Raw genomic sequence first — 57671 nt, forward strand, 5'->3', positions numbered from 1 at the left:
CGGAAGTCGGGGCCGTACCGGTCGAGCACCCTCGCCGAGCGGCGCACGATCTGCGGGTCGACGGTCGGCAGCGGCAGAGCCCAGGCGCCGACCTCCTTGGCGAACCGGGGCGCGCCCGTCGGCGCCGCGACCCGGCGCCCCATCAGCCGCGGCTCGTGCCGACCCCGTTCGCGCGCCGCGGCCAGCAGCTGCCGGCCGCGGGCGAACTGGTTCAGCGCCGAGGCCAGCGTGCCGCCGGAGAAGGCCGCGTCGGCGGTCACGTATCCGTCCACGGTCAGCGGTACGCCCTCCGGCAGCTGCCGGACCGTGAAGTACACGCCCAGGTCATGGGGCACGGAGTCGAAGCCGCAGGCGTGTACCAGGCGTGCGCCCGTCTCCCGCGCGCGTGCGTCGTGACGGACGTACATCAGGTCCACGAACTCCGGCTCACCGGTCAGGTCCATGTAGTCGGTCCCGGCGTCCGCGCAGGCGGCGACCAGTTCCTCGCCGTACAGCACGTACGGCCCGACGGTCGTGGCGACCACGCGCGCGTGCTCGGCGAGGGCGCGCAGCGTCGCGGGTTCGGTCACATCGGCCCGCAGCACGCCGACCTCCGCCCCGCCGGGCAGGCGCTCGCGCAGCCCCTGCAGCTTGCGTTCGTCGCGGCCGGCCACGGCCCAGCGCAGGTCCTTCGGCGCGTGCGCGGCGAGATACTCCGCCGTGAGGGTGCCGACGAAACCGGTCGCTCCGAAAAGCACGAGGTCGTAGGGACGGTCCGTCCTGTTCAGCCTGCTCATGACACCCCTTGGTCCAGCAGCCCGCGCCGCTGTCGGTGGCCGAGGCTAGCGTGAGGGGAGCGAGCGTGGACGACCAGCCCGGAGGCAGTGGTGGCCACAGCCAGGAACGGCCCTGACGAATCGGGAGAAAGTGCGCGAGACCCTCGCGTGAACGACTGCGGTCACGCGCCGGGCCGCATCGTCGGGCTCCGCGACGAGGCCGTCGGCGCGGATCGCGGCGCAGCGGCCCCTCACCCTCCCGGGTGATCCGCGCCGAGCCGGGCACTTGGCTAAGCGCTTGCTCGTTGGGTCTTGTGTCCGGTGGAACACGTTCTTAGCATCACCGGTGTTACATCAGTTGTGTCACACACCCTTGGGGGCTGGACGCATGACGACGGCAGGGACGCCGGCGACGCCGGGCGGCGGGCCGCTCTCCGGCGTGCGCGTGCTCGAGCTGGCCGGTATCGGTCCGGGCCCGTTCGCCGCCATGCTCCTCGCGGACCTGGGCGCGGACGTGGTCCGGGTGGACCGGCCGGGCGGCCCCGGCCTCGGCATCGACCCCGCCCACGACGTGACCAACCGCAACAAACGCTCGATCGTGGTCGACCTGAAGACACCGGACGGCCCCGCGCGCGTGCTGGACCTCGCCGAACGGGTCGACATCCTCCTCGAGGGCTACCGCCCGGGCGTCGCCGAGCGCCTCGGCGTCGGCCCCCAGGAGTGCCACGCCCGCAACCCCCGCCTGGTCTACGGCCGCATGACCGGCTGGGGACAGGACGGCCCGCTCGCCGACCGCGCGGGCCACGACGTGGCCTACATCGCACTGACCGGCACCCTCGGCATGACCGGCCGCCCGGACGAGCCCCCGGTCTTCCCCGCCAACCTGCTCGGCGACTACGCGGGCGGCTCCCTCTACCTGGTCGTCGGCGTCCTCGCCGCCCTGCACCACGCTCGCGTGACGGGCACCGGACAGGTCGTCGACGCCGCCATCGTGGACGGCACGGCCCACCTCTCGACGATGATCCACGGCATGCTCGCCGCCGGCGGCTGGCAGGACCGGCGCGCCGCCAACCTCCTCGACGGCGGCTGCCCCTACTACGGCACCTACGAGACGGCCGACGGCAAGTACATGGCGGTCGGCGCCCTGGAGGGGCGGTTCTACGCGGAGTTCCTGCATCTGCTCGGCCTGGACGACCTGGCACCCGCCCACAGGGACGTCACCCGCTGGGGCGAGCTGCGCGAGCGCGTCGCCACCCGCTTCAAGTCCCGCACCCGGGACGAGTGGACGGCACTCTTCGAGGGAACCGACGCCTGTGTGGCCCCCGTGCTGTCCCTGCGCGAGGCCCCGCACCACCCGCACCTGGCCGCCCGCGGCACCTTCACCGACCACGCCGGCATCACCCAGCCGGCCCCCGCCCCCCGCTTCTCCGCCACCCCCACGAGCGTCCGTACCGGCCCCGCCCTGCCGGGCGCCGACACGGAGGCGGTGGCGCGGGACTGGGGGATACCCGCATCCGTGAACGACGACCCGGTCACCGACGCCGACTGACCCGGCCCACCCCGCTCGGCCCACCCTCCCGAAAGGCACACCAGTGAGCACCGAAGCGTACGTGTACGACGCGATCCGCACCCCGCGCGGCCGCGGCAAGGCGAACGGCGCCCTGCACGGCACGAAGCCCATCGACCTGGTCGTCGGCCTCATCCACGAGATCCGCGACCGCTTCCCCGGCCTGGACCCGGCCGCCGTGGACGACATCGTGCTCGGCGTCGTCGGGCCGGTCGGCGACCAGGGCTCCGACATCGCCCGGATCGCCGCGATCGCCGCCGGACTGCCCGACACGGTCGCCGGCGTGCAGGAGAACCGCTTCTGTGCCTCGGGCCTGGAGGCCGTCAACCTGGCCGCGGCCAAGGTCCGCTCCGGCTGGGAGGACCTGGTCCTCGCGGGTGGTGTGGAGTCCATGTCCCGGGTGCCGATGGCCTCCGACGGCGGCGCCTGGTTCAACGACCCGATGACCAACCTCACGGTCAACTTCGTCCCGCAGGGCATCGGCGCCGACCTGATCGCCACGATCGAGGGCTTCACCCGCCGGGACGTCGACGAGTACGCGGCCCTGTCCCAGGAGCGGGCCGCCACCGCCTGGAAGGAGGGCCGCTTCGACCGCTCGGTCGTCCCCGTGAAGGACCGCAGCGGCCTGGTCGTCCTCGACCACGACGAGCATCTGCGCCCCGGTACCACCGCCGACTCCCTCGCGAAGCTCAAGCCGTCGTTCGCGGACATCGGCGAACTCGGCGGCTTCGACGCCGTCGCGCTGCAGAAGTACCACTGGGTGGAGAAGATCGACCACGTCCACCACGCGGGCAACTCCTCCGGCATCGTGGACGGCGCCTCGCTCGTCGCGATCGGCTCCAGGGAGGTCGGCGAGCGCTACGGCCTCACCCCGCGCGCGCGGATCGTCTCCGCCGCCGTCTCCGGCTCCGAGCCGACCATCATGCTCACCGGCCCCGCCCCCGCCGCCCGCAAGGCGCTCGCCAAGGCCGGCCTCACCATCGACGACATCGACCTGGTCGAGATCAACGAGGCGTTCGCCGCGGTCGTGCTGCGCTTCGCCAAGGACTTGGGCCTCAGCCTGGACAAGGTCAACGTCAACGGCGGCGCCATCGCCCTCGGCCACCCCCTCGGCGCGACCGGCGCGATGATCCTCGGCACCCTCGTGGACGAACTGGAACGCCAGGACAAGCGCTACGGCCTGGCCACCCTGTGCGTCGGCGGCGGCATGGGTATCGCCACCATCGTCGAGCGCATCTGAACTCCCCGCGGAATCACCAGACTTCAACGGAGACGACTGTCATGACCGAGAGCACCACCATCCGCTGGGAGCAGGACGACACCGGTGTCGTCACCCTCGTCCTGGACGACCCCGACCAGTCCGCGAACACCATGAACCAGGCCTTCCGGGCCTCCATCACGGCGGTCGCCGCCCGCGCGGAGGCCGAGAAGGACTCCATCCGCGGCATCATCTACACCTCCGCCAAGAAGACCTTCTTCGCCGGCGGCGACCTCAAGGACATGATCAAGGCCGGTCCCGAGGACGCCCAGCAGGTCTTCGACACCGCGACCGAGATCAAGAACGCGCTGCGCCGCATCGAGACCCTCGGCAAGCCGGTCGTCGCCGCCGTCAACGGCGCGGCCCTCGGCGGCGGTTACGAGATCGCGCTCGCCTCCCACCACCGCATCGCCCTGGACGCCCCCGGCTCCAAGATCGGCCTGCCCGAGGTCACACTCGGCCTGCTGCCCGCGGGCGGCGGCGTCACCCGGACCGTACGCCTGATGGGTATCACCGACGCGCTGCTGAAGGTGCTGCTGCAGGGCACCCAGTACAACCCCCGCCGCGCCCTGGAGAACGGCCTGGTGCACGAGGTGGCCGCGACCGAGGAGGAGATGCTGGCCAAGGCCCGCGCCTTCATCGACGCCCACCCGGAGTCGCACCAGCCCTGGGACGTCCCCGGCTACAAGATCCCGGGCGGTACCCCCGCCAATCCGAAGTTCGCCGCGAACCTGCCCGCGTTCCCGGCCAGTCTGCGCAAGCAGACGAACGGCGCCCCCTACCCGGCCCCGCGCAACATCATGGCCGCTGCCGTCGAGGGCTCCCAGGTCGACTTCGAGACCGCGATCACCATCGAGACCCGCTACTTCACCGAGCTGGTCACCGGGCAGACCGCGAAGAACATGATCCAGGCGTTCTTCTTCGACCTCCAGGCCGTCAACTCCGGCGCCAACCGCCCGAAGGGCATCGAGCCCCGCCCGGTCCGCAAGGTCGCCGTCCTCGGTGCGGGCATGATGGGCGCGGGCATCGCCTACTCCTGCGCCCGCGCGGGCATCGACGTCGTCCTGAAGGACGTCTCCCTGGAGGCGGCGACCAAGGGCAAGGGCTACTCCGAGAAGCTGTGTGCCAAGGCCGTCGCCAAGGGCCGTACCAGCCGGGAGAAGGCGGACGCGCTGCTCGCCCGGATCACGCCCACCGCCGAGGCCGCCGATCTCGCGGGCTGCGACGCGGTGATCGAGGCCGTCTTCGAGGACACCACGCTCAAGCACAAGGTGTTCCAGGAGATCGAGTCCGTCGTCGCCCCGGACGCCCTGCTGTGCTCCAACACCTCCACCCTGCCGATCACCACGCTCGCCGAGGGCGTGGAGCGCCAGGCCGACTTCATCGGGCTGCACTTCTTCTCCCCGGTCGACAAGATGCCGCTGGTGGAGATCATCAAGGGCGAGCGCACCGGCGACGAGGCCCTGGCCCGCGCCTTCGACCTGGTCCGGCAGATCAACAAGACGCCGATCGTCGTCAACGACTCGCGCGGCTTCTTCACCTCCCGGGTGATCGGCCACTTCATCAACGAGGGCGTCGCGATGGTCGGCGAGGGCATCGAGCCCGCCTCCGTGGAGCAGGCCGCCGCCCAGGCCGGCTACCCGGCGAAGGTCCTGTCCCTGATGGACGAGCTGACCCTCACCCTGCCGCGCAAGATCCGCACCGAGACGAAGCGGGCCGTGGAGGAGGCGGGCGGCACCTGGACCGCACATCCGGCGGAGGCCGTCATCGACCGCATGGTCGACGAGTTCGGCCGCCCCGGCCGCAGCGGCGGCGCCGGCTTCTACGACTACACCGAGGACGGCAAGCGGGCCGGGCTCTGGCCGGGCCTGCGCGAGCACTTCACCGAGCCCGGGTACCGGATCCCCTTCCGGGACATGCAGGAGCGGATGCTCTTCTCCGAGGCGCTCGACACCGTACGCCTCCTGGAGGAGGGCGTCCTGACCTCGGTCGCCGACGCCAACATCGGCTCGATCCTCGGCATCGGATTCCCCGGCTGGACCGGCGGCGTCCTGCAGTACATCAACGGCTACGAAGGCGGTCTGCCCGGCTTCGTGGCCCGCGCGCGGGAACTCGCCGAGGCTTACGGCGAGCGCTTCAGCCCGCCCGCGCTGCTCGTGGAGAAGGCGGAGAAGGGGGAGCCGTTCAGCGACTCAGTGCGCTCGTGACCCGGGCTCGGTCCGTCCCGACCCGGTGACCCACTCGCTCAGCTCTTCCCGCAACGAGCGCTGGAACGTCGTCAGCAGCGCCTGCACCACCAGAGGGTGCATGTGCGCCGACAGGGACTTCACGTCCCGGGCGTCTCGCTCCGCCACCTCGCCGCGGAAGAGCTGGGAGAGTTCGTGGGCCGCGGCGCGCGAGTGCTCGACGAGCACCTTGCGCGCCGCGAGGATCGCCTCCTGCGACAGCGGTACGTCGAGCAGCTGCACGCCGAGCCGCAGCAGCCCGGAGTCGACCCGGAAGGTGTCACCCTCGGCGCCCTCCACCGCCATGACGACGTTCATCGCCGTCAGCCGCTCCACGTCCCCGGCGGCGAGAGGCCGTCCGGCGCGCCGCTCCAGTTCCTCCCGCGACACCGTGTCGACCGCGTCCGGCGCCCAGGACGCGACCACCGCACGGTGGATGGCCAGGTCGTGCGGGGAGAGGTCGGCAGGCAGCTGTCTGAAGTAGCGCTCGATCGCCGACAGGGTCATGCCCTGCTGCTGCAACTCCTCGATCAGGGCGAGCCGCGCCAGGTGGTCCGGCCCGTAGTGCCCCACCCGGCGCGGGCCGATCACCGGAGGCGGCAGCAGACCCCTGCTGCCGTAGAACCGCAGGGTGCGCACCGTGACGCCCGCCCGGGCGGCCAGCTCGTCGATGGTGAGGGGCGTGTCCCCGGCATCGGTCGTCATGTGCAGCAGTATCGCTGTCTCACCAAGAGTGTGAAACCTCGGGTGAACGTCGTGTGGACGCTGCGTTGATCATGTGAGAAGTAACGCTGTGTGACATGGGACACCGCGTAGGGATGATTCTTTCTGGGAAGCTGCTGGCTTGGTCTGTGCCGCGACTCAACAGGGTGGTGCGGACCGATCCCTGCACGACCCCCGGGCCCACGAGGCCCGGGCGCACCAGGAAGTGAACCACCCGTGAGCAAGGACGCCGTGGAATCGGCACAGGTCGCCGCCCGCACCCATGCGGCCCAGTCGGACCGGACGCCCGCGGACGCGGGCGACGCCGGTTACAGCAAGGACCTCAAGGCCCGCCACGTCAACATGATCGCCATCGGTGGCGCCATCGGCACCGGACTCCTCCTGGGCGCCGGCGGCCGCCTGCACAACGCGGGCCCGGCGCTCGCCCTGGCCTACCTGGTCTGCGGCGTCTTCGCGTTCTTCGTCGTCCGGGCCCTGGGCGAGCTGGTGCTGTACCGCCCCTCCTCCGGGTCCTTCGTGTCCTACGCCCGTGAGTTCCTCGGCGAGAAGGGCGCCTATGTCGCCGGCTGGATGTACTTCCTGAACTGGTCGACCACCGGCATCGCCGACATCACCGCGATCGCGCTCTACACGCACTACTGGTCCATGTTCACCAGCATTCCCCAGTGGGTGCTCGCCCTGATCGCCCTCGCGGTGGTCCTGGCCGTGAACCTGATCTCGGTGAAGATCTTCGGCGAGATGGAGTTCTGGTTCGCGATCATCAAGGTCGCCACCATCGTCGGCTTCATGCTGATCAGCATTTTCCTGCTCGCCACCCAGCACAAGGTCGGCGGCCACACCCCCGGTCTGAGCGTCATCAGCGGCCACGGCGGCTTCTTCCCGCACGGCGCGATGCCGGTCGTCCTGGTCATGCAGGGCGTGATCTTCGCCTACGCCGCCCTGGAGCTGGTCGGTGTCGCCGCCGGCGAGACCGCCGAGCCGGAGAAGGTCGTCCCCCGCGCGGTGAACTCGATCATGTGGCGTGTGGGCCTGTTCTACGTCGGCTCGGTCGTGCTGCTCGCCCTGCTGCTGCCCGGCTCGGTGTACTCCGCCGACGAGAGCCCCTTCGTCACGGTCCTGTCGAAGATCGGCGTCCCGGCGGCCGGCGACGTGATGAACCTGGTCGTGCTGACCGCCGCCATGTCCTCGCTGAACTCCGGCCTGTACTCCACCGGCCGCATCCTGCGCTCCATGGCCATGGCCGGCTCCGCCCCGAAGTTCACCGCCCGCATGAACCGCAACCAGGTGCCCTACGGCGGCATCCTGCTGACCTGCGCGGTCTGCGTGCTGGGCGTCGGCCTGAACTACCTCGTGCCCAGCCAGGCCTTCGAGATCGTGCTGAACGTCGCCTCCCTCGGCATCATCAGCACGTGGGTGATCATCATGCTCTGTCACATGATCTTCGTCCGCCGTGCCCGCGCGGGCCTGGCGACCCGGCCGCACTTCCAGCTGAAGTTCAGCCCGGTCACCGAGATCGCCACGATCGCGTTCCTGCTGGTCTGCCTCGGCATGATGTGGAACGACCCCGACGTGGGCCGCAAGACCATCCTGCTGATCCCGGTGATCGCCGTCATGCTGGTCGCCGGCTGGTTCGCCGTGCGGCGCCGGGTGTCGAAGAACACCGACCGCGAGCTGACGGAGCTGTCCAGCTCCACGAAGTAGCAGCTCAGCGCCACTGTCAGTGGCATCGCCTACGGTGGCGTCATGTCCGAGATCACATATCTCCGGGGTGACGCCACCGTGCCGTCGGTCAAGGGCGCCAAGGTGATCACCCATGTCTGCAACGACATCGGCGGCTGGGGGAAGGGCTTCGTGCTGGCGCTCTCCCGCCGCTGGCCGGAGCCGGAGGCGGCGTACCGAGCCTGGCACCGCGACCGCGCGAGGAACGACTTCGGGCTGGGCGCGGTCCAGCTGGTCCGGGTCGAGCCGTATGTGTGGGTGGCCAACATGATCGGCCAGCGCGGCATCCGCAGAGGCAGCAAGGGCGTCCCCGTCCGCTACGAGGCGATCGACACCGCCCTCGACCGGCTCGCCGGTGAAGCGATCCGACTCGGCGCGTCCGTGCACATGCCCCGCATAGGCTGCGGCCTGGCGGGCGGCACGTGGTCCCGCGTGGAGCCGCTCATCACCGAGCGGCTGGTGAAGCGAGGCGTGCAGGTGACGGTGTACGACCACGGAGAGGGCGGCGGATGAGCTCACACACCCCTGCGACGGACGTCCTCGTGCTGGGCGGAGCCGGCGTGGACACGATCATTCACGTCCCCGAGCTGCCGCTCCCGTACGCCGACAGCTACATGATCGACTCCGGAATCCGCACCCGGGCCGGCCAGACCGGCGACTTCGTCGCGCTGGGCCTCGCCGCACTCGGCCTGCGCACCCACCACCTCGACCTGCTCGGCGACGACCCCGAGGGCGACCTCGTGCGGGCCCTGCACCGCGAGCACGGCATCGCCCTGACCGCACTCCCGCAGCCCGCCGGCACCAAACGGGCGGTCAACCTCGTCGGCCCCGACGGCCGGCGCCTGTCCCTGTACGACACCAGCCGGTCCCGCCCCGGCGACCGCTTCCCGCCCGAGCTGCTGCGCACGCTGGCCGGGGCGAGCCGCCATGTGCACGTGACCATCACCCAGCCCGGCGCCGAAGCCTTGCCGGTGCTGACCGCGACGGGCGTCCCCCTGTCCACGGATCTGCACGACTGGGACGGGGCGAACCCGTACCACGAGCCGTTCGCATACGCGGCGGACGTGGTCTTCCTGTCGGCCGCGGCCCTGACCGACCCCGAGCGGACGATGCGGCGCATCACCGAGCGGGGCAGGGCCCAGGTGGTCGTCGCCACCGCCGGAGCCGAGGGCGCGTATCTGCTGGCCGACGGCGAGCTGACCCGAGTGCCCCCGGCGTTGCCGCCCGCGCCGGTCGTGGACTCCAACGGCGCGGGCGACGCCTTCGCCGCCGCGTTCCTCTACGGCCGCCTCGCCGGCGAGCCGCCCGGGACCTGCGCCCGCTACGGCGCGACAGCCGGCGCGTACGCCTGCACCGTCCCGGCCTCCCGAGCGGAGTCGATGGGCCGGGACGAACTGCTTGAACGGGCGACGGAACCGAGACCCTAGACCGGCCCGGGTCAGTGCGCGTGCGCGTCGTGGATGGCGTTCGCCGCCTCGATCTTCTTCCATGACTTCGGCTGGGTCACGACCCCGTCCGCCTTCGCCACGGACCCGGCGCGTGCCGCGGGCGCGGCCGGCTTGGACGGCTGGAACAGCCAGGTGTCGAACAGCGCCGCGAGAGGCTTGCCGGACACCTGCTCGGCGTACTTCTGGAAGTCGGCCACCGAGGCATTGCCGTACGCGTGCTCCTGCGGCCAGCCCTTCAGGATGCGGAAGAACGCGTCGTCACCGATCTCGTTGCGCAACGCCTGGATGGCGAGCGCCCCGCGGTCGTAGACGGCGGTGTCGAACTGGTCGTCCGGGCCCGGGTCGCCGGGCTTGACCGTCCAGAACGCGTCGTCGGCCGGATGGGAGGCGTACACGTAGTCGGCGAGTTCCTGCGTGGTGCCCTCGCCCTCGTGCTCGGACCACAGCCACTGCGCGTACGTCGCGAAGCCCTCGTTGATCCAGATGTCCTTCCAGCCCTTCAACGACACGTCGTCGCCGTACCACTGGTGGGCCAGTTCATGCACGACCACCGAGGTGTTGGAGCCCTTCGCGAACTGCTTCGGGCTGTAGTAGACACGGCTCTGCGTCTCCAGGGCGTACCCGGTGGTGGTGTTCGGGACGTACCCGCCGGCCGTGCTGAACGGATACGGCCCGAAGTAGCCGCTCAGCCAGTCGACGATCTCCCCGGTGCGCTCCACACTCGCCCGCGCGGCCCCGTCGTTGTCGCCGAGGTCCTTGCTGTAGGCGTTGATGACCGGAACACCGCCCTCGGAGGTGCTCGTCGTGATGTCGAACCTGCCGATGGCGAGCGTGGCCAGATAGGTCGCCTGCGGCCTGTTCTGCCGCCAGCTGTAGCGGGTCCAGCCCAGCTTCGAACTGGTCGACTGCAGCGTGCCGTTGGAGATCGCCTGGGTGCCGTCCGGCACCGCCACCGACACGTCGTAGGTCGCCTTGTCGCTCGGGTGGTCGTTGCTCGGGAACCACCACCAGGCGGCCTCGGGCTCGTCGGCCGCCACCGCGCCGTCGGGCGTGCGGTGCCAGGTGTTGAAGCCGTAGGCGCTCTTCGTCGACGGCACCCCGCTGTAGCGGACCACGACCGTGATCGGTGTCCCCTTGGCCAGCGGTGTCTTCGGCGTGATCACCAGCTCGTGCTGCTGGGCGTGCGCGAAGGCGGCCTTGGCGCCGTTGACCCGCACCTCGCTCACGTCCAGCAGGAAGTCGAGGTCGAAGCTGGACAGGTCCTGCGTGGTCCTCGCCAGGATCGTCGCCGTGCCCTGCAACTCGTCCGTCTTCGGCTGGTACTGCAGCCTCAGGTCGTAGTGCGAGACGTCGTAGCCGCCGTTGCCGTAGTACGGGTAGTAGGGGTCGCCGATGCCCGGCGCGCCGGGGGAGAAGCTCGCGGCCGATGCCGGGATCGCCAGCAGAAGGGAGGCCGCCGCGAGTGCGCCCGGCGCGATGATTCTGCGGTGCACGTCAGCTCCAAGTCGTCGGGAGTGCAGGTCCGTTCGGAAACTCCGTCGGTGAACGCTGTTCGGAGCCTATTCAGTCCCTGTGGCCCCCCACCTGTCCATGGCCCCCGCTGTCACACGATCGCCATTCAGCCGTCATGGGCCAGCGGAGTGCCGCAAAGCCGCCTTCTGCAGCAGGAGTTCACCGGAGTACCGTCCGCGCATGCCGATTCGCTCCCTCGTCCGCATGCGCTCCACGATCTGGAGAGCGCTCGCGACCGCGGTCGTCGCCATCCTGACGGCCGCCTTCCTCACCCCGTCCGCCGCACAGGCCGCCACCGGCTCGAGCCGATCACCGCGCGAGAGCCGGCCCGTCTACTCCTACGCCCACGCCGTCCGCGAGTCCGTCTGGGTGGACACCGGTCTCGACGAGGACGGTGACGGCAGGACCGACCGCGTCGTCGCCGACATCGTCCGGCCCGCCGAACCCGCCCGCCAGGGCCGCAAGGTGCCCGTCATCATGGACGCCAGCCCCTACTACTCCTGCTGCGGACGCGGCAACGAGAGCCAGGTCAAGACGTACGACGCACAAGGACACGTCGTGCAGATGCCGCTGTTCTACGACAACTACTTCGTGCCCCGCGGCTACGCGTTCGTCGGCGTCGACCTCGCCGGCACCAATCGCTCCGACGGCTGCGCCGACGTCGGCGGCCGCTCCGACGTCCACTCCGCGAAGGCCGTCATCGACTGGCTGAACGGCCGCGCCACGGCGTACACGAGCCGGACCGGGACGAAGACCGTCCGAGCCACCTGGACCGACGGCCGGACCGGAATGATCGGCAAGAGCTGGGACGGCACGATCGCCAACGGCGTAGCCGCCACCGGCGTCGAAGGCCTGAAGACCGTCGTCCCGATCAGCGCCATCTCCTCCTGGTACGACTACTACTTCGCCCAGGGCGCCCCGCTCTACGACGGCGGCCCCGACCAACTGGCCGGTTACGTGGCGAGCGACGCGGCGCACGCCCACTGCGCGGCCGTACAGAAGAAACTCGCCGACGGCAGCCCGCGCAGCGGCGACTGGACCCCGCTGTGGACCGAGCGGGACTACGTCAAGGACGCGGCCAAGGTGCGCGCCAGCGTGTTCCTGGTGCACGGCATGCAGGACCTCAACGTCCGCACCAAACACTTCGGCCAGTGGTGGAGCGCCCTCGCCCAGCACGGTGTGCAGCGCAAGATCTGGCTGTCCCAGACCGGGCACGTCGACCCCTTCGACTACCGGCGCGGCGCCTGGGTGGACACCCTGCACCGCTGGTTCGACCATGAACTCCTCGGCTATGACAACGGCATCGACCGCGAGCCCATGGCCGACATCGAACGCCATCCCGACCAGTGGGTGACCTCCCGCGTCTGGCCGCCGCAGACCACCCGTACCACCGTCCTCCACCCGTCTCCCGGCACCCGGGCGGGCGTCGGCACGCTCGGCCTGCGCGCCGCCACCGGCACCGAGGGCTTCACCGACGACCCGAAGCTGGGCGAGACCGACTGGGCGGCCCACCTCACCACGCCGACCCAGGAGAAGGCGGGCTTCCTCACCGCACCCCTCACCCGCGACCTGCGCCTGTCCGGCTCGTCCACGGTGACGGTGACCGCGGCCTCGACCACGACCTCGGCCCATCTGTCCGCCGTCCTGGTCGACCTCGGCCCGGACACCATCCGCGACTACGCCGACAGCCACGAGGGCATCACCACCCTCACCAACCGCACGTGCTGGGGCGAGAGCACGGCCGGGGACAGCGCCTGCTTCAAGGAGACCGCGGCCAAGACGGCCAAGGTCGACTACACCGTGTTCAGCCGCGGCTGGGCCGACCTCGGCCACTACGCCTCGTCCGGCAAGGGCGTCCCGCTCACCCCGGGCAAGGCGTACACGATGACTCTGCGTCTCGCGGCGACCGACCATGTCCTCCCCAAGGGGCACCGGCTGGCGCTGATCATCGCGGGCACGGACAAGGACCTGATCGACCCGCCGTCGACGAAGCCGGCGCTCACGGTCTCCCTGTCGGGTACGACGGCCAGTCTGCCCCTCGTCGGTGGGGCCTCGGCATTCGCCCGGGCCACGGCCGGCAGCACGGCCACGAGTCCCGCGCCGACGGCTTTGAACGGCGTCCGCGCACCCGGCGTGTCCCGGCACATCCCGTTGAACTGACCGGGAGTACGCCTCCCGGGAGGACCTGAACAGTGCCGGCTACGGCTCCGTCGTGGCGCGTCGCGCCCACGCGGCGGAGCCGCACAGGGATACGGCCCCGCGCCCCTTCAGGGCGCGGGCCCGCCTCCGTTCAGACCGCCGGAAACGTCAACCCGGCCGCCTCCCGGGCGCACCCCCACGCCACCGTCACCCCGGCCCCGCCATGGCCGTAGTTGTGCACCAACACGCGTCCGTCGGGCAGCGGCTGCCCTTCCAGACGCACCGCGTCCCGGGCCGGCCGCAGCCCCACCCGGTGGCCCAGCACCCGCGCCCGGGCGATCTCCGGCCGGACCGCCGCGCACCGGGCCACGATCGCCGCGGTGGTGGCCGGGTCCGGCTCCAGGGACCAGTCGTCCTCCTCCGCCGTACCGCCGAGCACCAGACCGCCCGGCTGCGGGATGAAGTACGTGGAGGCGGCGGAGGAGTGGTCGACGGAGGTGAACCAGGTGCTGATCCCGGGGTTCGCCACGACCACCAGCTGCCCGCGCACCGGACGCACCGCCGGGTCCGGCACCAGCGAACGCGCGCCCAGACCCGTGCAGTTGACCACGACCGGCGCGGGCACCGCGGCGAGGTCAGTCACCTCGCGCGCCTCGACCACTCCTCCCGCCTTCGCCAGCCGCCCCCGCAGCCACGCCAGATGCACCGGCATGTCGATCACCGGCAGCCGCGCCGCGAGACCGCCGGCCACCGCCCGCAGTCCCGGCACCCGGCCCGCCCAGGTGCCCAGTTCGTCCAGCCGGGCCCCTTGGTGTACGCCGTCGACCAGGCGTACGCCCGTCTCCTCCGGCCGGTCCGCCAACTCCTCGTACACGGCGAGGGACGCGAGCGCCCACGCACCCACCAGGGGCTCGGGTTCGATGCGGTACGGCCACCACAGGCCGCCCGCGACCGCCGAGGTCGTACGTTCGGCGGGCTCCCGCGCCCACACCCGCACCCGGCGCCCCGACTCCGCCAGGACCACGGCCGTCGTCAGCCCGGCGACCCCGCTCCCGACCACGATCACTTCGTCACTCGGCTCGCTGTCCACGCCAGGACGATAGGCCCTGTCCGGACGACTCTGTCATGCCGCGCTCACATCGGTGCCGGTGTGGGGATACTCACAGCATGTCTGCCGCATACGCGACCTTCGACCTGGCACCGGCGATCCGCGCCGGCGGTGTGCTCGCCGACGGCGGCTACCAGGTCCACCGCGACTTCGTCGACTTCGTCGTGGACGGCCGTCCGCTGCTGTTCCGGCTGTCCGACCTGGACGCCGTCTCCCCGCTCGCCTCGGACGTCCCGCCCGCGATATTCACCGCGCAGGTGCGCGCGCTGCTCCTGGAGGCCGAACCGCCACTCCCCGACGGCCGGTTCGTCATCTACGGCTGCCCCGAGTGCGCGGACCTGGGATGCGGGGCGGTCACCGCCGTCATCGAGCGCGACGGCGAGGACTACATCTGGCGGGACTTCGCCTGGCAGACGGACGAGCACGCCGACCTCCAGCTGAACGGCTACCACGGCATAGGGCCGTTCCGCTTCCGCGGCGCCGAGTACCGAGCCGCACTCGGCGCCCTGATGGAGCGCTCCGCCACGCCCCGCCGCCGCGTTCTGCTGATCGGTGCCCGGGTCGCGGTCCTCGCCAAGCTGGCCGCCGCGCTGCGGACCATCGGCATCGGCGCCGACATCACCCAGGACGCCCGGGCCGTCCCCGCAGAGGAACTGCGCGGTTACGGCGCGGTCGCCTTCGGCCGCGCGGTCGGCGAGGAGGAACGGGCCGCCGTGGTCGAGGCGTTCGAGCGCGCCGGGGTCGACATCGCCCGCGTGGACGGCCTGGCCCCGATCGTGCCGCTGCTGGTCGCCCAGATCGAGCACGCCCTCGACCGCAGCCCGCTCCCGCAGCGCCGGCTCGTGGGGCTGACCGCAGCCGGAAGCACCGCGGACGTCGAGGTCACCTCGGCGTGCCGGGTACGGATCACCGCCTACCGCCTCGACCGGCTCCACCGCACCCACACCCGCGAGGTGTTCGACGGCGTCCTGGAGCCCGGCCGGCACCGCGTCCCGCTGGACCCGCGGGCGGTCAAGGGAGAGGCATACCTCGTGGCCCGTACGACAGGAGGGGTACGCGCGGCGCCGGTCACCGGCGGAAGACGGGGCTGAGGTGCGGGGGTGAGCCCACTGGGAAACGGGGGGGGGCGGCTGAGGCCTGGGGGTGGGCTCACTGGGAAACGGGGGCTCAAGTAGGCGGCCTGGCTCTGTGGAAGTGGCGGAGGCCGAGGTGCGGGGGTGAGCCCACTGTCGGCGGGGCGGCTGAGGCGGGGTCTGCCGGGAACGGCGCGGTTGAGGGCGCAGGGCGGGCCGATCGGCGCACTGGGTGGCCGGACAGGGGGGGCGGCCCTATCGGGAGATGGGAGGCGCGATGGGAGGTGGGCCCGTCGGGAGACGCGACGCTGCGGTGTGGAGCGGGCCCCAAGGGAGACGCGAGCCTGCGATGCGGAATGGGCTCACCCGGAAACGGGGCTGGGATGCGTTGGGGTCGGCCGATCGGTACATGTGGGGCGAGACGCGGGCCCGTCCCTGTGTACCCGCTGTGCGAGACGCGGGCCCCTCCTTCCGTACCCGGGGTGTGCGATGTGCAGCCGGCCCTCGGTACACGGGGCGTGAGATGTGGGGCCGGCCCACCGGGGAACCGGGGAGCCGGGACGTGGGGCGGGTCGGCGGGACATGGTGCCGAGGTGCGGTGCCGGGGCCATTAGGATCGGCGTCCTGATGACTGCCACCCTCGTCGCCAAGGACCTCGCCGCCGGGCACGGCGACCGCTCCCTCTTCTCCGGGCTGGACCTCGTCGTCGCGCCCGGCGACGTGATCGGTCTCGTCGGTGCCAACGGCGCGGGCAAGTCCACCCTGCTGAAGCTGCTCGCCGGACTCACCCCGCCCGAACAGGGCGAGCTGAGGCTGTCCCCGCCGGCCGCGACCGTCGGGCATCTGCCCCAGGAGCCGGAACGCAGGCCGGGAGAGACCGTCCGGGAGTTCCTGGCCCGCCGTACGGGGGTCGCCGAGGCCCAGCGTGTCATGGACGAGGCCACCCAGGCACTCGTGGACGGGGCGCCCGGCGCCGACGACGCCTACGCGATCGCCCTGGAGCGTTGGCTCGGCCTGGGAGGCGCCGATCTCGAGGAGCGCGCGCAGGACGTCGCCGACTCGCTCGGCCTGGCCGTCGACCTGGACCAGCCCATGACCGTGCTGTCCGGTGGCCAGGCGGCCCGCGCGGGCCTCGCCTCGCTCCTGCTGTCCCGGTACGACGTCTTCCTCCTGGACGAGCCCACCAACGACCTCGACCTCGACGGCCTGGAGCGACTGGAACGCTTCGTCACCGGCCTGCGCGCCGGCACGGTCGTCGTCAGCCACGACCGCGAGTTCCTCACCCGCACGGTCACCAAGGTCCTCGAACTCGATCTGGCACAGCGGCAGATCAACCTCTTCGGCGGCGGCTACGGCGCCTACCTGGAGGAGCGCGAGGTGGCCCGTCGGCACGCGCGCGAGGACTACGAGGAGTACGCCGACAAGAAGGCCGCCCTCCAGGAGCGCGCGCAGACGCAGCGGGCCTGGATGGACAAGGGTGTGAAGAACGCCCGGCGCAAGGCCGGCAACGACAACGACAAGATCGGCCGCAAGTTCCGCAGCGAGGCCAGCGAGAAGCAGGCGGCCAAGGCTCGGCAGACCCAGCGCATGATCGAGCGCCTGGAGGTGGTCGAGGAGCCGCGCAAGGAGTGGGAACTGCGCATGGAGATCGCCGCCGCCCCGCGCTCCGGAGCGGTCGTGGCGACCCTGCGGGACGCCGAGGTCCGGCGCGGCGACTTCACCTTCGGACCGGTGTCCCTGCAGATCGACTGGGCGGACCGGGTCGCGGTCACCGGGGCCAACGGCGCCGGCAAGTCCACCCTGCTGGGCGCGCTGCTCGGTCGTGTCCCGCTCGACTCGGGGCACACGGCGCTCGGCTCCGGCGTCCTGGTCGGCGAGGTGGACCAGGCCCGCAAGCTCTTCCACGGCCCCGAGGCCCTGCTGGACGCGTTCTGCGCGGCCGTCCCCGACACCGAGCCGGTCGACGTCCGCACCCTGCTCGCCAAGTTCGGCCTGAAGTCCGGCCACGTCCTGCGCCCGGCCGCGACCCTCTCCCCGGGCGAACGCACCCGCGCGGCCCTGGCGTTGCTCCAGGGCCGGGGAGTGAACCTCCTCGTCCTGGACGAGCCGACGAACCACCTCGACCTGCCCGCCATCGAACAGCTGGAGTCCGCCCTCGACTCCTATGAGGGCACCCTGCTCCTGGTCACCCACGACCGGCGCATGCTGGACGCGGTCCGGGTGACCCGGCGGCTGGAGGTGGCGGACGGCAAGGTGACGGAGCGGTAGGGACACGGCCCCGCGCCCCTTCGGGCGCTGCCTGCCGGCCTACGGGTGGCGCGCGGCGGCCTCCTTCGCCGCTCGCTCGACCCGGCCGAGGTGCTCCGGGTCGTGGGGCGCGACATTGAGCCCGTCCGGCCGCTGTCCCACCGCCCCGTCGATCAGTTCGCGCACGATGTCGGCGTGGCCGGCGTGCCGCTGGGTCTCGGCGATCATGTGGGTCATGCTCCGGTGCAGCGTCGTCTCCCTCGGCGCGCCCGGCACCCGGCCGAGCGCGTCCAGGGACAGCGACGCGATCGTCTCGTCCGAGTGGGCGCAGGCCCGCCGGTACAGGCCGACGATGTCCGCACGGGACTCGTCGGCCCGCGCCCAGAGGTCCGCGTCAGGCTCCGCGTCGCCGCCGATCCACAACGCCGTACCGGCGAAGGGCCGGCCGAAGGCCCTGCCGAAGTACAGTGCCTCGGCGCCGGCCAAGTGCTTGACCAGGCCCAGCAGGTTGGTGCCGGTGGGGGTGAGGGGGCGCCGGATGTCGTACTCGGGCAGGCCGTCCAGCTTCCACAGCAGTACGTCGCGGGCGTCCTGGAGATACACCCGGAGGTCGTCCTTCGGATCCGTCATGGCGGCAGTCTGCCGGTCCGGTGATCGGTGCCGCTCGGACTTTTCCGTGCGCCGGGGGCCGGAGCCGCGTGGCTCCGGCCCCCGGTCGGTCAGCGCTTCTTCGGGTCCAGCAGCCCCGCGCGGCGCAGTGCGTCGGCCATCGCGCTGTTGGCGGGCGGCGCGGCCTGGCGGCCGCCCCGGTCGCCGCCGCGGCCCTCACGCCGGCCCTGGCCGCCCCCCTGCCGCTGCTGGGGCGGCCGGGGGCCGCCGCCGCGCTGCTGACGGCCGCCGCCCTCTCCCTGCGGCGCGGCCTCGTCGTCCAGGCGCAGGGTCAGCGCGATCCGCTTGCGCGGGATGTCCACGTCGAGGACCTTCACCTTGACGATGTCACCGGGCTTGGCGACATCGCGTGGGTCCTTGACGAACGTCTTGGACATGGCCGAGACATGCACCAGGCCGTCCTGGTGGACACCGACGTCCACGAAGGCGCCGAACGCGGCCACGTTCGTCACCACGCCCTCCAGGATCATCCCGGGGGACAGGTCGGAGATCTTCTCCACGCCCTCCTTGAAGGTGGCCGTCCTGAACGCGGGACGCGGGTCGCGGCCCGGCTTCTCCAACTCCTTCAGGATGTCCGTCACGGTCGGCAGACCGAACGTGTCGTCCACGAAGTCGGCGGGCTTCAGCGAGCGGAGCACGCCGGTGTTGCCGATGAGGGAGGCGACCTCCTGGCCGGTGGTCTTCACCATGCGGCGGACCACCGGGTAGGCCTCGGGGTGCACGCTGGAGGCGTCCAGCGGGTCGGCGCCGCCGCGGATGCGCAGGAAGCCCGCGCACTGCTCGTACGCCTTCGGGCCGAGCCGCGCCACCTTCTTCAGCTCCCCGCGGGAGGTGAAGGGGCCGTTGGCGTCCCGGTGCGCGACGATGTTCTCGGCGAGACCGGAGGAGATGCCCGACACCCGCGAGAGCAGCGGCACGGACGCGGTGTTGACGTCCACGCCGACGCCGTTCACACAGTCCTCCACGACCGCGTCCAGCGAGCGGGACAGCTTCACCTCGGACAGGTCGTGCTGGTACTGGCCGACGCCGATGGACTTCGGGTCGATCTTCACCAGCTCCGCCAGCGGGTCCTGCAGCCGCCGGGCGATGGAGACGGCGCCGCGCAGCGACACGTCCATGTCCGGCAGCTCCTGCGAGGCGTACTGCGAGGCCGAGTACACCGACGCGCCCGCCTCGGACACCATCACCTTGGTGAGCTTCAACTCCGGGTGCCTGGTGATCAGTTCACCGGCGAGCTTGTCGGTCTCGCGGGAGGCCGTGCCGTTGCCGATCGCGATCAGCTCGACGGCGTGCTCCTTGGCGAGCCGGGCCAGCTTGGCGAGGGCCTCGTCCCACTTGTTCGCCGGGACGTGCGGGTAGATCACGTCCGTGGCGACGACCTTGCCGGTCGCGTCGACCACGGCGACCTTCACGCCCGTACGGAAACCGGGGTCCAGGCCCAGCGTCGCGCGCGTGCCGGCCGGGGCGGCCAGCAGCAGGTCGCGCAGGTTCGCCGCGAAGACGTTCACCGCCTCGTCCTCGGCGGCCGTCCGCAGCCTGAGGCGCAGGTCGATGCCGAGGTGGACGAGGATGCGGGTGCGCCAGGCCCAGCGGACCGTGTCCGTCAGCCACTTGTCGGCGGGGCGGCCCCGGTCGGCGATCCCGAACCGGTGCGCGATGGTGCCCTCGTACGAGGAAGGCCCCTCCGTGGCCTCCTCCGGCTCCAGGACGAGGTCCAGGACCTCCTCCTTCTCGCCGCGCAGCATCGCCAGGATCCGGTGCGAGGGCAGCTCGGTGAACGGCTCGGCGAAGTCGAAGTAGTCGGCGAACTTCGCGCCCGCCTCCTCCTTGCCGTCCCGCACCTTCGCCGCCAGCCGCCCGCGCACCCACATGCGCTCGCGCAGCTCGCCGATCAGGTCGGCGTCCTCCGAGAACCGTTCGGTGAGGATGGCCCGCGCGCCCTCCAGAGCGGCCTGCGGGTCGGCGACGCCCTTGCCGTCGTCCACGAACGCGGCGGCGGCCGCCAGCGGCTCCACCGTCGGGTCCCCGAGGAGGCCCTCGGCCAGCGGTTCCAGGCCGGCCTCGCGCGCGATCTGCGCCTTGGTGCGCCGCTTGGGCTTGTACGGGAGGTAGATGTCCTCCAGCCGTGCCTTGGTCTCGGCATCGCGGATACGGGCCTCCAGCTCCGCGGTCAGCTTGCCCTGCTCGCGCACCGACTCCAGGATCGCCGCCCGCCGCTCCTCCAGCTCCCGCAGATAGCGCAGCCGCTCCTCGATCGTGCGCAGCTGCGCGTCGTCGAGCATCTCGGTCGCTTCCTTGCGGTAGCGGGCGATGAAGGGCACCGTCGAACCGCCGTCGAGCAGTTCCACCGCGGCCTTCACCTGCCGCTCCCGTACGCCGAGTTCCTCGGCGATCCTGCCTTCGATGGATCCTGCTTCGATGGACCCGGGTGTCGTCACGATCCCGTACCGCCTTCTCCACTGAGGTTGCGCGGCAATTGTGGCAGGTGACACCGACAACCGGGGATCAGGGCGGCACCCCGGCGGGCCGCCCGGCCGTTTCTCCGGTTCGGCTCCCGCCCGCGCTCGACGAGGCCCCGCCGAACGCAACCGGCTCTCATGCCCGTGATGGCAGAAAAGGTGGGAAAGCCGTCATTGCGGCCATGCGCCCGGCGGCGAAGAATCGAGGCCATGACGCAGCGCATCGAGGGCAGGGCCCGGCGAACCCTCCTCTTCGTCCTCTTCGACGGCGTCCAGAGCCTCGACGTCACCGGGCCGCTCGAGGTGTTCACGGGCGCCGAGAAGCACACCCCGGGCACGTACCGGATCCGTACGGCCTCCCTGGACGGCGGCCCGGTGCGCACCTCCAGCGGCCTGACCCTCGTACCCGACGAGGCGCTCACCGCCGCCGCCGACCCGCACACCCTGCTGGTGCCCGGCGGCGAGGGCACGCGCGATTCCGATCCCCGGCTGATCGCCTGGCTGCGCGCCCGGGGACCGCGTGTCCCGCGCCTGGTCTCGGTGTGCACGGGCGCCATCCCGGTCGCCGCCGCCGGTCTCCTCGACGGCCGCAGGGCGACGACCCACTGGGCCTACTGCGACAAGCTCGCCCGGGACCACCCGGCGGTCGCCGTGGATCCGGAGCCCATCTACGTCCGGGACGGCCCCGTCGCCACCTCGGCCGGGGTGACCTCCGGTATCGACCTGGCCCTCGCCCTGGTCGAGGAGGACCTGGACCGGGACGTCGCGCTCGCCGTCGCCCGGCACCTGGTGGTCTTCCTGCGCCGGCCCGGCAACCAGGCACAGTTCAGTGCCCAGCTCGCCGCGCAGACCGCGCAGCGCGCACCGCTGCGGGAGGTCCAGCGCTGGATCACCGAGCATCCGGCGGGCGATCTGACCGTCGACGCGCTCGCCGCCCGGGCCCGCCTTTCACCGCGCCACTTCGCGCGTGCCTTCCGGGACGAGACCGGCATGACCCCCGGCCGCTATGTCGGCCGGGTCCGCCTGGAACACGCCCGCCGCCTGCTGGAGGACACCACCGACACCATCGAGGAGGTCGCCCGCGACAGCGGCTACGGCACCCCCGAGGCCATGCGACGCGCCTTCGTGAAGGCCCTCGGCACGGCCCCGGCCGAGTACCGCCGCCGCTTCCGCCCGGCCACGGCCCACTGAGCCGGCCGTCACCGACGGAGGCTCACAGCCCGTGATCGGCGACTGTGGCTGCCCACTGACTCCGGCCACGGCGGAATCGCGGACATCGTGCCGCGCTCGCCCGCCCGCCTGATCACGGAGGCTCGTGCCCGCTCAGCCCCCCACACCGCTTCGACCACCGAAGGGACCCACCATGCAGATCGCCATGGTCGTCTACGACCGTTTCACCGCCCTGGACGCCGTCGGACCCTACGAGATCCTCTCCCGGCTCCCCGGCGCCGAGACCGTGTTCGTCGCCGAGCGCACCGGTCCCGTGCGTACCGACACCCGGGCGCTCGGAGTCGTCGCCGACCGGTCGCTGAGCGAGGTCACGCGGCCCGACGTCGTGGTCGTACCGGGCGGGCCGGGGCAGAGCGCGCTGATGGAACACCGGCCCCTGCTGGACTGGCTTCGCGCCGTCGACGCCACCAGCACGTGGACGACCTCGGTGTGCACGGGCTCGCTGCTGCTGGCCGCCGCCGGCCTCCTCGACGGGCGCCGCGCGACCTCGCACTGGCTGGCGCTCGACCAGCTGGAGCGGTTCGGCGCCGAGCCGGCGCAGGAGCGGGTGGTGTCGGACGGGAAGTACGTCACCGCAGCCGGTGTCTCCGCCGGCATCGACATGGCCCTCACCCTGTCCGGCCGCATCGCCGGTGACGAACACGCCCAGGCCGTCCAGCTCGCCACGGAGTACGACCCGCAGCCGCTCTACGCCGCCGGGGCCCCGCACAAGGCCCCCGCCCACCTCGTCGAGCGGTTGCGCGCGCGGAGCCCATTCATCCTGAGGTAGACACGCTCCAGGTGAAGTTCGGCCGGCGGCGCTCCAGGAACGCGGCGACCCCTTCGGAGGTGTCGGGGTTGCCGCGGGCCTGCTGCGCCCAGTGGGCGTCCCGGTCGGTGCGGCCGCCCGCGAACTCCTTCGCGGCGGCCTGGGTGAGCTGGGAGCGCGAGACCAGGATCCGGGCCAACTCCGCCACCCGTTTGCCCAGTTCGCCCTCCGGCAGCACCTCGTCCACCAGCCCGGTGGCCAGCGCCCGCCCGGCATCGATCAACTCGGCCGTGAACAAAAGGTACTTGGCGGTGGCCGGACCCACCAGCGACACCAGCCGACGGGTCGAGGAGGCCGGATAGACGATGCCGAGCCGCGCCGGTGTCACCCCGAACAGCGCGCCCTCCTCCGCCAGCCGCAGGTCGCAGGCCGCGGCGAGCTGTGCCCCGCCGCCCACACAGTGTCCGCGCACGGCGGCAACGGTCGGCTTGGGGAACGCGGCGAGCGCCTCCTCGGCGGCCACGGCGAGTCCCTGCGCCTCCCCCGGGGAGCCCTGGAGCGTGCTGATGTCCGCGCCCGCACAGAAGGTCCCGCCCTCACCCGTGAGCACCAGCGCCCGTACGCCGGGATCGCGCGCCAACTCCTCCAGCAGCGGCGGCAGGGCCCGCCACATCGCGGCGGTCATGGCGTTGCGCTTGGCCGGGTTGCGGATGACGAGGGTGGCGACAGCGCCTTCGACGTGGTGCGACAGCTGGGGCTCCATGCCCGGATCGTATCGGGGGCTCCGATCGGTACGGAGAGCGCGGGCCGGCAGATGCGGTGCGTTACGAAACACGGTCAACGGGGACAAAAGTGGAGGGGGTGCCGAACGGTGTGGACCGAGGAGGTCGCCATGGCCAGGGCCGGTGCACGCAGGGACAGCGCGACGAGACTCCACCGCGGCTTCAGCTGGCTCGCCGCGCTCGGTGCGCTCCTCGTGCTCGCCGGGATCGTCGGACTCGTCTACACCGCGGCCGCCACGCTCACCTCGATGCTGCTGTTCGGCTGGCTGCTGCTGATCGGCGGCATCGTGGGGCTGCTGCACGCGATCCAGGCCCGCGGCACCAGCTTCTTCTGGCTCGGTGTCATCGTCGCCGCCCTGAACATCGCGGCCGGCATCGTCGTCATCCGCCTGCCGCACGCCGCGGCCGCCGCACTCACCATGTTCGCCGCGCTGCTGTTCCTCTCCGCGGGCTTCTTCCGGCTGGTGGGCGGCCTGGTCGTGCGCGGACCGCAGCTGGGCTGGACCCTGCTGCTCGGCGCCTTCGACCTGCTGCTCGGGATCCTGGTCCTCGGTTCCTGGCCGAGCAGCAGCCAATATGTCATCGGCGCCTTCATCTCGCTCGCCCTGCTCTTCGACGGCCTCGGCCTCGTGGCCACCGGCTACGGCGGGCGCCGTATCGTCGGTCTCGTCTCGGAAGAGGGGCAGCCCAAACCCGTACGACCCGACTAGTTCGCGAACCGGCGTCCGGGCGACAGGAACAGTCCCACACGTGACCGTGTCATACGCACTCGGTCAGAAACCGTCCGATACCCGCTGACTTGTGTTCAGGCCTCCGGACCGGGGCGGTTCGTTACCAACACTCGACGTGTGGTGACAATCGAGCGCGAGGGTGGCGACCGGACGATGGACAACCACGGGCGCGGTGACGGGCCGTGCCCAGCGGGGGGCGCCGAACGGCCGCCCGATCCACTGCCGTACGAAGGCGTCTGGCGGTTCACGGCCGCCGCGGTGGACGCCTCGGTCCCGCAGGCCCGGCACGCCGTACGGGACCTGCTGCTGCGCCAGGGCGTGCCGGTCTCCGACGAGCTGGTGTACGGCCTGCTGCTGATCGTCTCCGAGCTGGTCACCAACGCGGTACGGCACGCGGCGCTGCTGTCGCCGATGCTGGCCGTGGAGATCGCGGTCGGAGCCGAGTGGGTACGGGTGTCCGTGGAGGACAACCACCCCTACCGTCCGACCGCCCTGGAGGCCGACCACGGTCAGACCGGCGGCCGGGGCCTGCTCCTGGTGCGCGAGGTGGCGCGGGAGGCGGGTGGGACGGTCGACGTCGAGCACACCGCGAGCGGCGGCAAGGTGATCTGGGCCGCCCTCCCGCTCAAGCCCATGACGCTGCCGTAGAGCCGCCTCGGAGTCGCAGGGCCGCGAGACTGCCGAACCGCGCGGGCCCGGGAGGCTGCCGAACCGCCCGGGACGGCCGACGCTGTCGCAGCACGGCAGGCCCCGCGGAGCTGCTACGGCCGCGCAGGCCGACGGGACCGCTGAACCGCTCGGGCCCGCCGCCGTGGTGGCGCTCCGGACCCGCAGTGCTGTCGTGGACGGCTCACCAGCCCGCGGCCGGGCCCGTCAGCTCCCTGATCGCCGGACGGGCCGCGTCCAGGACGGTCATGAACCAGGCCGAGAAGGGGTCGCGGGCGTGCCGCTCGGCGAGCTCGGCGGCCGTCACGAACGCGGTCCGGCCGACCTCCTCCGGGTCGGGCGCGAGCGGCGCCTGCACCAGGCCGACGAACAGGTGGTTGTACTCCTGCTCGACCAGGCCCGAGGCCGGGTCCGGGTGGTTGTAGCGGACCGTGCCCGCCTCCGCCAGCAGTGAGGGGGACACGCCGAGCTCCTCGAACGTGCGCCGGGCCGCGGCGGCGAACGGCGCCTCGCCCGGGTACGGGTGGCCGCAGCAGGTGTTGGACCACACGCCGGGGGAGTGGTACTTGCCGAGTGCCCGCTGCTGGAGGAGCAGCCGGCCCTGCTCGTCGAAGAGGAACACCGAGAACGCGCGGTGCAGCTGCCCCGGCGGCTGGTGGGCGGCGAGCTTCTCCGCCGTGCCGATCGTCACACCCTTCTCGTCGACCAGTTCCAGCAAAATCGCCTCTGCAGTGCCATTCGACGAGCTGTGCGTCGCGGTGGCAGGTGTGATCGGCATACCCATCCTTCGCCTCGGTCTTCGCACCCCAAGTCTGCCGTACGAATCCGGCACTCCCGGCACTTCCCCGCACGTCGCGCGCGGCGCGGCGCCGGAAGGCGGACCCGGTAGATCATCGTGCCCGATCCGGAGATCACGGAACCGTCCACGACGGGTGTCGAACACCTGTGTGCATCGTCAGTGGCACAGCCGCGCCTCGTGCTCGGCGTGCCCGCTCGGCTCCAGCTGGAAGGTGCAGTGCTCCACGTCGAAGTGGTCGCCGAGGCAGCCCTGCAGTTCGTGCAGCAGCTTCTCGTGGCCGATGGCGCTGAGCACGTCCGAGCTGACCACCACATGCGCCGAGAGCACCGGCATCCCGGAGGTGATCGTCCACGCGTGCAGGTCGTGTACGTCCTCCACGCCGTCCAGTGCCAGGATGTGCGCCCGCACCTCGGCCATGTCGACGTTCCTCGGGGCCGCCTCCAGCAGCACGTCCAGCGTCTCGCGCAGCAGCTTCAGCGTCCTCGGCACGATCATCACGCCGATGACGAGCGAGGCGACCGGGTCGGCGCCCTGCCAGCCCGTGGTCAGGATGACCGCCGCCGAGACCAGCACCGCGAACGAGCCCAGCGCGTCGGCGGCGACCTCCAGGAAGGCGCCGCGCACGTTCAGGCTCTCCTTCTGCCCACGCATCAGCAGGGTCAGCGAAATCGAGTTCGCGACCAGGCCGATCAGGCCGAACACGATCATCAGGCCGCCGCGGGTCTCCGCGGGCGTCGCGAACCGCTGGACGGCCTCGTACAGCACGTATCCGCCGACCCCGAGCAGCAGCACACAGTTGGCCAGGGCGGCGAGGATCTCGGCGCGGGCGTAGCCGAAGGTGCGGTTCGTGCTCGGCGGGCGGTTGGCGAAGTGGATCGCCAGCAGGGCCATGCCGAGGCCCACCGCGTCGGTCGCCATGTGCGCCGCGTCCGCGATCAGCGCCAGCGAGTCCGCGGCCAGTCCGCCGACGATCTCCACCACCATGATCGTGAGCGTGATGCCCAGCGCGATCCGCAGCCTGCCCCGGTACGCCGCCGCGGCCGTACCCGTCGGCGGCGCATGGCTGTGCGCGTGCCCGTGGTCGTGCCCTGCCCCCATGACATCCGCCCTTCCTCATCCGTCCGGCAGGGCCCAGTGAACTACGGGTGGGGGGTATGGGGCAACGCGGTACTGAACACCGTTGTCATGTGCCCTGACCTGCGGAAACGTTCCGCAGGTCAGGGTGGGTCCAGCTCCTCCGTACGGCCCCTCGGGTACGGCTCGACCGCGCGGCTCACCCGCCGTGGTGCAGCTGCCAGCCCCGCCAGGCCGACTCCACCATCTCGCGCACCCCGCGCCCGGCCCGCCAGCCCAGTTGCTCTGCGGCCCGCTCGGCGGAGGCGACCGCGCGCGGCGCGTCCCCCGGCCGGCGCGGCTCCACCAGTGGCTCCCGGCGGTCGCCGGTGACCTCCCCGATGACCGTGATCAGCTCGCGCACCGAGACACCCTCGCCCCGCCCGATGTTCAGCGTCAGATCGCCGGACGCAGAACCGCCGGCGAGCCGGTGCGCCGCGGCGAGGTGGGCCTCGGCGAGGTCGGCGACGTGGATGTAGTCCCGGATGCAGGTGCCGTCCGGCGTCGGATAGTCGTCACCGAAGATCCGCGGGGCCTCGTCGCGGGTGAGCCGGTCGAAGACCATCGGCACGATGTTGAACACGCCGGTGTCCGCGAGTTCCGGCGCCGCCGCGCCCGCCACGTTGAAATAGCGCAGGCACACCGTGGAGATTCCGTGCGCCTTTCCGGCCGCCCGCACCAGCCACTCCCCGGCCAGCTTGGTCTCGCCGTAGGGGTTCACCGGCGCGCACGGGGTGTCCTCGGTGATCAGGTCCACGGCCGGGTTGCCGTACACCGCCGCCGACGAGGAGAACACCAGCCGCCGGATCCCGGCCCCGGCGACCGCGTCCAGCAGGGTGGCGAGGCCGCCCACGTTCTCCCGGTAGTAGCGGGTGGGCTCGGCCACCGACTCGGCCACCTGCTTGCGCGCCGCGAGATGGACGACGCCCGTGACGCCGTAGTCCGCGAAGACCCGCTTCAGCAGCTCACCGTCCAGCGTCGAGCCCCGGACGAGCGGGACGTCCGCGGGAAGCCGGGCGGGCACCGCCGCCGACAGGTCGTCCAGCGCCACCACGCGCTCCCCGGCGCCGGCCATGGCCCGTGCCACATGCGCCCCGATGTATCCGGCACCGCCGGTGATCAGCCACGTCATGGTCGTCCACCCTATGTCCTGTGCCAGGTGTCCCGGTTGCCCGATTCTGTGCCGGCGGGTTTGTGGGTCGGGCCCCGGATCACCGATGATGATCGCGGCAAAGGCCGGGGCAGCCGTCGTGGGCCGGGCCGTGAACGGCCGGTGAACACGGGCTTCCGTGCATCGGATAGCCTCTGCCGACATGCCGCCCGGGTGCCGCTGGCAGGGCGCCCCACCATGCAAGAGACCGGCGCCACCGCGCCGGCACCCAGGGAGTGAGTTCGGTTGTCGACGGCCATCGTCACCGGTCAGCCGGTCCCCGGATCGTCCCTCGAGAACGATCTGCGGTCGCTCGGTTTCGACGTCCGGGTGGCAGCGGACCCCGCCGCGGCCGAGACCCTGCTCGCCGCCGCCCCCGCCGGTGACCGCGTGGCCCTGGTCGACGCCCGCTTCGTCGGCCACCGGCACGCCCTGCGTCTCGGCCTGACCGACCCCCGCTTCCCGCTCTCCGCGATCCCCGGCGCCGTCACCGCCCAGCCGGAGGCCCGGCAGGCGATGACCCGGGCCGTGGCCCGTGAGACCTCCACCGGCGGCGGGACCGCGCTCGCCGTGCACTGCCTCGCCGACCGCATCGTTACCTCGCTCGACTCCGACGGCTGCGAGGTGCACGAGCCGGACCTGGGCAGCCTCGTCGCCGCGGTCCCCGCCGACCCGCAGGCCCGCAACGAGGCACGGCAGGCCGTCGCCGCCGTCGACGACGAGGCCGTACGCCTGAAGTCGGCCGTGAAGTCCCGCGACGGGTTCTTCACCACGTTCTTCATCAGCCCTTACTCCCGCTACATCGCCCGCTGGTGCGCCCGCCACGGCCTGACCCCCAACCAGGTCACCACCGCCTCGCTGCTCACCGCCCTGATCGCGGCGGGCTGTGCGGCCACCGGCACCCGGGGCGGTTTCGTCGCGGCCGGTGTGCTGCTGATCGCCTCCTTCGTCCTGGACTGCACCGACGGTCAGCTCGCCCGTTACGCCCTGAAGTACTCCACGCTCGGCGCCTGGCTCGACGCCACCTTCGACCGCGCCAAGGAGTACGCCTACTACGCCGGCCTCGCCCTCGGCGCGGCCCGGGGCGGCGACGACGTGTGGGCGCTCGCCCTCGGCGCGATGATCCTGCAGACCTGCCGGCACGTGGTCGACTTCTCCTTCAACGAGGCCAACCACGACGCCACCGCCAACACCAGCCCCACCGCCGCCCTCTCCGACAAGCTGGACAGCGTCGGCTGGACGGTCTGGGCACGGCGGATGATCGTGCTGCCGATCGGCGAGCGCTGGGCGCTGATAGCCGTCCTGACGGCGGCCACGACCCCCCGCATCACCTTCTGCGTGCTGCTCGTCGGCTGTGCCCTCGCCGCGACGTACACCACGGCCGGGCGCGTGCTGCGCTCGGTGACGCGCAGGGCGACCCGCACGGACCGGGCGGCGCAGGCGCTCGCGGACCTCGCCGACAACGGCCCGCTCGCCGCGCTCGTGGCGCGCGTCACCCGGGCCCGCCTCGGCGCCCCGCTGCTGGTGGCCCTGGCCGGCACGGCCGTCCTCGCGGTGTCCCTCTTCTCCGGGGTGACCTGGGCCCCCGTCGCCGGTGCCGTCGTCTACGCGGTCACCTCGGGGCAGGCGCTGTACCGCCCCCTCAAGGGCGTCCTGGACTGGCTGGTCCCCCCGTTCTTCCGCGCGGCCGAATACGGCACCGTCCTGATCCTCGCGAGCAAAGCGGGGGTGAACGGCGCCCTCCCTGCGGCTTTCGGCCTGGTGGCCGCCGTCGCCTACCATCACTACGACACGGTGTACCGCATCCGCGGCAACGCCGGAGCGCCCCCGCCCTGGCTGGTGCGCGTCATCGGGGGGCACGAGGGGCGGACGCTGCTCGTCACCGTCCTGGCCGCGGTGCTCACCGCCTCGCAGTTCACGGTCGCGCTCACGGTCCTCGCCGTGGTCGTCGCCCTCGTGGTGCTCGTCGAGAGCATCCGTTTCTGGGTCTCCGCAGGGGCCCCAGCCGTACACGACGAAGGAGAACCCGCATGATCGGCCTCGTGCTGGCGGCCGGCGCCGGACGGCGTCTGCGCCCCTACACCGACACCCTGCCCAAGGCTTTGGTGCCGGTGGGGCCCGCGGGCATAGAGGGCGAACCGACCGTGCTGGACCTCACCCTCGCCAACTTCGCCGAGGTCGGCCTGACCGAGGTCGCGATCATCGTCGGCTACCGCAAGGAGGCCGTCTACGAGCGCAAGGCGGCCCTGGAGCAGAAGTACGGCCTCAAGCTCACCCTCATCGACAACGACAAGGCCGAGGAGTGGAACAACGCCTACTCCCTGTGGTGCGGCCGTGACGCCCTCAAGGACGGCGTGATCCTCGCCAACGGCGACACCGTCCACCCGGTCTCCGTCGAGAAGACGCTGCTCGCGGCGCGCGGCGAGGGCAAGCGGATCATCCTCGCGCTGGACACCGTGAAGTCGCTCGCCGACGAGGAGATGAAGGTCGTCGTCGACCCCGAGAAGGGCATGACGAAGATCACCAAGCTGATGGACCCCGCCGAGGCGACCGGCGAGTACATCGGCGTCACGCTCATCGAGGGCGACGCCGCCCCGGAGCTGGCCGACGCGCTGAAGACGGTCTGGGAGACCGACCCGCAGCAGTTCTACGAGCACGGGTACCAGGAGCTGGTCAACCGCGGCTTCCGGATCGACGTGGCGCCGATCGGCGACGTCCAGTGGGTCGAGATCGACAACCACGACGACCTGGCCAAGGGACGGGAGATCGCGTGCCGCTACTGACCCGGCTCATTCCCTCGCCGGTCGTCGTCGACATCCGCCCGGGTGCCCTGGACGACCTGGCCGCCGTCCTCGCCGACGAGCGCATCGCGCAGTCCGGCCGGCTGGCCGTCGCGGTCAGCAACGGCTCCGGTGCCAAGCTGCGCGAGCGCATCGCCCCCTCGCTGCCCGGCGCCAGCTGGTACGAGGTCGGCGGCGGCACCCTCGACGACGCGATCCGGCTGGCCGGCGAGATGAAGTCCGGCCACTACGACGCGGTGGTCGGACTCGGCGGCGGCAAGATCATCGACTGCGCCAAGTTCGCCGCGGCGCGCATCGGCCTGCCCCTGGTCGCCGTACCGACGAACCTCGCGCACGACGGCCTGTGCTCGCCGGTCGCGACCCTCGACAACGACGCGGGACGCGGCTCCTACGGCGTGCCCAACCCCATCGCGGTCGTCATCGACCTGGACGTGATCCGCGAGGCCCCGGCCCGCTTCGTCCGGGCCGGCATCGGCGACGCGATCTCCAACATCAACGCGGTCGCGGACTGGGAGCTGTCCAACCGGGTCAACGGCGAGAAGATCGACGGTCTCGCCGCGGCCATGGCCCGCCAGGCCGGCGAGGCGGTGCTGCGCCACCCCGGAGGCATCGGCGACAACGACTTCCTCCAAGTGCTTGCCGAGGCGCTGGTCCTCAGCGGTATCTCGATGTCGATCTCCGGTGACTCCCGCCCGTCCTCCGGCTCCTGCCACGAGATCAACCACGCCTTCGACCTGCTGTTCCCCAAGCGGGCCGCCGCCCACGGCGAACAGTGCGGACTCGGCGCGGCCTTCGCGATGTACCTGCGCGGGGCTCACGAGGAGGCGGCCCACACGGCCGGGGTGCTGCGCCGGCACGGGCTTCCGGTGCTGCCGGAGGAGATCGGCTTCACCGTGGACGAGTTCGTGCGCGCCGTGGAGTTCGCCCCGGAGACCCGCCCCGGCCGCTACACGATCCTCGAACACCTCGACCTCAAGACGAACCAGATCAAGGACATCTACGCCGACTATGTCAAGGCCATCGGTAGCTGAACTCCGTCCGGTCGTCCACCCCGCCGGGGTCAAGGACCGGCGCAGCGGTGAGCACTGGATGGGACGCCTCTACATGCGCGAGGTGTCCCTGCGGGTCGACCGCTACCTGGTGAACACCAGGGTCACGCCCAACCAGCTCACGTACCTGATGACCGTCTTCGGCGTGCTCGCGGCCCCGGCACTTCTGGTGCCGGGGATCCCGGGCGCCGTGCTCGGTGTGGTGTGCGTCCAGATGTATCTGCTGCTGGACTGCGTCGACGGCGAGATCGCGCGGTGGAAGAAGCAGTACTCGCTGAACGGCGTCTATCTCGACCGTGTCGGTGCCTACCTCACCGACGCCGCGGTGCTCACCGGCTTCGGCCTGCGCGCCGCCGACCTGTGGGGCGGCGGCCGTATCGACTGGCTGTGGGCCTTCCTCGGCACGCTGGCCGCGCTCGGCGCCATCCTCATCAAGGCCGAGACGGACCTGGTGGGCGTGGCCCGGCACCAGGGCGGGCTGCCCCCGGTCAAGGAGGCCGCCGCCGAGATGCGCTCCTCCGGCATGGCGCTGGCCCGCCGGGCCGCCGCCGCGCTCAAGTTCCACCGGCTGATCCTCGGCATCGAGGCGTCCCTGCTCATCCTGGTCCTGGCGATCGCCGACCAGGTGCGCGGCGACCTGTTCTTCTCCCGGCTGGGTGTCGCGGTGCTGGCCGGCATCGCCCTGCTGCAGACCCTGCTGCACCTGGTGTCCATCCTCGCCTCCAGCAGGCTGAAGTGAGCACGGCCATGCGGGTCGGCGCCGTCATCATCACCATGGGCAACCGGCCCGAGGAGCTGCGGGCCCTGCTCGACTCGGTCGCCAAGCAGGACGGCGAGAGGGTCGAGGTGGTCGTCGTCGGCAACGGCTCGCCGGTCCCGGACGTGCCCGAGGGCGTGCGGACGATCGAGCTGCCCGAGAACCTGGGCATCCCCGGCGGCCGGAACGTCGGCACGGAGGCCTTCGGGCCCGGCGGCCGGGATGTCGACATATTGCTTTTCCTTGACGACGACGGACTGCTCGCCCGCCACGACACGGCCGAGCTGTGCCGCGAGGCCTTCGCCGCGGACCCCGAGCTCGGCATCATCAGTTTCCGCATCGCCGACCCGGAGACCGGCGAGACCCAGCGCCGCCACGTGCCCCGGCTGCGTGCCTCCGACCCGATGCGCTCCTCCCGGGTCACCACCTTCCTCGGCGGCGCCAACGCCGTGCGTACCCGGGTGTTCGCCGAGGTCGGCGGGCTGCCGGACGAGTTCTTCTACGCCCATGAGGAGACCGACCTGGCCTGGCGGGCGCTCGACGCCGGCTGGCTGATCGACTACCGGTCGGACATGGTGCTGTACCACCCGACGACCGCGCCCTCGCGGCACGCCGTCTACCACCGCATGGTCGCCCGCAACCGCGTGTGGCTGGCCCGCCGCAACCTCCCCGCCCTGCTGGTCCCCGTCTACCTCGGCGTCTGGCTGCTGCTCACCCTGCTGCGCCGCCCGTCCGGGCCGGCCCTGAGGGCGTGGTTCGGCGGGTTCAAGGAGGGCTGGACCACTCCGTGCGGCCCCCGCCGCCCGATGCGCTGGCGCACGGTGTGGCGGCTGACCCGGCTGGGCCGGCCTCCGGTGATCTGAGAAGCTTTCTCTTACCAGAAGAGAGCAAGCCTCTTACTCGAGAGAGTCCGGATTTCCACTCGTGAGTCACACAACGCACGACGGCGGTGTCGCGGTGAGCGCGATACCGTCGCCCGACGAGGGACTGACGGCGGCGCAGCTCGCCGCCAAGTACGGGCTCGCCGTGAGCGGTGCCCGTCCCTCACTGCCCGAGTACGTCCGCCAGCTGTGGGGCCGGCGCCACTTCATCCTCGCCTTCTCCCAGGCGAAGCTGACGGCGCAGTACAGCGAGGCCAAGCTCGGCCAGCTGTGGCAGGTGGCGACGCCGCTGCTGAACGCGGCCGTGTACTACTTCATCTTCGGCGTGATCCTGCACGCGAGCCGCGGCCTGTCCCAGGACGTGTACATCCCGTTCCTGGTGACGGGCGTCTTCGTGTTCACCTTCACGCAGAGCTCGGTCATGTCGGGCGTCCGGGCGATCTCCGGCAACCTGGGCCTGGTGCGCGCCCTGCACTTCCCGCGTGCCTCGCTGCCGATCTCCTTCTCGCTGCAGCAGCTCCAGCAACTGCTGTTCTCGATGATCGTGATGTTCGTCGTGGCGATCGGCTTCGGCAGCTACCCGAGCCCCGCCTGGCTGCTGATCGTGCCGGTCCTGCTGCTGCAGTTCCTGTTCAACACCGGGCTCGCGCTGATCGTGGCCCGCATGGGAGCCAAGACGCCGGACCTCGCCCAGCTGATGCCGTTCGTCCTGCGCACCTGGATGTACACCTCCGGCGTGATGTTCTCCATCAACAAGATCATGGAGGGCCGCTCCGAGATCGCGGTCCGGCTGCTCCAGGTCAACCCGGCCGCGATCTACATGGACCTCATGCGCTACGCGCTGATCGACGGCTACGGCGCCTCGAACCTGCCGCCGCACGTGTGGGCGATCGCGCTGTTCTGGGCCGTGGCCGTCTTCGTCGGCGGCTTCGTGTACTTCTGGAAGGCGGAGGAGAGGTACGGCCGTGGCTGAGACCGACACCCAGGACCGCCGTCCGACCGTCATCGCGGACGACCTGCACATCGTCTACCGCGTCAACGGCGGCGGGACCGGCAGAGGCAGCGCGACGGCCGCCCTCAGCCGCATCCTGAAGCGAGGCTCCGGCGACGCGGCGCGAGGTGTACGCAAGGTGCACGCCGTGCGCGGTGTGTCCTTCGTGGCCCGTCGCGGCGAGGCCATCGGCCTGATCGGCTCCAACGGCTCCGGCAAGTCCACGCTGCTGCGCGCCATCGCGGGCCTGCTGCCTGCCGAGAGGGGCAGGGTCTACACCGACGGCCAGCCCTCGCTGCTCGGAGTCAACGCGGCGCTGATGAACGACCTGACCGGCGAGCGGAACGTGATCCTGGGCGGTCTCGCGATGGGGATGTCCCGGGAGCAGATCAAGGAGCGCTACGAGGAGATCGTCGGCTTCTCGGGGATCAACGAGAAGGGCGACTTCATCACGCTGCCGATGCGCACGTACTCCTCGGGCATGGCGGCCCGGCTGCGGTTCTCCATCGCCGCCGCCAAGGACCACGACGTCCTCATGATCGACGAGGCGCTCGCCACCGGTGACCGCAAGTTCCAGAAGCGCTCGGAGGAACGCATCCGGGAACTGCGGGGGGAGGCCGGGACGGTCTTTCTGGTCAGTCACAACAACAAGTCCATCCGCGACACCTGCAACCGCGTCCTGTGGCTGGAGCGCGGGGAACTGCGCATGGACGGACCGACCGAAGAGGTCCTGAAGGAATACGAGAAGTTCACGGGCAAGTAGCACGTTTTCGGCCAGGGCCCCGCCGGAGACCGTCCGGTGGGGCCCCGCGTCTGCAAAGGAACCGTCAACTCCGGTACGCGTGGGGAATCTTGGAGCCAATCGGTGTGTTGTTGTGATGCGCGGGACACCCGGACGGACCATGCCGCGTTGTACAACGTAAGCTGTACCGGTGCCGGAAAGCGGCAAGTGGGGCGATAATGCGCGACACCCCGCGCCAGGGCGACCCCGCCGATTGTCGGGCGGCGTGTCCGAAATACTGTGTATTGGGTCGGCAGTGTAGAACGGGAGATGTGACGGCAATGGCTACGGAAACTCCCCAGCTCAACGCAGCATGTGCCGTCCCCGCGCCGGGCAGCGCCCGATGACGGGCACCGAGACGGCGCCGGACCCGGAACGCGCCACCCTCGACAAGGCCACCAGCGAGAACTTCCCCGTGGCCCCCTTCTTCCTGCCCAGGGCCTGGCGCGACGACCTCATGGCCGTGTACGGCTTCGCCCGCCTCGTCGACGACATCGGCGACGGCGACCTCGCCCCCGGCGGCGCCGACGCCCGTTTCCTCGGCGTGTCGGCCGCCGAGGCCGAGGACCGGCCGGCCCTCCTCGACGCCTTCGAGACCGACCTGCGCCGCGTCTTCGACGGCACTCCGCGCCATCCGCTGCTGCGCCGGCTGCAGCCCACCGTCCGCCGTCGCTCCCTCACCCCCGAGCCCTTCCTCGGCCTGATCGCCGCCAACCGCCAGGACCAGCTCGTCGCCCGCTACGAGACCTACGACGACCTGCTCGCCTACTGCGAACTGTCCGCCAACCCCGTCGGCCGCCTCGTCCTCGCCGTCACCGGCACCTCGACCCCCGAGCGGATCCGGCTCTCCGACGCGATCTGCACCGGGCTGCAGATCGTGGAACATCTCCAGGACGTCGCCGAGGACCTCGGCCGGGACCGGATCTACCTCCCGGTCGAGGACATGAAGCGCTTTCACGTGCAGGAAACGGATCTTGGCGCAAAAACCGCGAGCGCATCGGTGCGCGCCCTGGTTGCATACGAGGCACAACGCGCCCGCGATCTGCTGAATGAAGGCGCCCCCCTGGTGGGTAGCGTCCACGGCAGGTTGAAGCTGCTGCTCGCGGGGTTCGTGGCGGGGGGAAGGGCGGCGGTCCACGCGATCGCCGCCGCCGAATACGACGTCCTTCCCGGCCCGCCCAGACCCCGCAGGCTCCAGTTGCTGCGTGAGGCGGGCGCGATCCTGCGAGGAGAGGGGTGATCCGGACCGTGGATTCTCCGTCGCACGTGTCCGCACCGGTACTCGCCGCCTACAGCTACTGCGAGACCGTCACGGGGCAGCAGGCACGCAACTTCGCCTACGGCATCCGCCTGCTGCCCACGCCCAAGCGCCGGGCCATGTCGGCGCTGTACGCGTTCTCCCGGCGCGTGGACGACATCGGCGACGGCGACCTGGCCGACGAGGTGAAGCTGAAGCGGCTCGAGGACACCAGGGCGCTGCTCGCCCGGGTCCGCCGGGACGAGGTGGAGGAGGACGACACCGATCCGGTGGCCGTCGCGCTCGCCCATGCCGCGCGCGCCTTCCCGATCCCGCTCGGCGGCCTCGACGAGCTGATCGACGGCGTCCAGATGGACGTGCGCGGCGAGACCTACGAGACCTGGGACGACCTGAAGGTCTACTGCCGGTGTGTCGCCGGTGCCATCGGCCGCCTCTCGCTCGGCGTGTTCGGCACCGAACCGGGCGCGCGCGGCGCGGAGCGCGCACCCGAGTACGCGGACACGCTCGGCCTGGCCCTGCAGCTGACGAACATCCTCAGAGACGTGCGCGAGGACGCGGCCGGGGGCCGTACCTATCTGCCCGCCGACGACCTCGCCAAGTTCGGCTGCTCGGCCGGCTTCGACGGGCCGACACCACCGGACGGCTCCGACTTCGCGGGCCTCGTGCACTTCGAAGTGCGACGGGCCCGCGCTCTTTTCGCCGAGGGCTACCGGCTGCTGCCCATGCTCGACCGGCGCAGCGGCGCCTGCGTGGCCGCCATGGCCGGCATCTACCGCCGGCTGCTGGACCGCATCGAGCGCGACCCCGAGGCCGTGCTGCGCGGCCGGGTCTCGCTGCCCGGACGCGAGAAGGCCTACGTCGCCGTACGCGGACTGTCCGGTCTGGACACCCGGCATGTGACCCGCCATGTCTCCCCGCGGTCCGTCAGGAGGCGCCCCTGATGGACCGCACCGAACCAGGAGACCTGCGGCAGGCAACCCTCCGCTGCGGCGTGGCGTCCCTGACTGCGACGGCCGACCGTGCACCGTTCACCCTGCACGCTCGGTACGCATGGAAGGACGCACCATGAGCGAACGCTCCCGCCCCGCACCGGCGCACGGCACCGCGGAACCGGAGGGCGCGGCAGGCCGCAGTGCCGTCGTGGTCGGCGGTGGGCTCGCCGGGATCACCGCGGCGCTCGCGCTCGCCGACGCCGGCGTCCGCGTCACCCTGCTCGAAGGCAGGCCCAGGCTGGGCGGCCTCGCCTTCTCCTTCCAGCGCGGCGAACTGACCGTCGACAACGGCCAGCACGTGTACCTGCGCTGCTGCACCGCCTACCGCTGGTTCCTCGAGAGGATCCAGGGCGCGGCGCTGGCACCGCTGCAGGACCGCCTGGACGTGCCCGTCGTCGACGTCGCCAAGCCCGAGGGCAGGCGGCTCGGCCGGCTGCGGCGCGACCCGCTGCCCGTCCCCCTCCACCTGGGGCGCAGCCTGGCCGCCTATCCGCACCTCTCGCTCGCCGAGCGCGCCGCGGTCGGGCGGGCCGCGCTCGCGCTGAAGGGGCTCGACCTCGCCGATCCGGCCCTGGACGCCCAGGACTTCGGCAGCTGGCTGGCCGCGCACGGCCAGTCGGCGCGCGCCGTCGAGGCCCTGTGGGACCTGGTCGGGGTCGCCACCCTCAACGCGGTCGCGGGCGACGCCTCGCTGGGGCTCGCCGCGATGGTGTTCAAGACCGGTCTGCTGTCCGACCCGGGCGCGGCCGACATCGGCTGGGCCCGCGTCCCGCTGGGCGAACTGCACGACCGGCTGGCCCGCAAGGAGCTCGACTCCGCGGGCGTCCGTACCGAGGTCCGTACACGCGTCACCTCCGTCTCTATCAACGAGAACGGCACCTGGAGCGTTCAGGTTCCCGGCGAGCGGATCGAGACCGACGCGGTCGTCCTCGCCGTACCCCAGAGCGAGGCCCACGACCTGCTGCCGCCCGGCGCCCTCGACGCGCCCGAGCAACTGCTGGGCATCGGCACCGCGCCGATCCTCAACGTCCATGTGGTCTACGACCGCAAGGTGCTCGCGCGCCCCTTCTTCGCGGCCCTCGGCACGCCCGTGCAGTGGGTCTTCGACCGGACCGACGCCTCCGGGCTGACCGGCGGTCAGTACCTGGCGCTCTCCCAGTCGGCCGCGCACGGAGAGATCGATCTGCCGGTCGCCGAACTCCGCGAGCGCTATCTGCCGGAGCTGGAGCGGCTGATTCCGGGTACCCGGGGCGCCGTGGTGAAGGACTTCTTCGTGACCAGGGAGCGCACGGCCACGTTCGCCCCCACCCCCGGCGTCGGGCGGCTGCGGCCCGGCGCCCGCACCAAGGCCCCCGGCCTGTACCTGGCCGGAGCGTGGACCGCCACCGGGTGGCCCGCGACCATGGAGAGTGCGGTTCGCAGTGGAGTGAGCGCGGCCGACGCCGCCCTCAGCGCCCTGGGCCGGCCCCGCCCCCGCCATCTCTTCGAGTTCGAGGAGGCGGCGTGACGCTCGATCAGGAGCCCGCGGCAGGCCCCCGCACCCCCGGTACCGCAACAAGAGGAGAGACTGTGCCCACTGTGCCCCCGGCCTCGACGCCCGCCCCGCGGGCCGCGGTGGACGTGACCGCGCTGCTGGAGCGCGGCCGCACCCTGGCCACTCCGGTCCTGCGTGCGGCCGTGGACCGGCTGGCGTCTCCCATGGACACCGTCGCCGCCTACCACTTCGGCTGGATCGACGCCGCCGGCAACCCCGCCGACGGCGACGGCGGCAAGGCCGTGCGTCCCGCGCTCGCCGTGCTCTCCGCCGAGGTCACCGGCGCCACGCCGGAGGTGGGCATCCCCGGTGCCGTCGCCGTCGAACTCGTCCACAACTTCTCGCTGCTGCACGACGACCTGATGGACGGCGACGAGCAGCGCCGGCACCGCGACACCGTCTGGAAGGTGCACGGCCCCGCACAGGCGATCCTGGTCGGGGACGCCCTGTTCGCCCTCGCCAACGAGATCCTGCTGGAGCTCGGCACCGTGGAGGCCGGCCGCGCCACCCGCCGGCTCACCACCGCCACCCGCGCCCTGATCGACGGTCAGGCGCAGGACATCTCCTACGAGCACCGCGACCGGGTCACCGTCGAGGAGTGCCTGGAGATGGAGGGCAACAAGACCGGCGCCCTGCTCGCCGCCTCCAGCTCCATCGGCGCGGTCCTCGGCGGCGCGGACGACGCCACCGCCGACGCGCTGGAGCGGTACGGCTACCACCTCGGCCTCGCCTTCCAGGCCATCGACGACCTGCTCGGCATCTGGGGCGACCCGGAGGCCACCGGCAAGCAGACCTGGAGCGACCTGCGCCAGCGCAAGAAGTCCCTGCCCGTCGTCGCCGCGCTCGCGGCCGGCGGCCCGGCCTCCGAGCAGCTCGGCGAGATCCTCGCCGCGGACGCCAAGAGCAGCGACTTCGAGAACTTCTCCGAGGAGGAGTTCGCGGCCCGCGCGGCTCTCATCGAGCGGGCCGGCGGCCGTGCCTGGACCGCCGAGGAAGCGCGCCGTCAGCACACCATCGCCGTGGAAGCCCTCGACGCCGTCGACATGCCCGACCGGGTGCGCGCGGCCTTCACGGCGCTCGCCGACTTCGTCGTCGTACGAAAGAGATGATCACTATCGGCCCAACAAGCCTCGCGTAGTCGCCGGCCGGTGTCCGAGGATCGACATCAGGACACCGGCCGACGGCGGACCCACAGCAGCACGACTCGCACGACTGCACGAAGGGGAAGCCATGACAGCGACGACCGACGGAAGCACCGGGGCGACTGTGCCGTCCCGCGCTGCCGCGGCCAGCGACACCACCATCACCACTCCCGGGGCGGCCGGGGTACAAGAAGCCGCCGCTGGCGCCGCCCGGCGCGCCACCGACTTCCTGCTCGCGCGGCAGGACGCCCAGGGCTGGTGGAAGGGCGACCTGGAGACCAACGTCACCATGGACGCCGAGGACCTGCTGCTCCGCCAGTTCCTGGGGATCCGCGACGAGAGCACCACCCAGGCCGCCGCCAGGTTCATCCGCGGCGAGCAGCGCGAGGACGGCACCTGGGCCACCTTCTACGGCGGGCCCGGCGAGCTGTCCACCACCGTCGAGGCGTACGTCGCCCTGCGCCTGGCCGGCGACGCGCCCGACGAGCCGCACATGGCGAAGGCGTCGGCCTGGATCCGCGAGCGCGGCGGCATCGCCGCGTCCCGTGTCTTCACCCGGATCTGGCTCGCCCTGTTCGGCTGGTGGAAGTGGGAGGACCTGCCCGAGCTCCCGCCGGAGCTGATCTACTTCCCCACCTGGTTCCCGCTCAACATCTACGACTTCGGGTGCTGGGCGCGGCAGACGATCGTCCCCCTCACCATCGTGTCCGCCAAGCGCCCGGTACGCCCGGCGCCGTTCCCGCTGGACGAACTGCACACCGACCCGGCGAACCCCAACCCGCCGCAGCCGCTCGCCCCGGTGGTGAGCTGGGACGGCCTGTTCCAGCGGCTCGACAAGGTGGTCCGCGGCTACCGCAAGGTCGCCGTGCGCAGACTCCGCAGGGCCGCGATGAACTCGGCGGCCCGCTGGATCATCGAGCGGCAGGAGAACGACGGCTGCTGGGGCGGCATCCAGCCCCCGGCCGTGTACTCGGTCATCGCCCTGCACCTGCTCGGCTACGACCTCCAGCATCCCGTGATGCGTGAGGGACTCGCCTCGCTGGACCGTTTCGCCGTCTGGCGCGAGGACGGCGCCCGGATGATCGAGGCCTGCCAGTCCCCGGTGTGGGACACCTGCCTCGCCACCATCGCCCTCGTCGACGCGGGTCTGCCCCTCGACCATCCGCAACTGGTCAAGGCCGCCGACTGGATGCTCGGCGAGGAGATCGTCCGGCCCGGCGACTGGGCCGTACGGCGGCCGGGGCTGCCGCCGGGCGGCTGGGCGTTCGAGTTCCACAACGACAACTACCCCGACATCGACGACACCGCCGAGGTCGCCCTCGCACTGCGCCGGGTCCGGCACCACGACCCCGAGCGGGTGGACCACGCGATCGGCCGTGCCGTGCGCTGGAACCTCGGGATGCAGTCGAGGAACGGCGCGTGGGGCGCCTTCGACGTCGACAACACCAGCCCGTTCCCGAACCGGCTGCCGTTCTGCGACTTCGGCGAGGTCATCGACCCGCCGTCGGCCGACGTCACCGCGCACGTCGTGGAGATGCTCGCCGCCGAAGGGCTCGCCCACGACCCGCGCACCCGCCGCGGCATCGACTGGCTGCTCGCCGAACAGGAGCCGGACGGCTCGTGGTTCGGCCGCTGGGGCGTCAACTACGTCTACGGCACCGGCTCGGTGGTGCCCGCGCTGACCGCGGCCGGGCTGCCCGGCTCGCACCCGGCCATCCGGCGGGCGGTGGCCTGGCTGGAGAGCGTGCAGAACGACGACGGCGGCTGGGGCGAGGACCTGCGCTCCTACAAGTACGTCAAGGAGTGGAGCGGCCGGGGCGCCTCCACCGCCTCGCAGACCGCCTGGGCCCTGATGGCGCTGCTCGCGGCGGGGGAGCAGCACTCCAAGGCCGTCGAGCGCGGCATCCGGTGGCTGGCGGACACCCAGCGGGAGGACGGCACCTGGGACGAGCCGTACTTCACCGGCACCGGCTTCCCCTGGGACTTCTCCATCAACTACCACCTGTACCGGCAGGTCTTCCCGCTCACCGCACTCGGCCGCTACCTGCACGGCGACCCCTTCGAGCGCGGCCTCCTCGCCCGGAAACCGCAGCCCGAGGCGAAGGGGAGCTGACCTTGAGCACCCAGCCCGCACCGCCCCCGCTGCTGATCGCCTGCGCGCTCGGCATCGAGCACCTCGCCCTGCGCACCGGGGACAGGAGCGGGGCGGACGGGCCGGTCAGCTTCGTCCGTACGGGCATGGGTCCCCGTGCGGCGAAACGCTCCATCTCGGGCCGGCTGACGGTGCCGGCGCTCGCCGAGGCCGCCGTACTGGCCACCGGCTTCTGCGCCGGGCTCGCCCCCGGCATGCACCCCGGTGACCTGGTGGTCGCCGAGGAGACCCGGGACCCGAGCGGCGCCGTCGCCTGCGTGGGCACCGAACTGCTCGTCAAGGAACTCGTGCGCATCCTGCCCGGACGCACGGTCCACACCGGCCCGCTCACCGGCTCCGACCACGTCGTCCGGGGCCATGAGCGGTCCGACCTGCTCGCGACCGGCGCGATCGCGGTCGACATGGAGTCGGCGGCCACGCTCCTCGCGGCCGTCCGCGGCGGTGAGCGCCCGGTTGCGGCCGTACGGGTGGTCGTGGACGCTCCCGAACACGAGCTCGTCCGGATCGGCACCGTACGCGGTGGAATATCGGCTTTCCGTGTTCTCCGTACTGTTCTTCCCGCATTTTTCGAATGGCACCGTTCTTTGCTGCTCCCCCGGAGGTGAGCCAGATGGCCATGCCGTTGCGTCAGACCGTCAAGGTTGCTACATACCTGCTCGAACAGAAGCTCAGGAAGAGGGACAAGTTCGCCCTCCTGGTCGAGTTGGAGCCGCTGTTCGCGTGCAACCTCAAGTGCGAGGGCTGTGGCAAGATCCAGCATCCGGCAGGCGTCCTCAAGCAGCGCATGCCCGTCGCCCAGGCCGTGGGCGCGGTGCTGGAGTCCGGTGCGCCGATGGTGTCCATCGCCGGTGGCGAGCCGCTGATGCACCCTCAGATCGACGAGATCGTCCGGCAGTTGGTGGCGAAGAAGAAGTTCGTGTTCCTGTGCACGAACGCCCTTCTCATGCGCAAGAAGATGGACAAGTTCAAGCCCTCGCCGTACTTCGCGTGGGCCGTGCACATCGACGGGCTGCGCGAGCGGCACGACGCCTCGGTGGCGAAGGAGGGCACCTTCGACGAGGCGGTCGAGGCCATCAAGGAGGCCAAGCGGCGCGGCTTCCGGGTGACCACCAACTCCACCTTCTTCAACACCGACACCCCGCAGACCGTCGTCGAGGTGCTGAACTACCTCAACGACGACCTGAAGGTGGACGAGATGATGCTCTCGCCGGCCTACGCCTACGAGAAGGCCCCCGACCAGGAGCACTTCCTCGGTGTGCAGCAGACCCGCGAGCTGTTCAAGAAGGCGTTCGCGGGCGGCAACCGCAAGAAGTGGCGGCTCAACCAGAGTCCGCTCTTCCTGGACTTCCTCGAGGGCAAGGTCGACTTCCCCTGCACGGCCTGGGCGATCCCCAGCTACTCGCTCTTCGGCTGGCAGCGCCCCTGCTATCTGATGAGCGACGGGTACGTGTCGACGTACCGCGAACTCATCGAGGACACCGACTGGGACAAGTACGGCCGCGGCAAGGACCCGCGCTGCGCCAACTGCATGGCGCACTGCGGCTACGAGCCGACCGCCGTGCTCGCCACGATGGGCTCCCTGAAGGAGTCCCTGCGGGCCGCGCGCGAGACGATGTCGAGCGGAAAGCAGGGCTGAGGCCATGACCGCCGTCCCCTTGGGCGTTCCCGAGGTACCGGCCCGGCCGGTCGCGCCGCGGCGGCAGTCGCGGCAGATCCACGTCGGGCCGGTGGCGGTCGGGGGCGGAGCCCCGGTGTCGGTGCAGTCGATGACCACGACCCGTACGTCGGACATCGGCGCCACCCTGCAGCAGATCGCGGAACTCACCGCCTCCGGCTGCCAGATCGTCCGCGTCGCCTGCCCCACCCAGGACGACGCGGACGCCCTCGCCACCATCGCCCGCAAGTCGCAGATCCCGGTGATCGCGGACATCCACTTCCAGCCGAAGTACGTCTTCGCGGCCATCGAGGCCGGCTGCGCGGCGGTCCGGGTGAACCCGGGCAACATCAAGAAGTTCGACGACCAGGTCAAGGCGATCGCACGTGCCGCCAAGGACCACGGCACGCCGATCCGGATCGGCGTCAACGCCGGCTCGCTCGACAGGCGGCTGCTGGAGAAGTACGGCAGGGCGACGCCGGAGGCGCTGGTCGAGAGCGCTCTCTGGGAAGCGTCGCTCTTCGAGGAGCACGACTTCCGGGACATCAAGATCTCGGTCAAGCACAACGACCCGGTCGTGATGATCGAGGCCTACCGGCAGCTCGCCGAGAGCTGCGACTACCCCCTGCACCTGGGGGTCACCGAGGCCGGCCCGGCGTTCCAGGGCACGATCAAGTCGGCGGTGGCCTTCGGGGCGCTGCTCAGCCGGGGCATCGGCGACACCATCCGGGTGTCGCTCAGTGCTCCGCCCGCCGAGGAGGTCAAGGTCGGCATCCAGATCCTTCAGTCGCTGGGGCTCAGGCAGCGGCGGCTGGAGATCGTCTCCTGTCCGTCCTGCGGCCGGGCCCAGGTCGACGTGTACAAGCTCGCCGAGGAGGTCACGGCGGGCCTGGACGGCATGGAAGTGCCGCTCAGGGTCGCGGTGATGGGGTGTGTGGTGAACGGTCCGGGCGAGGCCCGTGAGGCCGACCTCGGAGTTGCCTCGGGCAACGGAAAGGGGCAGATCTTCGTCAAGGGCGAGGTCATCAAGACCGTACCCGAGTCGAAGATCGTCGAGACCCTCATCGATGAGGCCATGAAGCTCGCCGAGCGGACGAGCCCCGCAGACGAATGAGTTGAGCACAGCACGGCACGGACCGAGAGGGGGCCCAGCGTGACCATTCTGGAGACCATCCGGACACCACGCGACCTGAAGGCGCTGTCCGAGGCGGAACTCGGCGAACTGTCCCACGAAATACGCGAGTTCCTGGTGCAGGCGGTATCGAGGACCGGCGGTCACCTCGGGCCCAATCTGGGGGTGGTGGAACTGACCGTCGCGCTCCACCGGGTCTTCGAGTCACCGGCCGACCGCATCCTGTGGGACACCGGCCACCAGTCCTACGTCCACAAGCTGCTGACAGGTCGTCAGGACTTCTCGAAGCTGCGCGGCAAGGGCGGACTGTCCGGCTACCCCTCACGCGAGGAGTCCGAGCACGACGTCATCGAGAACAGCCACGCCTCCACCGCGCTCGGCTGGGCCGACGGCCTGGCCAAGGCCAACCAGGTGCAGGGGGACAAGGGCCATGTGGTCGCCGTCATCGGCGACGGCGCGCTGACCGGCGGCATGGCCTGGGAGGCGCTGAACAACATCGCGGCCGCCAAGGACCGCCCGCTGATCATCGTCGTCAACGACAACGAACGCTCCTACGCCCCGACCATCGGCGGCCTCGCCAACCACCTGGCCACCCTGCGCACCACCGACAGCTACGAGAAGGTCCTCGCCTGGGGCAAGGACGTGCTGCTGCGCACCCCGATCGTCGGCACCACGATCTACGAGTCCCTGCACGGCGCGAAGAAGGGCTTCAAGGACGCCTTCGCCCCGCAGGGCATGTTCGAGGACCTGGGCCTGAAGTACGTCGGCCCGATCGACGGCCACGACATCAAGGCCGTCGAGTCGGCGCTGCGCCGGGCGAAACGGTTCCACGGCCCGGTACTGGTCCACTGCCTCACCGAGAAGGGCCGCGGCTACGAGCCCGCGCTCAACCACGAGGAGGACCACTTCCACACCGTCGGCGTGATGGACCCGCTGACCTGCGAGCCGCTCGCACCGTCCAACGGACCTTCCTGGACCTCGGTGTTCGGCGACGAGATCGTCAGGATCGGCGAGGAACGGGACGACGTGGTCGCCATCACCGCGGCCATGCTGCACCCGGTCGGTCTCGGCGGGTTCGCCGAGCGCTTCCCCGACCGCGTGTGGGACGTGGGCATCGCCGAGCAGCACGCGGCCGTCTCCGCGGCCGGTCTCGCCACCGGCGGGCTGCACCCGGTCGTCGCCGTCTACGCCACCTTCCTCAACCGCGCCTTCGACCAGCTGCTGATGGACGTCGCCCTGCACCGCTGCGGGGTCACCTTCGTCCTCGACCGGGCCGGCGTCACCGGCGCCGACGGGGCCTCCCACAACGGCATGTGGGACATGTCCGTCCTGCAGGTCGTGCCCGGTCTCAGAATCGCCGCCCCGCGCGATGCGGGCCAGCTGCGCGCGCAGCTGCGCGAGGCCGTCGCCGTGGACGACGCGCCGACCCTGGTCCGCTTCCCGAAGGAGTCGGTGGGCCCGGACATCCCGGCCGTCGACCGGGTCGGCGGCATGGACGTGCTGCACCGGGCGGAACGCCCCGAGGTGCTGCTGGTGGCCGTCGGCGTGATGGCCACGGTGTGCCTGCAGGCCGCCGACCTGCTGCAGGCGCGCGGCATCAACTGCACGGTGGTGGACCCACGGTGGGTCAAGCCCGTCGACCCCTCGCTGCCGGGCCTCGCCGTCGAACACCGGCTGGTCGCCGTGGTGGAGGACAACAGCCGCTCGGCGGGCGTCGGTTCGGCCGTGGCCCTCGCCCTCGGCGACGCCGACGTGGACGTGCCGGTACGGCGCTTCGGCATCCCGGAGCAGTTCCTCGCCCACGCCAAGCGCGGTGAGGTGCTGGCCGACATCGGTCTCACGCCCGTCGAGATCGCCGGGCGGATCAGTGGGAGCCTGGCCGTCAAGGACGCCGGCGGCACAGCCAAGGAGAGTGAATGAGCACGGAGTTCGACCTCGGCGCCCTGCTCGCCGAGCGCGGAGCCGAACGCTACGAGCTGCACAGCAAGTACCTCAACCCGCAGCTCCCGCGCATGCTGCACACCATCGGCTTCGACAAGGTCTACGAGCGGGCCGAGGGCGCCCACTTCTTCGACGCGGACGGCAACGACTACCTGGACATGCTCGCCGGGTTCGGGGTGATGGGCCTCGGCCGCCATCACCCGGTCGTCCGCAAGGCACTGCACGACGTGCTCGACCTGGACCTCGCCGACCTCACCCGGTTCGACTGCCAGCCGCTGCCCGGCCTGCTCGCCGAACGGCTGCTCGCCCACAGCCCGCACCTGGACCGGGTGTTCTTCGGCAACAGCGGCACGGAGGCCGTCGAGACGGCGCTGAAGTTCGCCCGGTACGCCACCGGCAAGCCCCGGATCCTCTACTGCGACCACGCCTTCCACGGCCTGACCACCGGCTCCCTGTCGGTCAACGGCGAGAGCGGCTTCCGGGACGGCTTCGACCCGTTGCTGCCCGACACCGCCGTACCGCTCGGAGATCTCGACGCCTTGGCACGGGAGTTGCTGAAGGGCGACGTGGCCGCCCTGATCGTGGAGCCGATCCAGGGCAAGGGGGTGCACGAGGCACCGCCCGGCTATCTGCGCGCCGCCCAGGACCTGCTGCACAAGCACAGGGCGCTGCTCATCGCCGACGAGGTGCAGACCGGCCTCGGCCGCACCGGCGACTTCTACGCCTACCAGCACGAGGACGGCGTCGAACCCGACCTGGTGTGCGTGGCCAAGGCCCTGTCCGGCGGGTACGTGCCGGTCGGCGCCACCCTCGGCAAGGACTGGATCTTCAAGAAGGTCTACTCGTCCATGGACCGGGTCCTGGTCCACTCGGCGAGTTTCGGTTCGGGCGCCCAGGCGATGGCGTGCGGACTCGCCGTGCTGTCGGTCATGGAGAACGAGCAGATCGTCGCGGGCGTGCGCAGGACGGGCGAACTGCTGAAGTCCCGGCTGGCCGCGCTGACCGGCACGTACGAGCTGCTCGCCGACGTGCGCGGCCGGGGACTGATGATCGGCATCGAGTTCGGCAGGCCCACCTCGCTGAAGCTGCGCAGCCGCTGGACCATGCTCCAGGCCGCCCGCAAGGGCCTGTTCGCCCAGATGGTCGTCGTACCGCTGCTGCAACGGCACCGGATCCTCACCCAGGTCTCCGGCGACCACCTGGAGGTCATCAAGCTGATCCCGCCGCTGATCATCGACGAGACGGACGTCGAACGGTTCGTGGACGCGTTCACGGCGGTGATGGACGACGCGCACAGCGGCGGCGGCCTGATGTGGGACTTCGGAAAGACCCTGATCAAGCAGGCGGTGGCGGGCCGCTGAGCGCGCCGGTTCAGGGCCTAGCCGGGGAGTGCCACGAAGAGGAGGAAGAGGTCGGCGAGTCCGACGGATCCGAGGACGATGCCGACGACCGAGGTCCACAGCCGGCCGATGCCGCGGTCGGCGTAGTGGACGCCCATGGCGCCGAAAGTGACCGCGAACCCGCCGGCGAGGAGCGACCAGGGAAACAGCATGAAGGTGAGGGTGGGCCACGCGCTCGCCCCGGCCACGACCCCCATGACCAGCGCGAGAGGGCCGAGGGCGGCGGCGGGCGCGTCGGCGTCGTGGGACGAGGTGCGTGCGGACATCTGATCCCCAAGGTTTTGAACGTGTTCAATTCCATGGGCGAGCGTAGCACGGTGAAGATCGAACTGTTTTTGCCTCGAAGGCAATGAAATTGCCGCCAGGGCAAGAATCGGGCTGAATGGAGGCATGAACGCCTCAGACGCCGGGCCACCTGTGGGGCCCAGTGACGAGCTGAGCGCCGTCGCGCCGCAGTTGCGGGCACTGCGCCGGCGCGCCGCCCTCACCCTGGAGGCCGCGGCTCGCACCGCCGGGCTGTCACCGGCCCATCTGTCCCGGCTGGAGACCGGGCAGCGGCAGCCGTCGCTGCCGATGCTGCTGGCCCTCGCCCGCATCTACGGTACGACCGTCTCCGAACTGCTCGGCGAGACGGTCGCCGACCGGGACGCCATCGTGCGCGCCGGGGGCATGGAGCCGACCCGGGCGGGCGGCTGGACGTACTTCCAGGCCGGGGCGCCGGGCCGCGGCATGCAGGCGCTGCGCGTGCGCGTGCCGTACGGATCGCAGGGCGACATCGTGCGCGTCCACCCCGGCGAGGAGTGGCTCTACGTCCTCCGGGGCCGGCTGCGGCTGCGCCTCGGTGACACCGCGCACCTGCTCGCGTCCGGGGACAGCGCGCACTTCGATTCGCTCACCCCGCACCGCCTCGCCGCCGAGGACCACGACGGCGTCGAACTGCTGTTCGTCCACACCCTGCTGCAGAGTCCCACGGCCACGCTGTGCCTGGGACCGCTGACCGGAGAGCTGCCATGAGTGACCTCGAGACGAAGTTCCCCCGCTCACTGTGGATCCGCCTGATCATCTACATCGCCGCGGGCCACCTCCTGGCGGCCTTCCTCTTCCTGTTGTTCGCGTTGGGGGCGAAGCACTGACGGAGGGCGGGGCCGGCTACCGGTACCAGTCGTCCCCACCGCAGGCCGGCGGTCGCGACCGGTCAGTCCAGCAGGCGCTCGCGCAGCCGGTCGCGGGATGCCGGGCTGAGCCCGAGGCCCCGTTCCAGGTAGGGGTCCACCCCGCCCCAGGTGGCCTCGATGGTCTCGAACGCCGCCTGGAGGTACTCGGCGCGGGCGTCGAAGAGCGGGCTGAGCAGGTCCATGATCTCCGGGGTGTACGCGGTGTCCGCGCTGCCGCTGCGGCGGACCTTGTAGCGCCGGTGCTTGGCGTTGGACTCCAGGTAGTCGGCGACGATCGCCTCCCGCTCCACACCGAGGGCGAGGAGCGTCACGGCTATGGAGATGCCCGCGCGGTCCTTGCCCGCCGCGCAGTGCATCAGGGCGGGCACGCTGTCCTCGGTGAGCGCGCGCAGCACCCGGGAGTGCTCGGCGGTGCGCTCCTTGACGATCGTCCGGTACGAGGCGATCATCCGCGCCGCGCCCTTGCCGTCGTCGAGGATCGCGCGCAGCTGGTCGAGGTCGCCGTCGCGGACCATCTTCCAGAACTCGGCGCCGTCCGCCGGGTCGCTCAGCGGCAGGTTCATGTTCCGCACGCCGGGCAGCTCGACGTCCGGGCCCTCCAGCTTCTGGTCGGCCGCGTTGCGGAAGTCGAAGATCGTGTGCAGCCCCAGGGAGGCCAGGAAGGCCGCGTCCTCCTCCGTCGCGTGCGCCAGGTGCCCGCTGCGGAACAGCACGCCGTGCCGCACCCGCCGTCCGTCCGTAGTCGGCAGCCCGCCCACGTCACGGAAGTTGCGCACGCCGGCCAGCTCCGGCTCGGTCGACGGGACCTGCTGCGTCACGGGGGGCTCCTCCCGGTCGGGCCCCGCCGTCGCGGCTCGTCGGCGGGCGCTCCGTCGACCATACGACATCGGTTTCCTCGGGCAAGGAGTTGTCCACAGGCATTGTCACCAGGGCCGCTGCGCCTGATGATGTTGGCACTTGAGCGGAACTGTTGGCACCTGTGAGGTATTTCGTGGTGGACATCGCCGAAGACGGTCGTACCTGGCTCCTCTCGGGGCCCACCAGCAGTTACGCCCTGCATCTCACCGATGCGGACGAGCTGCTCCACCTGCACTGGGGCCCGCGCATCGCCCTCGCGGACGCCGAGGCCCTCGCCAGGGACCCGCTGCCCGGCTACTGGCCCTTCGAGTGCCCGCTCGACGGCCGAGAGGAGTACCCCGTCGAGGGCGGTCCGCGCTTCGTCCGCCCCGCCCTGTCGGTGCGCACCGACGAGCGCCGCGGCACCGAGTGGCGTTTCGTGTCGTACGAGACGGCCGGCGACGAGCTGCGGCTGCGCTTCGACGACGACGGCCTCGCCGTCACCCTGCACTACCGGATGCGCGGTGACGTCGTCGAACGCCGGGTCGCTGTGACGAACGGCACACACACGCGCGTGGAGCTGCTGCGCGCCGACGCGGCCACCTGGACCCTGCCCGACCGCGACGGCTGGCGGCTGTCCCAGCTGCACGGCCGCTGGGCCGCCGAGTCCCTGCTCACCACCGCCCCGCTCACCTACGGTGAGAAGATCATCGGCAGCCGTCGCGGCCACACCGGCCACCAGCATCTGCCCTGGGTGGCGCTCGACACCGACGCCACCGAGGAACGCGGCGAGGTCTACGGCTGCGCGCTCGGCTGGTCGGGCGCCTGGCGTATCGCGGTCGCCCAGCTCCCGGACGCGCGCGTGCAGATCACCGGCGGCGCCGGCTACGACGACTCGGGCCTGCTGCTCCTCGAGCCGGGGGAGTCGTACACCACGCCCGTCTTCGCCGGTCTGTGGAGCGACGGCGGTTTCGGCGGCGCGAGCCGCACCTGGCACGCCTACCAGCGCGCCCATGTCATCCCGGACGCCGAGCGGGACCGGCCGGTGCTCTTCAATTCCTGGGAGGCGACGAACTTCGACATCTCCGAGGACCAGCAGCTCGCGCTCGCCCGCCGGGCCGCCGGGATCGGCGTGGAGCTCTTCGTCGTGGACGACGGCTGGTTCGGAGCCCGTACCAGCGACCGCGCCGGGCTCGGCGACTGGACGCCCAACCCCGACCGCTTCCCGCAGGGCCTGAAGCCCCTCGCCGACCAGGTCCACGCCCTGGGCATGCAGTTCGGCATCTGGGTGGAGCCCGAGATGGTGAACCCGGACAGCGACCTGTACCGCGCCCACCCCGACTGGGTGCAGTACCAGACGGGACGCAAGCGGACGGAACTGCGCAACCAGCTCGTCCTCAACCTCGCCCGCGAGGACGTGCAGGAGTACCTCTGGGAGCAGTTGGACACCCTGCTCTCCAGCGCACCCATCGACTATGTGAAGTGGGACTTCAACCGCTGCTTCACCGACGCCGGCTGGCCCGGTGAGCCGTACCCGCAACGCCTGTGGGTGGACCACGTCCGCGCCTTCTACGCCCTGCTGGACCGGCTGCGCGCGGCCCACCCGCAGGTCGCCTTCGAGTCCTGCTCGGGCGGCGGCGGACGGATCGACCTCGGCGTCATGAGCCGCACCGACCAGGTGTGGACCTCCGACAACACCGACCCGCTCGACCGGCTCGCCATCCAGCACGGCTTCACCCAGATCCACCCCGCCCGGGTCATGGCCGCCTGGGTCACCGACAGCCCGAACACCCAGCTCAACGGCCGGGTCAGCTCGCTGAGGTTCCGCTTCGTCAGCGCCATGGCGGGCGTGCTCGGCGTCGGCGGCGACCTCACCGAGTGGACCGATGAGGAGCTGGCCGAGGCCCAGAGGTGGGTGGAGCTCTACAAGGAGATCCGCCCGGTCGTCCAGCACGGCGAGCTGTACCGGCTGCGGCCCCCGGCCGGCGGTCTGAGCGCCGTCCAGTACGTCCGGGGGGAGGAGACGGTGGTCCTCGCCTGGCTCCAGGCGCAGAGCTACGGCGAGCCGGTGCCGGCGCTGCGGCTGCGCGGACTCGACCCGGCGGCGTCGTACGAATGCCGTGAAACGGGTGAAGCGCACCGAGGTGCCGTCCTGCTGCACCACGGGCTGCGCAGCGGACTCAAGGGCGACCTGGACGCGACGGTTCTCCGGCTGCGCCGCATCTGAGCTTTGTGCACGGCGTGTCGGCCGGCTGAGTCGCCTACGTGATTCGCACACTCAACCCGTCCCGGACCAGCCCTATTCCTGGATTGGCAAATTATTTAAGAGTGTCACATCTCACCGTTCGTCAACCCCTCCTTACGGTCGCGTAGGTCACATACGAAGGTGAATCATGGTCCGACGTGGCAGACGATTCGAAGAGTGACAACACATCAGTGATCGGGTCGTACGTGGCGGTGGGGGACAGCTTCACCGAGGGCGTCGGCGACCCCGGGCCCGACGGGGCGTTCGTCGGCTGGGCCGACCGGTTCGCGGTGCTGCTCGCCGACCGGCGCCCCGAGGGTGACTTCAGGTACACCAACCTCGCGGTCCGCGGGAAACTGCTCGACCAGATAGTGCAGGACCAGCTCCCGCAGGCCGTCGAACTGGCCCCGGACCTGGTCTCCTTCTGTGCGGGCGGCAACGACATCATCCGGCCCGGCACCGACCCGGACGAGGTGGCCGAGCGATTCGAGCGGGCCGTGGCCCAGCTGGCCGAGGCGGCCGGCACGGTCATGGTGACGACCGGCTTCGACACCCGTGGCGTCCCCGTGCTCAAGCATCTGCGCGGCAAGATCGCCACGTACAACGGGCACGTACGCGCCATCGCCGACCGGTACGGCTGCCCCGTCCTCGACCTGTGGTCCCTGAAGTCCGTGCAGGACCGGCGGGCCTGGGACAGCGACCGGCTGCACCTGTCGCCCGAGGGGCACACACGCGTGGCGCTGCGCGCCGGTCAGGCCCTCGGCCTTCAGGTCCCGGCCGACCCGGAGCAGCCCTGGCCGCCCCAGCCGCCCCGCGGCACCCTGGAGGTCCGCCGCGACGACGTCCACTGGGCCCGCGAGTACCTCGTGCCGTGGATCGGCCGCCGGCTGCGCGGCGAGTCCTCCGGCGACCATGTGACGGCGAAGGGCGCCCTGTCGCCCGACGACATCAAGATGCGCATCGCTTCGGTGGCCTGATCCGCACCGGCACGCCCTGCGCCGACGTGCCCCGCACCGGGTTGGCCCGAGGTGCGGGGCACGGCCGTGCGCGGCGGTGTCCGGGCAGCTAGCGCTCCGTCAACGCGTCCCGGTCCAGGCCCAGTTCCCGCGCGAGTGCCTCGTCGGCCCACTCCTGTGCGCGCGTGCGCGGCATCGCTCCCGGGTATGACGTCAGCTGGACGGCGAGCCCGTCCAGCAGCGCGGTCAGCCGCAGCGCGGCGCCGGCCGGGTCGGCGCAGGCGAACTCGCCCCCGGCCACGCCCTCGGCGATGACGTCGGCGATCGCCGCCTTCCACTGCTTGTCCAGGTCGCGGGTGACCTCCCGCAGCGCCGGCTCACGCAGGGCCACGGCCCAGCCCTCGATCCACAGCCGCCAGCCCTTGGCCTGCCCGGTCGGCGCGTACCAGCGCACCGCGGCCCGCAGCCGGCGCAGCGCGGAGGTCCGCCGGCCCAGCAGCTTGCGCAGATGCGCGAGATCCTCCTCGGCCGCGTAGGCGAACGCGTCGGCGACCAGCTTCTCCTTTGTCGAGAAGTGGTACAGCACCAGCGCGTTGCTCACCCCGAGCGCCGCCGCCACGTCGGCGATCCTGACCGCCGCCACGCCCCGCGCCTCGATCTGCCCGATGGCGGCCCGCAGCAGCTCCTCCCGCCGCTCGGCCACGCTCAACCGCACTCTCGCCACGCCGTCACCCTACACAGCCGCCCCGACAGGCGCCGACGGCCTGTGGGCACCTCTCTGCGTCAGGGTCCGCGGTAGCCAACTACTGACTTCTCATTCAGTTCAGGGGGGAGGTCGGTGGGAGGCCGGTCAGCGGTACCACGCGAAGCGGTCCGCGATCAGCGGCAGTCGGTCGGTGACCAGGGCGTGGGCGGCCGCGCGCGGGGTCGTACCGTCGGCGTCCGCGCGGTCGAGAATCAGGCCGACCAGGGTGCGCATGGAGCGCCGGATGTGCGCGAAGGCCTCGTCGGCGTCGGCGCCGATGTCACCGAACAGGGTCCACCACCACCAGGCGTTCGTGGCGGAGTTGACCACCACGTCCGGCAGGACCGTGACCCCGCGTGCGGTCAGTAGTTCCTCCGCCTCGGGCAGCACGGGCATGTTGGCGGCCTCCACGATCCAGCGGGCGCGGATCCGGTCCTGGCCGGCGATGTCGATCGCGTACGACACGGCCGCCGGCACGAGCACCTCCGCGTCGGCGGAGAGCCAGGCGTCGCCGGGCAGTTCGCGGTCGCCAGGGCGCAGCACACCCCGGTCGACGGTGCCGTAACCGTCCCGCGCGGCCAGCAGGGCCTCGATGTCCAGCCCCGCGTCATTGGCGATCGTGCCCTTGATGTCGGCGACCGCCACCACCGTCAGGCCCGCGCGTGCGAGGAACCGCGCGGTGGCCCCGCCCATCGTGCCGAGGCCCTGCACCGCCACCCGGGTGCCCGGGTACGGCACGGCCGCCCGGTCCAGCGCCGTGAGCACCGACTCGGCGACCCCGCAGCCACCGGCCAGTTCGTCCAGCCCGATGCCGTCCACCTCGACCGCGAAGGCGTCCGCGAGCCGCGCGCGGGCCGCGGACGCGTCGTCCAGCAGCGGGTACACCGCCTGGACGGAGGAGACCAGACCCGCCTCGGCCGCCGCGCGGTCCACCAGGTCCTGGGTGAGGCCGAGGTCCTCGCCGGTGGTCCAGAAACTCTCGATGTACGGCCGCATGGCGTGCAGATAGCGGACCAGCAGCCCGTAGGCCCGCGGATCCCGGGGATCGCAGTCGATGCCGCCCTTGGCGCCGCCGAGGGGGACGTAGCGGGCCCCGGGGTCGTAGTGCAGGGCCTCCTTCATCGTCATGCCGCGGGCGAGCCCCGCCACCTCCTCCAGCGTGCAGCCGGGGCGCATCCGCAGCCCGCCACTGGCCACGCCGCGCACCAGCCGGTCCACCACCAGGAACCCCTGGCGGCCGGTGACATGGTCGGTCCAGACGAGAGACATCAGGGGGGCTGGGGCGGTCATGGGTCTCCTCGGGGGCGGTGATCGGATGGGGCCGGGCCGGTCGCGGGCCTCGGTCACGGCGCTCGCCGGCGCGGCCGGGTCGCGCGCGTGGGGCGGGGGGCCCGGAGAGGGCTGTGGCGGCCCGCCGTACGGCCTCCGGGGCGGGCGCGGGCCCGGAGGGACGCGCGGGGCGCGCCGGACGGGCCCCGGTAGCGGTACGGCCGCCGGCAGGTCCGACGGCACCTCGAGGTGAGCGGCGGGCAGAGCTCTACTGAATCCGGAGTCAGTATCTTGAGTCGGTCCGTGAACTGTCAACGTGCTGAATAGATGTTCAGTGGCGTGACCCGGGACCGCAGGGGTGCCCCGGCGGGGCCGGGCTGTCGGAGGGGCCGACCATAATGGGGAGCCTCACCCACTTCACCGGGAGGTACCGTGACCGGACTGCGTTCCTCGAGCTCCGGGCTCCGCGCGCTGAGGCCCGCAGCCTTCGGCGCGGAACCGGGCGGTGAGCGCCTGGCACGCATCCGCCGCTCCCCCCACTTCAAGGACGGCGTCTTCCAGAACCCGGGCGGGACCGCGCGCACCCGGCCCTCCGGCTCCGCGCTGGATTTCGCGAAGGTGTTCTTCGACAAGGAGACCCGGCCCCTGCGTGCGCCGAAGGGCACCGTCCCGGTGCATCCCACCACCTTCGCCGACCTGGCCAAGCCGCCCGCCACGGGACTGCGGCTGACCTGGATGGGCCACTCCAGCGTGCTCGCGGAGATCGACGGCCACCGGGTCCTGTTCGACCCCGTCTGGGGCGAGCGCTGCTCCCCGTTCCCCTTCGCCGGGCCCAGGCGGCTGCACCCCGTGCCGCTGCCGCTGGCCGCGCTCGGCGAGGTCGACGTGGTCGTCATCTCGCACGATCACTACGACCACCTGGACCTGCCCAGTATCAAGGCGCTGGCCGGCACGGACACCCTGTTCGCCGTGCCGCTCGGCGTCGGCGCCCACCTCGAGCACTGGGGTGTCTCCCCGGACCGGCTGCGCGAGCTGGACTGGCACGAGTCGACCCGGGTCGGCGGCCTCACCCTCACCGCGACGCCCGCCCGCCACTTCTGCGGCCGTGCCCTGCGCAACACCCAGCACACCCTCTGGGCGTCCTGGGCCGTGGCCGGCGAGGAGCACCGGATCTACCACAGCGGTGACACGGGCTATTTCGAGGGCTTCAAGGACATCGGCGCGGCCCACGGCCCGTTCGACGCCACGATGATCCAGATCGGCGCGTACAGCGAGTTCTGGCCCGACATCCACATGACGCCCGGGGAAGGCCTGCGCGCCCACCTCGACCTGCAGGGCGGAGCACCGCACGGCGCGCTGCTGCCGATCCACTGGGGCACCTTCAACCTCGCCCCGCACGCCTGGGCCGAGCCGGGGGAGTGGACGAAGGAGGCGGCCGAGGAGGCCGGTCAGGCGGTGGCCCTGCCCCGTCCGGGCGAGCCCTTCGAACCGGCGGGCAAGCTCCCGGCGGAGGCGTGGTGGCGCGGCGTGTCCGGGGAGGTGCGGCGCACCTGGCGCTCGGTCGGCGCGTTCGTGGCGGAACCGCCGACACGGGCCTGAGACCGAGCGGCAGTCGAGGCCAAGGCTTCGCGCTCCGTGACTTTTCGTGAGGGCCGGCGGCGCGGCCAGGGCCGGTTTTCCCGGTGGCGCGGGTGTTCCGGCGCTCGCGCAAAAGGTGCCGGACGCGTGGGGGCGGGCGGTGGACCGATGGGTGCGGTCTGCCGCCCGTCGCCTTTTTCTGACCGCTTCTGACCAGCCGAGTCCGTTCCTTTTCGCCCGGTCGAAGGGCGTGCGGCCAGGATATCGGTCTGTCGTACGA

50 protein-coding genes (1 of these 50 only partly in view) are annotated in these 57671 nt (G+C 71.6%); 36 read left to right on the forward strand and 14 right to left on the reverse strand.

All coding sequences use genetic code 11. The annotated features are described in order from the left end of the window. Window positions 1–776: the 5' portion of a saccharopine dehydrogenase family protein gene (locus ACFYZB_RS10500; protein WP_388756663.1), read on the reverse strand. It extends 424 nt beyond the left edge of the window; the window shows 776 of its 1200 coding nt (coding positions 1–776); it begins with the start codon at window positions 774–776; its stop codon lies beyond the left edge, outside the window. A 367-nt stretch (window positions 777–1143) separates the two neighbouring features. Here ACFYZB_RS10500 and ACFYZB_RS10505 point away from each other — a divergent pair, with 367 nt between their 5' ends. From ACFYZB_RS10505 to ACFYZB_RS10515, 3 genes are read left to right on the forward strand one after another with little or no spacing between them, the layout of a single operon-like run. Further along, window positions 1144–2304 carry a CaiB/BaiF CoA transferase family protein gene (locus tag ACFYZB_RS10505; protein WP_388756666.1) on the forward strand — a complete coding sequence of 387 codons (1161 nt, stop codon included), beginning with the start codon at window positions 1144–1146 and terminating at the stop codon, window positions 2302–2304. Between the two features lie 43 nt (window positions 2305–2347). Further along, window positions 2348–3562, forward strand: coding sequence for an acetyl-CoA C-acetyltransferase (locus ACFYZB_RS10510; protein WP_388756668.1), 1215 nt, complete (start codon window positions 2348–2350; stop codon window positions 3560–3562). A gap of 41 nt (window positions 3563–3603) precedes the next feature. Then, the gene (locus ACFYZB_RS10515) at window positions 3604–5787 is read left to right on the forward strand and encodes a 3-hydroxyacyl-CoA dehydrogenase NAD-binding domain-containing protein (protein WP_388756671.1); all 2184 of its coding nucleotides are present in this window, start codon (window positions 3604–3606) and stop codon (window positions 5785–5787) included. Here ACFYZB_RS10515 and ACFYZB_RS10520 read toward each other — a convergent pair. Continuing rightward, on the reverse strand, window positions 5773–6510 hold the full coding sequence (locus ACFYZB_RS10520; protein WP_388756674.1) for a MerR family transcriptional regulator: 738 nt from the start codon (window positions 6508–6510) through the stop codon (window positions 5773–5775). The two genes, ACFYZB_RS10515 and ACFYZB_RS10520, sit on opposite strands and share 15 nt — an antisense overlap. 234 nt (window positions 6511–6744) lie before the next feature. On the opposite strand from ACFYZB_RS10520, the gene ACFYZB_RS10525 reads away from it, so the two are divergent. From ACFYZB_RS10525 to ACFYZB_RS10535, 3 genes are read left to right on the forward strand one after another with little or no spacing between them, the layout of a single operon-like run. After that, window positions 6745–8229, forward strand: a complete 1485-nt coding sequence (locus ACFYZB_RS10525; RefSeq protein WP_351212270.1) for an amino acid permease — start codon at window positions 6745–6747, stop codon at window positions 8227–8229. 42 nt (window positions 8230–8271) lie between these two features. Next, complete coding sequence (locus ACFYZB_RS10530) at window positions 8272–8760, forward strand: macro domain-containing protein (RefSeq protein WP_388756676.1); 489 nt, start codon at window positions 8272–8274, stop codon at window positions 8758–8760. After that, the gene (locus tag ACFYZB_RS10535) at window positions 8757–9674 is read left to right on the forward strand and encodes a PfkB family carbohydrate kinase (RefSeq protein WP_388756679.1); all 918 of its coding nucleotides are present in this window, start codon (window positions 8757–8759) and stop codon (window positions 9672–9674) included. The genes ACFYZB_RS10530 and ACFYZB_RS10535 overlap by 4 nt, the downstream gene beginning before the upstream one ends. An 11-nt stretch (window positions 9675–9685) precedes the next feature. Here ACFYZB_RS10535 and ACFYZB_RS10540 read toward each other — a convergent pair whose 3' ends face one another. Further along, window positions 9686–11188 carry a M1 family metallopeptidase gene (locus tag ACFYZB_RS10540; protein WP_388756682.1) on the reverse strand — a complete coding sequence of 501 codons (1503 nt, stop codon included), beginning with the start codon at window positions 11186–11188 and terminating at the stop codon, window positions 9686–9688. A gap of 199 nt (window positions 11189–11387) precedes the next feature. On the opposite strand from ACFYZB_RS10540, the gene ACFYZB_RS10545 reads away from it, so the two are divergent. Continuing rightward, window positions 11388–13367, forward strand: coding sequence for a Xaa-Pro dipeptidyl-peptidase (locus ACFYZB_RS10545; protein WP_388756685.1), 1980 nt, complete (start codon window positions 11388–11390; stop codon window positions 13365–13367). A 130-nt stretch (window positions 13368–13497) separates the two neighbouring features. On the opposite strand, the gene ACFYZB_RS10550 is transcribed toward ACFYZB_RS10545, so the two are convergent. Further along, a complete protein-coding gene (locus tag ACFYZB_RS10550) occupies window positions 13498–14412 on the reverse strand; it encodes an FAD-dependent oxidoreductase (protein WP_388757415.1) in 915 nt (304 codons plus the stop codon). Between the two features lie 101 nt (window positions 14413–14513). Here ACFYZB_RS10550 and ACFYZB_RS10555 point away from each other — a divergent pair, with 101 nt between their 5' ends. Both ACFYZB_RS10555 and ACFYZB_RS10560 read left to right on the forward strand, forming a co-directional pair. After that, the gene (locus tag ACFYZB_RS10555; protein WP_388756687.1) at window positions 14514–15545 is read left to right on the forward strand and encodes an oxidoreductase; all 1032 of its coding nucleotides are present in this window, start codon (window positions 14514–14516) and stop codon (window positions 15543–15545) included. A gap of 609 nt (window positions 15546–16154) precedes the next feature. Continuing rightward, window positions 16155–17795, forward strand: coding sequence for an ABC-F family ATP-binding cassette domain-containing protein (locus ACFYZB_RS10560; protein WP_388756690.1), 1641 nt, complete (start codon window positions 16155–16157; stop codon window positions 17793–17795). A 39-nt stretch (window positions 17796–17834) separates the two neighbouring features. Here the strand turns inward: ACFYZB_RS10560 and ACFYZB_RS10565 are convergent, their stop codons facing one another. Both ACFYZB_RS10565 and ACFYZB_RS10570 read right to left on the reverse strand, forming a co-directional pair. Further along, window positions 17835–18404, reverse strand: coding sequence for a DinB family protein (locus ACFYZB_RS10565; protein WP_388756693.1), 570 nt, complete (start codon window positions 18402–18404; stop codon window positions 17835–17837). An 89-nt stretch (window positions 18405–18493) separates the two neighbouring features. Next, complete coding sequence (locus ACFYZB_RS10570; RefSeq protein ID WP_388756696.1) at window positions 18494–20881, reverse strand: Tex family protein; 2388 nt, start codon at window positions 20879–20881, stop codon at window positions 18494–18496. A gap of 231 nt (window positions 20882–21112) precedes the next feature. Between ACFYZB_RS10570 and ACFYZB_RS10575 the strand changes: the two genes are divergently transcribed. Together ACFYZB_RS10575 and ACFYZB_RS10580 are read left to right on the forward strand one after the other, a co-directional pair. Beyond that, window positions 21113–22093 carry a GlxA family transcriptional regulator gene (locus tag ACFYZB_RS10575; RefSeq protein ID WP_388756699.1) on the forward strand — a complete coding sequence of 327 codons (981 nt, stop codon included), beginning with the start codon at window positions 21113–21115 and terminating at the stop codon, window positions 22091–22093. Between the two features lie 172 nt (window positions 22094–22265). Beyond that, window positions 22266–22901, forward strand: a complete 636-nt coding sequence (locus tag ACFYZB_RS10580) for a DJ-1/PfpI family protein (protein WP_388756702.1) — start codon at window positions 22266–22268, stop codon at window positions 22899–22901. Here the strand turns inward: ACFYZB_RS10580 and ACFYZB_RS10585 are convergent. Further along, entirely contained in the window at window positions 22888–23643 is a 756-nt protein-coding gene (locus tag ACFYZB_RS10585; protein WP_388756705.1) for an enoyl-CoA hydratase/isomerase family protein, read from the reverse strand. The two genes, ACFYZB_RS10580 and ACFYZB_RS10585, sit on opposite strands and share 14 nt — an antisense overlap. Window positions 23644–23772: 129 nt before the next feature. Between ACFYZB_RS10585 and ACFYZB_RS10590 the strand changes: the two genes are divergently transcribed. Further along, complete coding sequence (locus ACFYZB_RS10590; protein ID WP_388756708.1) at window positions 23773–24372, forward strand: HdeD family acid-resistance protein; 600 nt, start codon at window positions 23773–23775, stop codon at window positions 24370–24372. Between the two features lie 174 nt (window positions 24373–24546). Next, window positions 24547–25041 (forward strand): ATP-binding protein, encoded by a 495-nt coding sequence (locus ACFYZB_RS10595; protein WP_388757418.1) that lies wholly within the window; start codon window positions 24547–24549, stop codon window positions 25039–25041. A gap of 202 nt (window positions 25042–25243) precedes the next feature. Here ACFYZB_RS10595 and idi read toward each other — a convergent pair whose 3' ends face one another. The 3 genes from idi to galE form a co-directional block, all read right to left on the reverse strand. Next, window positions 25244–25837, reverse strand: a complete 594-nt coding sequence (idi, locus tag ACFYZB_RS10600; RefSeq protein ID WP_351212244.1) for an isopentenyl-diphosphate Delta-isomerase — start codon at window positions 25835–25837, stop codon at window positions 25244–25246. A 177-nt stretch (window positions 25838–26014) separates the two neighbouring features. After that, window positions 26015–26956, reverse strand: a complete 942-nt coding sequence (locus ACFYZB_RS10605) for a cation diffusion facilitator family transporter (protein ID WP_388756712.1) — start codon at window positions 26954–26956, stop codon at window positions 26015–26017. 175 nt (window positions 26957–27131) lie between these two features. Continuing rightward, window positions 27132–28103 (reverse strand): UDP-glucose 4-epimerase GalE, encoded by a 972-nt coding sequence (galE, locus tag ACFYZB_RS10610; RefSeq protein WP_388756715.1) that lies wholly within the window; start codon window positions 28101–28103, stop codon window positions 27132–27134. Between the two features lie 264 nt (window positions 28104–28367). On the opposite strand from galE, the gene ACFYZB_RS10615 reads away from it, so the two are divergent. The 18 genes from ACFYZB_RS10615 to ACFYZB_RS10700 all read left to right on the forward strand — a co-directional run bounded on the left by ACFYZB_RS10615 (window position 28368) and on the right by ACFYZB_RS10700 (window position 48547). Beyond that, a complete protein-coding gene (locus ACFYZB_RS10615; RefSeq protein WP_388756718.1) occupies window positions 28368–30155 on the forward strand; it encodes a DUF5941 domain-containing protein in 1788 nt (595 codons plus the stop codon). Then, entirely contained in the window at window positions 30152–30904 is a 753-nt protein-coding gene (locus tag ACFYZB_RS10620; protein WP_351212236.1) for a phosphocholine cytidylyltransferase family protein, read from the forward strand. The genes ACFYZB_RS10615 and ACFYZB_RS10620 overlap by 4 nt, the downstream gene beginning before the upstream one ends. Next, on the forward strand, window positions 30892–31953 hold the full coding sequence (locus ACFYZB_RS10625; RefSeq protein WP_351212234.1) for an iron-containing alcohol dehydrogenase family protein: 1062 nt from the start codon (window positions 30892–30894) through the stop codon (window positions 31951–31953). Before ACFYZB_RS10620 ends, ACFYZB_RS10625 begins: the two co-directional genes overlap by 13 nt. After that, complete coding sequence (locus ACFYZB_RS10630) at window positions 31931–32710, forward strand: CDP-alcohol phosphatidyltransferase family protein (RefSeq protein WP_351212232.1); 780 nt, start codon at window positions 31931–31933, stop codon at window positions 32708–32710. Before ACFYZB_RS10625 ends, ACFYZB_RS10630 begins: the two co-directional genes overlap by 23 nt. An 8-nt stretch (window positions 32711–32718) precedes the next feature. Next, the gene (locus ACFYZB_RS10635; RefSeq protein ID WP_388757420.1) at window positions 32719–33591 is read left to right on the forward strand and encodes a glycosyltransferase family 2 protein; all 873 of its coding nucleotides are present in this window, start codon (window positions 32719–32721) and stop codon (window positions 33589–33591) included. Window positions 33592–33652: 61 nt separating this feature from the next. Then, entirely contained in the window at window positions 33653–34582 is a 930-nt protein-coding gene (locus ACFYZB_RS10640) for an ABC transporter permease (RefSeq protein WP_388756730.1), read from the forward strand. After that, complete coding sequence (locus tag ACFYZB_RS10645) at window positions 34575–35363, forward strand: ABC transporter ATP-binding protein (protein ID WP_351212226.1); 789 nt, start codon at window positions 34575–34577, stop codon at window positions 35361–35363. Before ACFYZB_RS10640 ends, ACFYZB_RS10645 begins: the two co-directional genes overlap by 8 nt. A gap of 361 nt (window positions 35364–35724) precedes the next feature. Then, window positions 35725–36621 (forward strand): squalene synthase HpnC, encoded by an 897-nt coding sequence (hpnC, locus tag ACFYZB_RS10650; protein ID WP_388756734.1) that lies wholly within the window; start codon window positions 35725–35727, stop codon window positions 36619–36621. Further along, the gene (gene hpnD, locus ACFYZB_RS10655) at window positions 36618–37580 is read left to right on the forward strand and encodes a presqualene diphosphate synthase HpnD (protein WP_388756737.1); all 963 of its coding nucleotides are present in this window, start codon (window positions 36618–36620) and stop codon (window positions 37578–37580) included. The genes hpnC and hpnD overlap by 4 nt, the downstream gene beginning before the upstream one ends. Further along, window positions 37580–37708: a DUF6380 family protein gene (locus tag ACFYZB_RS10660; protein ID WP_351212220.1), complete on the forward strand. Its 129-nt coding sequence runs from the start codon at window positions 37580–37582 to the stop codon at window positions 37706–37708. The genes hpnD and ACFYZB_RS10660 overlap by 1 nt, the downstream gene beginning before the upstream one ends. Further along, window positions 37705–39138 carry a hydroxysqualene dehydroxylase HpnE gene (gene hpnE, locus ACFYZB_RS10665; protein ID WP_388756740.1) on the forward strand — a complete coding sequence of 478 codons (1434 nt, stop codon included), beginning with the start codon at window positions 37705–37707 and terminating at the stop codon, window positions 39136–39138. Before ACFYZB_RS10660 ends, hpnE begins: the two co-directional genes overlap by 4 nt. Next, complete coding sequence (locus tag ACFYZB_RS10670; protein ID WP_388756743.1) at window positions 39135–40274, forward strand: polyprenyl synthetase family protein; 1140 nt, start codon at window positions 39135–39137, stop codon at window positions 40272–40274. The genes hpnE and ACFYZB_RS10670 overlap by 4 nt, the downstream gene beginning before the upstream one ends. Window positions 40275–40395: 121 nt before the next feature. Continuing rightward, window positions 40396–42420 (forward strand): squalene--hopene cyclase, encoded by a 2025-nt coding sequence (gene shc, locus ACFYZB_RS10675; RefSeq protein ID WP_388756746.1) that lies wholly within the window; start codon window positions 40396–40398, stop codon window positions 42418–42420. A gap of 2 nt (window positions 42421–42422) precedes the next feature. Then, a complete protein-coding gene (locus ACFYZB_RS10680) occupies window positions 42423–43064 on the forward strand; it encodes a 1-hydroxy-2-methyl-2-butenyl 4-diphosphate reductase (protein WP_388756749.1) in 642 nt (213 codons plus the stop codon). A gap of 5 nt (window positions 43065–43069) precedes the next feature. Beyond that, complete coding sequence (gene hpnH, locus ACFYZB_RS10685) at window positions 43070–44095, forward strand: adenosyl-hopene transferase HpnH (protein WP_388756752.1); 1026 nt, start codon at window positions 43070–43072, stop codon at window positions 44093–44095. A 4-nt stretch (window positions 44096–44099) separates the two neighbouring features. Then, a complete protein-coding gene (gene ispG / locus ACFYZB_RS10690) occupies window positions 44100–45227 on the forward strand; it encodes a flavodoxin-dependent (E)-4-hydroxy-3-methylbut-2-enyl-diphosphate synthase (RefSeq protein ID WP_351212208.1) in 1128 nt (375 codons plus the stop codon). A 39-nt stretch (window positions 45228–45266) separates the two neighbouring features. Further along, window positions 45267–47165, forward strand: coding sequence for a 1-deoxy-D-xylulose-5-phosphate synthase (dxs, locus tag ACFYZB_RS10695; RefSeq protein ID WP_388756756.1), 1899 nt, complete (start codon window positions 45267–45269; stop codon window positions 47163–47165). Then, window positions 47162–48547 (forward strand): aspartate aminotransferase family protein, encoded by a 1386-nt coding sequence (locus ACFYZB_RS10700; RefSeq protein WP_388756759.1) that lies wholly within the window; start codon window positions 47162–47164, stop codon window positions 48545–48547. The genes dxs and ACFYZB_RS10700 overlap by 4 nt, the downstream gene beginning before the upstream one ends. Window positions 48548–48564: 17 nt before the next feature. On the opposite strand, the gene ACFYZB_RS10705 is transcribed toward ACFYZB_RS10700, so the two are convergent. Beyond that, complete coding sequence (locus ACFYZB_RS10705) at window positions 48565–48852, reverse strand: hypothetical protein (RefSeq protein ID WP_351212202.1); 288 nt, start codon at window positions 48850–48852, stop codon at window positions 48565–48567. Window positions 48853–48976: 124 nt separating this feature from the next. Here ACFYZB_RS10705 and ACFYZB_RS10710 point away from each other — a divergent pair, with 124 nt between their 5' ends. Both ACFYZB_RS10710 and ACFYZB_RS10715 read left to right on the forward strand, forming a co-directional pair. Next, window positions 48977–49600, forward strand: a complete 624-nt coding sequence (locus ACFYZB_RS10710; protein ID WP_388756763.1) for a helix-turn-helix domain-containing protein — start codon at window positions 48977–48979, stop codon at window positions 49598–49600. Continuing rightward, on the forward strand, window positions 49597–49719 hold the full coding sequence (locus ACFYZB_RS10715; protein WP_388756766.1) for a DUF6126 family protein: 123 nt from the start codon (window positions 49597–49599) through the stop codon (window positions 49717–49719). The genes ACFYZB_RS10710 and ACFYZB_RS10715 overlap by 4 nt, the downstream gene beginning before the upstream one ends. Window positions 49720–49781: 62 nt before the next feature. Here the strand turns inward: ACFYZB_RS10715 and ACFYZB_RS10720 are convergent, their stop codons facing one another. Next, window positions 49782–50579, reverse strand: coding sequence for a tyrosine-protein phosphatase (locus ACFYZB_RS10720; protein ID WP_388756769.1), 798 nt, complete (start codon window positions 50577–50579; stop codon window positions 49782–49784). A gap of 173 nt (window positions 50580–50752) precedes the next feature. Between ACFYZB_RS10720 and ACFYZB_RS10725 the strand changes: the two genes are divergently transcribed. Together ACFYZB_RS10725 and ACFYZB_RS10730 are read left to right on the forward strand one after the other, a co-directional pair. Continuing rightward, window positions 50753–52825: an alpha-galactosidase gene (locus ACFYZB_RS10725; protein ID WP_388756772.1), complete on the forward strand. Its 2073-nt coding sequence runs from the start codon at window positions 50753–50755 to the stop codon at window positions 52823–52825. A 209-nt stretch (window positions 52826–53034) separates the two neighbouring features. Further along, complete coding sequence (locus ACFYZB_RS10730) at window positions 53035–53820, forward strand: SGNH/GDSL hydrolase family protein (protein ID WP_351212407.1); 786 nt, start codon at window positions 53035–53037, stop codon at window positions 53818–53820. Window positions 53821–53908: 88 nt separating this feature from the next. Here the strand turns inward: ACFYZB_RS10730 and ACFYZB_RS10735 are convergent, their stop codons facing one another. Beyond that, the gene (locus tag ACFYZB_RS10735) at window positions 53909–54523 is read right to left on the reverse strand and encodes a TetR/AcrR family transcriptional regulator (RefSeq protein WP_388756775.1); all 615 of its coding nucleotides are present in this window, start codon (window positions 54521–54523) and stop codon (window positions 53909–53911) included. A gap of 126 nt (window positions 54524–54649) precedes the next feature. Next, window positions 54650–55834, reverse strand: coding sequence for a Glu/Leu/Phe/Val dehydrogenase dimerization domain-containing protein (locus ACFYZB_RS10740; protein WP_388756778.1), 1185 nt, complete (start codon window positions 55832–55834; stop codon window positions 54650–54652). A 411-nt stretch (window positions 55835–56245) separates the two neighbouring features. Between ACFYZB_RS10740 and ACFYZB_RS10745 the strand changes: the two genes are divergently transcribed. Beyond that, the gene (locus tag ACFYZB_RS10745) at window positions 56246–57412 is read left to right on the forward strand and encodes an MBL fold metallo-hydrolase (RefSeq protein ID WP_388756781.1); all 1167 of its coding nucleotides are present in this window, start codon (window positions 56246–56248) and stop codon (window positions 57410–57412) included. Window positions 57413–57671 lie beyond the last annotated feature (259 nt).

The sequence above is a fragment of the Streptomyces sp. NPDC001852 genome (assembly GCF_042891825.1).
Lineage (GTDB): Bacteria > Actinomycetota > Actinomycetes > Streptomycetales > Streptomycetaceae > Streptomyces.

Bases quoted from the DNA above. Each gene is read 5' to 3' on its own strand.
- ACFYZB_RS10505 (WP_388756666.1), top strand. From the start codon at position 1,144: ATGACGACGGCAGGGACGCCGGCGACGCCGGGCGGCGGGCCGCTCTCC.
- shc (WP_388756746.1), top strand. From the start codon at position 40,396: ATGACAGCGACGACCGACGGAAGCACCGGGGCGACTGTGCCGTCCCGC.
- ACFYZB_RS10715 (WP_388756766.1), top strand. From the start codon at position 49,597: ATGAGTGACCTCGAGACGAAGTTCCCCCGCTCACTGTGGATCCGCCTG.
- ACFYZB_RS10660 (WP_351212220.1), top strand. From the start codon at position 37,580: ATGGACCGCACCGAACCAGGAGACCTGCGGCAGGCAACCCTCCGCTGC.
- ACFYZB_RS10620 (WP_351212236.1), top strand. From the start codon at position 30,152: ATGATCGGCCTCGTGCTGGCGGCCGGCGCCGGACGGCGTCTGCGCCCC.
- hpnC (WP_388756734.1), top strand. From the start codon at position 35,725: ATGACGGGCACCGAGACGGCGCCGGACCCGGAACGCGCCACCCTCGAC.
- hpnH (WP_388756752.1), top strand. From the start codon at position 43,070: ATGGCCATGCCGTTGCGTCAGACCGTCAAGGTTGCTACATACCTGCTC.
- ACFYZB_RS10700 (WP_388756759.1), top strand. From the start codon at position 47,162: ATGAGCACGGAGTTCGACCTCGGCGCCCTGCTCGCCGAGCGCGGAGCC.
- ACFYZB_RS10585 (WP_388756705.1), bottom strand. From the start codon at position 23,643: ATGGAGCCCCAGCTGTCGCACCACGTCGAAGGCGCTGTCGCCACCCTC.
- ACFYZB_RS10630 (WP_351212232.1), top strand. From the start codon at position 31,931: ATGTCAAGGCCATCGGTAGCTGAACTCCGTCCGGTCGTCCACCCCGCC.
- ACFYZB_RS10565 (WP_388756693.1), bottom strand. From the start codon at position 18,404: ATGACGGATCCGAAGGACGACCTCCGGGTGTATCTCCAGGACGCCCGC.
- ACFYZB_RS10530 (WP_388756676.1), top strand. From the start codon at position 8,272: ATGTCCGAGATCACATATCTCCGGGGTGACGCCACCGTGCCGTCGGTC.
- ACFYZB_RS10545 (WP_388756685.1), top strand. From the start codon at position 11,388: ATGCCGATTCGCTCCCTCGTCCGCATGCGCTCCACGATCTGGAGAGCG.
- ACFYZB_RS10595 (WP_388757418.1), top strand. From the start codon at position 24,547: ATGGACAACCACGGGCGCGGTGACGGGCCGTGCCCAGCGGGGGGCGCC.
- ACFYZB_RS10635 (WP_388757420.1), top strand. From the start codon at position 32,719: ATGCGGGTCGGCGCCGTCATCATCACCATGGGCAACCGGCCCGAGGAG.
- ACFYZB_RS10520 (WP_388756674.1), bottom strand. From the start codon at position 6,510: ATGACGACCGATGCCGGGGACACGCCCCTCACCATCGACGAGCTGGCC.
- ACFYZB_RS10535 (WP_388756679.1), top strand. From the start codon at position 8,757: ATGAGCTCACACACCCCTGCGACGGACGTCCTCGTGCTGGGCGGAGCC.
- ACFYZB_RS10605 (WP_388756712.1), bottom strand. From the start codon at position 26,956: ATGGGGGCAGGGCACGACCACGGGCACGCGCACAGCCATGCGCCGCCG.
- ACFYZB_RS10555 (WP_388756687.1), top strand. From the start codon at position 14,514: ATGTCTGCCGCATACGCGACCTTCGACCTGGCACCGGCGATCCGCGCC.
- ACFYZB_RS10590 (WP_388756708.1), top strand. From the start codon at position 23,773: ATGGCCAGGGCCGGTGCACGCAGGGACAGCGCGACGAGACTCCACCGC.
- ACFYZB_RS10580 (WP_388756702.1), top strand. From the start codon at position 22,266: ATGCAGATCGCCATGGTCGTCTACGACCGTTTCACCGCCCTGGACGCC.
- ACFYZB_RS10705 (WP_351212202.1), bottom strand. From the start codon at position 48,852: ATGTCCGCACGCACCTCGTCCCACGACGCCGACGCGCCCGCCGCCGCC.
- ispG (WP_351212208.1), top strand. From the start codon at position 44,100: ATGACCGCCGTCCCCTTGGGCGTTCCCGAGGTACCGGCCCGGCCGGTC.
- ACFYZB_RS10710 (WP_388756763.1), top strand. From the start codon at position 48,977: ATGAACGCCTCAGACGCCGGGCCACCTGTGGGGCCCAGTGACGAGCTG.
- hpnE (WP_388756740.1), top strand. From the start codon at position 37,705: ATGAGCGAACGCTCCCGCCCCGCACCGGCGCACGGCACCGCGGAACCG.
- idi (WP_351212244.1), bottom strand. From the start codon at position 25,837: ATGCCGATCACACCTGCCACCGCGACGCACAGCTCGTCGAATGGCACT.
- ACFYZB_RS10740 (WP_388756778.1), bottom strand. From the start codon at position 55,834: ATGACCGCCCCAGCCCCCCTGATGTCTCTCGTCTGGACCGACCATGTC.
- ACFYZB_RS10560 (WP_388756690.1), top strand. From the start codon at position 16,155: ATGACTGCCACCCTCGTCGCCAAGGACCTCGCCGCCGGGCACGGCGAC.
- ACFYZB_RS10515 (WP_388756671.1), top strand. From the start codon at position 3,604: ATGACCGAGAGCACCACCATCCGCTGGGAGCAGGACGACACCGGTGTC.
- ACFYZB_RS10575 (WP_388756699.1), top strand. From the start codon at position 21,113: ATGACGCAGCGCATCGAGGGCAGGGCCCGGCGAACCCTCCTCTTCGTC.
- galE (WP_388756715.1), bottom strand. From the start codon at position 28,103: ATGACGTGGCTGATCACCGGCGGTGCCGGATACATCGGGGCGCATGTG.